Annotated in this window: 45 protein-coding genes (2 of these 45 cut by a window edge); 21 read left to right on the top strand and 24 right to left on the bottom strand. The window is 69.4% G+C overall.

From position 1 onward, the window contains the following. Nucleotides 1-1,901: the 5' portion of a TonB-dependent receptor gene (locus tag MWN52_RS03880; RefSeq protein ID WP_286576694.1), read on the bottom strand. 1,276 nt of this gene lie to the left of the window's left edge; 1,901 of the gene's 3,177 nt are visible here — the first part of the coding sequence; its start codon is at nucleotides 1,899-1,901; the stop codon falls past the left edge of the window. 311 nt (nucleotides 1,902-2,212) lie between these two features. Between MWN52_RS03880 and hemL the strand changes: the two genes are divergently transcribed. The 3 genes from hemL to MWN52_RS03865 all read left to right on the top strand — a co-directional run bounded on the left by hemL (nucleotide 2,213) and on the right by MWN52_RS03865 (nucleotide 8,355). Beyond that, nucleotides 2,213-3,505 carry a glutamate-1-semialdehyde 2,1-aminomutase gene (gene hemL / locus MWN52_RS03875; protein ID WP_286576693.1) on the top strand — a complete coding sequence of 431 codons (1,293 nt, stop codon included), beginning with the start codon at nucleotides 2,213-2,215 and terminating at the stop codon, nucleotides 3,503-3,505. A 181-nt stretch (nucleotides 3,506-3,686) separates the two neighbouring features. After that, nucleotides 3,687-6,461, top strand: a complete 2,775-nt coding sequence (locus tag MWN52_RS03870) for a winged helix-turn-helix domain-containing protein (RefSeq protein WP_286577673.1) — start codon at nucleotides 3,687-3,689, stop codon at nucleotides 6,459-6,461. A gap of 313 nt (nucleotides 6,462-6,774) precedes the next feature. Then, a complete protein-coding gene (locus MWN52_RS03865; protein ID WP_286576691.1) occupies nucleotides 6,775-8,355 on the top strand; it encodes a hypothetical protein in 1,581 nt (526 codons plus the stop codon). Nucleotides 8,356-8,434: 79 nt separating this feature from the next. On the opposite strand, the gene MWN52_RS03860 is transcribed toward MWN52_RS03865, so the two are convergent. From MWN52_RS03860 to MWN52_RS03840, 5 genes are all read right to left on the bottom strand, one after another. Further along, nucleotides 8,435-9,658 (bottom strand): pyridoxal phosphate-dependent aminotransferase, encoded by a 1,224-nt coding sequence (locus tag MWN52_RS03860; protein WP_131660157.1) that lies wholly within the window; start codon nucleotides 9,656-9,658, stop codon nucleotides 8,435-8,437. 22 nt (nucleotides 9,659-9,680) lie between these two features. Beyond that, nucleotides 9,681-10,175 (bottom strand): RidA family protein, encoded by a 495-nt coding sequence (locus MWN52_RS03855; RefSeq protein ID WP_171044694.1) that lies wholly within the window; start codon nucleotides 10,173-10,175, stop codon nucleotides 9,681-9,683. A gap of 37 nt (nucleotides 10,176-10,212) precedes the next feature. Further along, a complete protein-coding gene (locus MWN52_RS03850; protein ID WP_130515651.1) occupies nucleotides 10,213-10,680 on the bottom strand; it encodes a c-type cytochrome in 468 nt (155 codons plus the stop codon). Next, on the bottom strand, nucleotides 10,677-12,263 hold the full coding sequence (locus tag MWN52_RS03845) for a flavin monoamine oxidase family protein (protein WP_130516213.1): 1,587 nt from the start codon (nucleotides 12,261-12,263) through the stop codon (nucleotides 10,677-10,679). Before MWN52_RS03845 ends, MWN52_RS03850 begins: the two co-directional genes overlap by 4 nt. 135 nt (nucleotides 12,264-12,398) lie before the next feature. Further along, a complete protein-coding gene (locus MWN52_RS03840; RefSeq protein WP_286576688.1) occupies nucleotides 12,399-15,179 on the bottom strand; it encodes a TonB-dependent receptor plug domain-containing protein in 2,781 nt (926 codons plus the stop codon). A 264-nt stretch (nucleotides 15,180-15,443) separates the two neighbouring features. Between MWN52_RS03840 and MWN52_RS03835 the strand changes: the two genes are divergently transcribed. Further along, nucleotides 15,444-16,103 carry an HAD-IA family hydrolase gene (locus tag MWN52_RS03835; RefSeq protein WP_130561188.1) on the top strand — a complete coding sequence of 220 codons (660 nt, stop codon included), beginning with the start codon at nucleotides 15,444-15,446 and terminating at the stop codon, nucleotides 16,101-16,103. Between the two features lie 537 nt (nucleotides 16,104-16,640). On the opposite strand, the gene MWN52_RS03830 is transcribed toward MWN52_RS03835, so the two are convergent. Both MWN52_RS03830 and MWN52_RS03825 read right to left on the bottom strand, forming a co-directional pair. Beyond that, entirely contained in the window at nucleotides 16,641-17,219 is a 579-nt protein-coding gene (locus MWN52_RS03830; protein WP_130515646.1) for a YceI family protein, read from the bottom strand. A gap of 80 nt (nucleotides 17,220-17,299) precedes the next feature. Beyond that, nucleotides 17,300-17,890: a malonic semialdehyde reductase gene (locus tag MWN52_RS03825; protein ID WP_286576687.1), complete on the bottom strand. Its 591-nt coding sequence runs from the start codon at nucleotides 17,888-17,890 to the stop codon at nucleotides 17,300-17,302. A 171-nt stretch (nucleotides 17,891-18,061) separates the two neighbouring features. On the opposite strand from MWN52_RS03825, the gene MWN52_RS03820 reads away from it, so the two are divergent. Further along, nucleotides 18,062-19,030, top strand: a complete 969-nt coding sequence (locus MWN52_RS03820; protein ID WP_286576686.1) for a mitochondrial fission ELM1 family protein — start codon at nucleotides 18,062-18,064, stop codon at nucleotides 19,028-19,030. A gap of 514 nt (nucleotides 19,031-19,544) precedes the next feature. Here the strand turns inward: MWN52_RS03820 and glnE are convergent. From glnE to MWN52_RS03765, 11 genes are all read right to left on the bottom strand, one after another. Beyond that, nucleotides 19,545-22,382, bottom strand: a complete 2,838-nt coding sequence (gene glnE, locus MWN52_RS03815; RefSeq protein WP_286576685.1) for a bifunctional [glutamate--ammonia ligase]-adenylyl-L-tyrosine phosphorylase/[glutamate--ammonia-ligase] adenylyltransferase — start codon at nucleotides 22,380-22,382, stop codon at nucleotides 19,545-19,547. Nucleotides 22,383-22,590: 208 nt separating this feature from the next. Beyond that, nucleotides 22,591-23,319, bottom strand: coding sequence for a lipoyl(octanoyl) transferase LipB (lipB, locus tag MWN52_RS03810; protein WP_286576684.1), 729 nt, complete (start codon nucleotides 23,317-23,319; stop codon nucleotides 22,591-22,593). Continuing rightward, nucleotides 23,307-23,585, bottom strand: a complete 279-nt coding sequence (locus MWN52_RS03805; RefSeq protein WP_130515636.1) for a DUF493 family protein — start codon at nucleotides 23,583-23,585, stop codon at nucleotides 23,307-23,309. The genes lipB and MWN52_RS03805 overlap by 13 nt, the downstream gene beginning before the upstream one ends. A 176-nt stretch (nucleotides 23,586-23,761) precedes the next feature. Then, on the bottom strand, nucleotides 23,762-24,961 hold the full coding sequence (locus tag MWN52_RS03800; RefSeq protein WP_286576682.1) for a D-alanyl-D-alanine carboxypeptidase family protein: 1,200 nt from the start codon (nucleotides 24,959-24,961) through the stop codon (nucleotides 23,762-23,764). A 73-nt stretch (nucleotides 24,962-25,034) separates the two neighbouring features. Then, nucleotides 25,035-26,450 (bottom strand): septal ring lytic transglycosylase RlpA family protein, encoded by a 1,416-nt coding sequence (locus MWN52_RS03795; RefSeq protein WP_286576680.1) that lies wholly within the window; start codon nucleotides 26,448-26,450, stop codon nucleotides 25,035-25,037. After that, complete coding sequence (gene mltB, locus MWN52_RS03790) at nucleotides 26,447-27,610, bottom strand: lytic murein transglycosylase B (RefSeq protein ID WP_286576679.1); 1,164 nt, start codon at nucleotides 27,608-27,610, stop codon at nucleotides 26,447-26,449. The genes MWN52_RS03795 and mltB overlap by 4 nt, the downstream gene beginning before the upstream one ends. 130 nt (nucleotides 27,611-27,740) lie before the next feature. Continuing rightward, nucleotides 27,741-28,856, bottom strand: coding sequence for a rod shape-determining protein RodA (gene rodA, locus MWN52_RS03785; protein WP_130530844.1), 1,116 nt, complete (start codon nucleotides 28,854-28,856; stop codon nucleotides 27,741-27,743). Continuing rightward, on the bottom strand, nucleotides 28,853-30,862 hold the full coding sequence (mrdA, locus tag MWN52_RS03780) for a penicillin-binding protein 2 (RefSeq protein ID WP_425608077.1): 2,010 nt from the start codon (nucleotides 30,860-30,862) through the stop codon (nucleotides 28,853-28,855). The genes rodA and mrdA overlap by 4 nt, the downstream gene beginning before the upstream one ends. 16 nt (nucleotides 30,863-30,878) lie before the next feature. After that, nucleotides 30,879-31,358, bottom strand: a complete 480-nt coding sequence (gene mreD / locus MWN52_RS03775) for a rod shape-determining protein MreD (RefSeq protein ID WP_130515623.1) — start codon at nucleotides 31,356-31,358, stop codon at nucleotides 30,879-30,881. Beyond that, the gene (mreC, locus tag MWN52_RS03770) at nucleotides 31,355-32,503 is read right to left on the bottom strand and encodes a rod shape-determining protein MreC (RefSeq protein WP_425608076.1); all 1,149 of its coding nucleotides are present in this window, start codon (nucleotides 32,501-32,503) and stop codon (nucleotides 31,355-31,357) included. The genes mreD and mreC overlap by 4 nt, the downstream gene beginning before the upstream one ends. Before the next feature lie 191 nt (nucleotides 32,504-32,694). Continuing rightward, a complete protein-coding gene (locus tag MWN52_RS03765) occupies nucleotides 32,695-33,741 on the bottom strand; it encodes a rod shape-determining protein (protein WP_130515619.1) in 1,047 nt (348 codons plus the stop codon). Nucleotides 33,742-34,043: 302 nt separating this feature from the next. Here MWN52_RS03765 and MWN52_RS03760 point away from each other — a divergent pair, with 302 nt between their 5' ends. The 3 genes from MWN52_RS03760 (at nucleotide 34,044) to MWN52_RS03750 (ending at nucleotide 38,092) form a co-directional block, all read left to right on the top strand. After that, entirely contained in the window at nucleotides 34,044-34,976 is a 933-nt protein-coding gene (locus MWN52_RS03760; protein WP_130523238.1) for a carbohydrate kinase family protein, read from the top strand. 589 nt (nucleotides 34,977-35,565) lie between these two features. Next, nucleotides 35,566-37,089 (top strand): lipopolysaccharide biosynthesis protein, encoded by a 1,524-nt coding sequence (locus tag MWN52_RS03755; RefSeq protein WP_286576672.1) that lies wholly within the window; start codon nucleotides 35,566-35,568, stop codon nucleotides 37,087-37,089. Nucleotides 37,090-37,102: 13 nt separating this feature from the next. After that, a complete protein-coding gene (locus tag MWN52_RS03750; protein WP_286576671.1) occupies nucleotides 37,103-38,092 on the top strand; it encodes a glycosyltransferase family 2 protein in 990 nt (329 codons plus the stop codon). Nucleotides 38,093-38,697: 605 nt separating this feature from the next. Here the strand turns inward: MWN52_RS03750 and MWN52_RS03745 are convergent. The 5 genes from MWN52_RS03745 to flgA form a co-directional block, all read right to left on the bottom strand. Beyond that, a complete protein-coding gene (locus MWN52_RS03745) occupies nucleotides 38,698-39,819 on the bottom strand; it encodes an OprO/OprP family phosphate-selective porin (protein ID WP_165403053.1) in 1,122 nt (373 codons plus the stop codon). Nucleotides 39,820-40,409: 590 nt separating this feature from the next. Next, nucleotides 40,410-41,138, bottom strand: a complete 729-nt coding sequence (locus MWN52_RS03740) for a hypothetical protein (RefSeq protein ID WP_286576670.1) — start codon at nucleotides 41,136-41,138, stop codon at nucleotides 40,410-40,412. 197 nt (nucleotides 41,139-41,335) lie between these two features. Next, complete coding sequence (locus MWN52_RS03735; protein WP_286576669.1) at nucleotides 41,336-41,683, bottom strand: flagellar protein FlgN; 348 nt, start codon at nucleotides 41,681-41,683, stop codon at nucleotides 41,336-41,338. Between the two features lies 1 nt (nucleotide 41,684). Next, complete coding sequence (flgM, locus tag MWN52_RS03730; protein ID WP_130515606.1) at nucleotides 41,685-41,996, bottom strand: flagellar biosynthesis anti-sigma factor FlgM; 312 nt, start codon at nucleotides 41,994-41,996, stop codon at nucleotides 41,685-41,687. A gap of 97 nt (nucleotides 41,997-42,093) precedes the next feature. Further along, nucleotides 42,094-42,759 carry a flagellar basal body P-ring formation chaperone FlgA gene (flgA, locus tag MWN52_RS03725; protein WP_130561192.1) on the bottom strand — a complete coding sequence of 222 codons (666 nt, stop codon included), beginning with the start codon at nucleotides 42,757-42,759 and terminating at the stop codon, nucleotides 42,094-42,096. Nucleotides 42,760-43,297: 538 nt separating this feature from the next. Between flgA and flgB the strand changes: the two genes are divergently transcribed. From flgB to fliD, 13 genes are all read left to right on the top strand, one after another. Next, on the top strand, nucleotides 43,298-43,672 hold the full coding sequence (gene flgB, locus MWN52_RS03720) for a flagellar basal body rod protein FlgB (RefSeq protein ID WP_130515602.1): 375 nt from the start codon (nucleotides 43,298-43,300) through the stop codon (nucleotides 43,670-43,672). 13 nt (nucleotides 43,673-43,685) lie between these two features. Continuing rightward, nucleotides 43,686-44,093, top strand: a complete 408-nt coding sequence (gene flgC, locus MWN52_RS03715; protein WP_130515600.1) for a flagellar basal body rod protein FlgC — start codon at nucleotides 43,686-43,688, stop codon at nucleotides 44,091-44,093. Between the two features lie 30 nt (nucleotides 44,094-44,123). Then, nucleotides 44,124-44,819: a flagellar hook assembly protein FlgD gene (locus tag MWN52_RS03710; RefSeq protein WP_286576667.1), complete on the top strand. Its 696-nt coding sequence runs from the start codon at nucleotides 44,124-44,126 to the stop codon at nucleotides 44,817-44,819. Between the two features lie 36 nt (nucleotides 44,820-44,855). Continuing rightward, complete coding sequence (flgE, locus tag MWN52_RS03705) at nucleotides 44,856-46,076, top strand: flagellar hook protein FlgE (RefSeq protein ID WP_130533512.1); 1,221 nt, start codon at nucleotides 44,856-44,858, stop codon at nucleotides 46,074-46,076. Nucleotides 46,077-46,427: 351 nt separating this feature from the next. After that, nucleotides 46,428-47,174 (top strand): flagellar basal body rod protein FlgF, encoded by a 747-nt coding sequence (locus MWN52_RS03700; RefSeq protein ID WP_130523230.1) that lies wholly within the window; start codon nucleotides 46,428-46,430, stop codon nucleotides 47,172-47,174. Between the two features lie 31 nt (nucleotides 47,175-47,205). Continuing rightward, entirely contained in the window at nucleotides 47,206-47,991 is a 786-nt protein-coding gene (gene flgG / locus MWN52_RS03695) for a flagellar basal-body rod protein FlgG (RefSeq protein ID WP_130515592.1), read from the top strand. An 8-nt stretch (nucleotides 47,992-47,999) separates the two neighbouring features. After that, nucleotides 48,000-48,773 carry a flagellar basal body L-ring protein FlgH gene (locus tag MWN52_RS03690; RefSeq protein WP_286576662.1) on the top strand — a complete coding sequence of 258 codons (774 nt, stop codon included), beginning with the start codon at nucleotides 48,000-48,002 and terminating at the stop codon, nucleotides 48,771-48,773. A gap of 11 nt (nucleotides 48,774-48,784) precedes the next feature. Further along, complete coding sequence (locus MWN52_RS03685) at nucleotides 48,785-49,897, top strand: flagellar basal body P-ring protein FlgI (RefSeq protein ID WP_286576660.1); 1,113 nt, start codon at nucleotides 48,785-48,787, stop codon at nucleotides 49,895-49,897. A gap of 474 nt (nucleotides 49,898-50,371) precedes the next feature. Beyond that, a complete protein-coding gene (flgJ, locus tag MWN52_RS03680) occupies nucleotides 50,372-51,538 on the top strand; it encodes a flagellar assembly peptidoglycan hydrolase FlgJ (protein WP_286576659.1) in 1,167 nt (388 codons plus the stop codon). Nucleotides 51,539-51,557: 19 nt separating this feature from the next. Further along, nucleotides 51,558-53,450 carry a flagellar hook-associated protein FlgK gene (flgK, locus tag MWN52_RS03675; RefSeq protein ID WP_286576658.1) on the top strand — a complete coding sequence of 631 codons (1,893 nt, stop codon included), beginning with the start codon at nucleotides 51,558-51,560 and terminating at the stop codon, nucleotides 53,448-53,450. Nucleotides 53,451-53,465: 15 nt separating this feature from the next. Next, nucleotides 53,466-54,668, top strand: a complete 1,203-nt coding sequence (gene flgL / locus MWN52_RS03670; protein WP_130530815.1) for a flagellar hook-associated protein FlgL — start codon at nucleotides 53,466-53,468, stop codon at nucleotides 54,666-54,668. A gap of 464 nt (nucleotides 54,669-55,132) precedes the next feature. Continuing rightward, nucleotides 55,133-56,287 (top strand): flagellin N-terminal helical domain-containing protein, encoded by a 1,155-nt coding sequence (locus MWN52_RS03665; RefSeq protein WP_286576656.1) that lies wholly within the window; start codon nucleotides 55,133-55,135, stop codon nucleotides 56,285-56,287. A 214-nt stretch (nucleotides 56,288-56,501) separates the two neighbouring features. Further along, a protein-coding gene (fliD, locus tag MWN52_RS03660) for a flagellar filament capping protein FliD (protein WP_286576655.1) crosses the window boundary here: on the top strand, nucleotides 56,502-57,671 show its 5' portion. 189 nt of this gene lie beyond the right edge of the window; the window shows 1,170 of its 1,359 coding nt (coding positions 1-1,170); the start codon lies at nucleotides 56,502-56,504; its stop codon lies off the right edge, out of view.

The following is a 57,671-nucleotide window of genomic DNA, read 5'->3' as shown; positions in this document are numbered from 1 at the left end:
GACCAGGCGTCGACGCTGATGTAGGGCACGTGGCTGATCGGCACGTAGTTGGTGAACTCGTCCTTGCGCAGGCCCAGGCTCAGCAGCACGTTGTCGGTGACCTGCCACTTGTCTTCCAGGTAGTAGGCCTTCTGGTCGGCGTCGTAGGAGTTCAGGCCGGTGGTGGTGTCCTTGGTCACGTAGTAACCCGACGCGCCATAGGTCGGATCGACCAGGCCCGGGCTCGGCGCGCCCTTGCCGCCCGCCTCGTTGGCGGACTGGCTGATCAGGCCGCCGGTCTGCAGGCCATAGGGATCGTTGGTCCGGCCGTAGGTCCAGGCATAGCCGGGGCCGGAGGCGTAGGTACCGATGTTGGTGGCCTGCAGCTTCTGGTTGTCGACGCCGGCGGTGATCGCGTGATCGCCGATGCGCCATTCCACGCTCAGGCGCAGGTTGCGCTTCTCGTACTCACGGTCCGGCGCGGTGATCGAGGTCTGCTTCTGCGCGCCGACGATCGGGGTGCCGCCGTTGTAGGCCGGATTCTGCAGCGCGACGCTGTTGATCACCGGACCCTTGCCCGGATCGTAGTTGTAGTAGCTGATCTCGTCGGGCGTGTTCATCTGACCGTACAGCGCGCTGACGGTGACGTTGTCACCGAAATAGCCCGTGTACTTGGCCAGGTACAGGCGCGGACCGGCCTCGTTGGTGTTTTCCTTGTTGTAGAACGCGCCCTTGGTGCGGGTGATGTAGTTGTAGCGATAGATGTCGCCGTTGGTCTTGTACTTGTCGCTGGCGCCGGTCAGTTCCAGCAGGTGGTTGTCGGTGATGTACCAGTTCACCTTGCCGTACAAGCGGTTCTGCTGGTACTCGTACTCGGTCAGGCCGCCGACATTGCCGTTGTCGGCGTCGCGGTTGCTGAGGATGCGGGTGCCGTGCGAGTTGACGCGTTCGCCGGCGAGGAAGAAGAACAGCTTGTCCTGGATGATCGGGCCGCCGACGTAGGCGCTGTAGGTCTCCGAGGTCGCCTTGGTCTCGCTCAGCGGCTGGTACAGACCATTGGCCGCACGCGCATAGCGGTAGGCGGTGTTGTTGACCGTGGAGCTCTGGCTGTCAGGACGCCAGTAGATGTCCTTCTGGCTGGCCTTGAAGGCCTCGGGCTCGAACACCGCCGAGGCGCCGAACTTCCATTCGTTGGTGCCACTCTTGCCGATCTGGCTGATCACGCCGCCGTTGGAGCGGCCGTACTGGGCACCGTAGCCGCCGACGATGACTTCCTGCTGGTCGATCGCGCCGTACGGCAGCGTCAGGCCGCCCAGGTTGTTGGCGGTCGAGGTGGTGTTGAAGCCGTTGAGGTAGTACGCGTTCTCCGACGCGGCCGAACCGCCGAAGCTCGGCAGCGAGCCACCCAGCGGGCCGTTGTCGAAGCCGCCGCTGTTGACCACCACGCCCGGCGCCAGCAGCGCGATGGCCTCGGCGTTGCGGCCCAGCGGCAGCTGCTGCAGCTGCTCGGCGGTGACCACCGTGCGCGTGTCGACGCTGGACACGTCGATCGGCGACAGGCTCATCGCCGAGACCTTGACCGCGCCCAGCGTGGTGGCCGAGCCGCCGCCACCGGCCGACAGGCCGACCTCGGTGCCCGCGCCGACCAGGATGCTGACGTTCTCGCGCGTGTCGACCGTCTGGCCGGCGTGCTTGAGGGTCACGGTGTAGCTGCCCAGCGGCAGGCTGCCCAGCGCGTAGCGGCCGCCTTCGACCGGCACTTCGCGCGAGAAACCGCTGCCGCTCTGGACCAGAACCGTGTCGCCGGTCTCTGCGCCCTGGACGGTACCGAAGATGCGGCCGGTGGTGGACTGGGCATAGGTGCTGCCTGCAGCCAGCGTCAATGCGAGCGCCAGGGCGCTGCGGCGGAGGATGCGCTTCATATGTTGGTGTTTTCCCCGAGTGGAACTGTGGTCGATACACAGCGCCACCCCCATGTGGCGCTGCGTCTTACACAGTGGGAGCTGCATGCCGCAGATGGCGAATGATGCTTCGCCATGACCTTATGCCGGCCACTGTGTGTCGGCCGATGCTATGCGCCGACACGACCTGGCGCCCCATCAGCGGCGGGTAGGGCCCACCCGGCCGGGTAGTTCGGGTCGGGTTGGCCCCGGCAGGGCGCTGCCACGACAATAGGGCGCTGCGTTTCGTCGCTTTCCGATGAAACGACCCCGCCCTGCCAGGACTTGCCTCGATGAACCACGACCGCTCCCACGCCCTCTTCGCCCGCGCCCGGCAGCTGATCCCGGGGGGCGTGAACTCGCCGGTGCGGGCGTTCAAGTCGGTCGGCGGCGAGCCGTTCTTCGTCCAGCGCGCCGACGGCGCCTACCTGTACGACGTCGACGGCAACCGCTACATCGATTACGTCGGCTCTTGGGGTCCGATGATTGTCGGCCACAACCATCCGCACGTGCGCGAGGCGGTGGCCCGGGCGATCGCCGACGGCCTGTCCTTCGGCGCGCCCTGCCCGGCCGAGGTGACCATGGCCGAGACGATCACCCGCCTGGTGCCGGCCTGCGAGATGGTGCGCATGGTCAATTCCGGGACCGAGGCCACCCTGTCGGCGATCCGCCTGGCGCGCGGCGCCACCGGGCGCAGCCGCATCGTCAAGTTCGAGGGCAACTACCACGGCCACGGCGACTCGTTCCTGGTCAAGGCCGGCAGCGGCATGCTGACCCTGGGCGTGCCGACCTCGCCGGGCGTGCCGGCCGCGCTGAGCGAGCTCACCAGCACGCTGAGCTACAACGACTTCGACGAGGCCAGCGCGCTGTTCGATGCCTGCGGGGGGGAGATCGCCGCGGTGATCATCGAGCCGGTGGTGGGCAACGCCAACTGCATCCCGCCGCGCCCGGGCTATCTGCAGCACCTGCGCGCGCTGTGCACCCGCCACGGCGCGCTGCTGATCTTCGACGAGGTGATGACCGGCTTCCGCGTCGCCCTGGGCGGCGCGCAGGCGCTGTACGGCATCACCCCGGACCTGACCACCTTCGGCAAGATCATCGGCGGCGGCATGCCGGTGGGTGCCTACGGCGGCCGCGCCGACCTGATGCAGCAGATCGCGCCGGCCGGGCCGATCTACCAGGCCGGCACGCTCTCCGGCAATCCGGTGGCCATGGCCGCCGGCCTGGCGATGCTGGAGCTGATCCAGGCGCCCGGCTTCCACGAGCGGCTGACCGCCGCCACCGCGCGCCTGTGCGAAGGCCTGCGCGCGGCCGCGCACGAGGCCGGCGTGGCGGTGACCACCAACCAGGTCGGCGCGATGTTCGGCCTGTTCTTCACCGATGCCCAGGTGAACACCTATGCCCAGGCCACGGCCTGCGACATCGGCGCGTTCAACCGCTTCTTCCAGGCGATGCTCGAGCGCGGCGTGTTCCTGGCGCCCTCGGCCTATGAGGCCGGCTTCGTCTCCAGCGCGCATGACGATTCTGTCATCCAGGCCACACTGGAGGCGGCGCGCGGCGCCTTCAGGGCGATCTCCGCACACTGAACTGGCGCAGCCGACGCCCGGCGCTTGGCAAGCGCCTCACGAAACTTTAATGTCTGGAACAGGATGTCCAGTGGATGGGCATGGGCGGGGGCCCACGCGCAGCCGGGTCTGAACCGCCGGGCTGCCACACCACGCGGGATGGCCTTGGACGAGGCCGCCGCTGCGGAGACTCGTCGTGCCCATCGCCAAATCCGTTGCTCTGGTCGGACGCCGTCCACCCGCTGCCCGTGAGCCCGGCTCCACCGGGGACTGGGTGCTGCCGGACAAGCTCGAGCCGCCTCGCCTGCATCTGGACGCCGTGCGCCGTGACCGTCTGCTGACGCACCTGGACGCCGGTATCGGCGTGCCGCTGACCCTGCTGCTGGCGCCGCCGGGGTTCGGCAAGACCACGCTGCTGGCGCAGTGGCATGCGCATCTGCTCGAGCGCGGCACCGTCGATGCGGCCTGGCTGTCCCTGGACGAGGACGATGCCGAGCCCGGCCGCCTGCTGGCCTATCTGGGCCTGGCCTTGGGCGTCACCGCCGGCGAGGCCGGCGCCACGCCGCTGGGCGGGCTGCACTGGCGCGAACTGGACTTGGCCGCGCTGCGCACCGCGCTGCTGCGCGCCATCCGCTGCACGCAGCGCCCGCTGGTGCTGGTGCTGGACGATTACGACCGCGCCGCCTGCCCGCGCAACGACGAACTGATCACCCTGCTGGTCGAGCACGGCGGCCCGCATCTGCATGTGCTGCTGGCGACCCGGCGCGCGCCCGCGCTGCCGCTGGCGCGGCTGTCGGTGCGCGGCGCCCTGCAGCGCATCGATGCCGCGCAGCTGGCCATGAACGGCGGCGAGACCCGCGCCCTGCTCGGCACGCAGGCCAGCGACGAGGATGCCAAGCGTCTGCGCGGCAAGACCGAAGGCTGGCCGGTGGCCGTGCGCCTGGCTGCCGCCTGGCTCGCCGGCGGCCAGACCCGTGGCGATGACATCGCGCGTTTCAGCGGCCGCTCGGCCGGGCTGGCGGCCTATCTGGCCGAACAGGTGGTCAGCGACCTGGACGAGGAGCTGCGGGACTTCCTGCTGGAGACCTCGGGCCTGGCGCGCTTCAACGCGCCCCTGGCCGATGCGGTGCGCCAGCGTCAGGACAGCGGCCGGCTGCTGGACCGGCTGGGCCACTTCCACGGCCTGCTGGTCCCGCTGGACGACGACCACGCCTGGTTCCGCTATCACCCGCTGTTCGCCGAGTTCCTGCATCTGCAGCTGGAGCGCCGGTCGCCGGCGCTGGGGCAGACTCTGCACCGCCGCGCCGCGCTATGGTGCGCCGCGCACGGGCAGCTGGCCGAAGCGGTGCGCCATGCGCTGGGCGCGCACGATGTGGCCTTGGCCGCCGACTGCATCGCGCGCGCCGGCACCTGGCAGCTGCTGCTCTCCCAGGGCATCGCCGCCACGCGCGCGCTGCTGCGCCAGTTCGATCCCCGTACGGTGCGCGATACGCCGGCGCTCAATCTCACCCAGGCCTATCTGCACCTGCGCGTGGGCGAATTCGGCCACGCCCAGACTCTGCTGGAGCGGTTCCGCAGCTTCCCCGACGAGGTGCGCGCGCCGCTGGAGCGCGACTACACCGTGGTCGTGGCGCTGCTGCGCGACCTGATGGATCAGATCTGCTCGCAGCCGCGCGGTGTGGCGCAGCTGGCCGCGCAGGCGCAGGCGCTGGACCAGGAGGACCACCTCGGCCGCGGCACCCTGCTGTGCATCTGCGCGACCACCGCGCTGGGGCGCGGTCAGTTCGCCCAGGCCGAGCAGCTGGCGCGCGAGGGCGCGCTGGCCTTCGAACAGGACCGCACCCAGATCGCGGTCGGCTACGCGCTGACGCACCTGGGCCAGAGCTATTTCTACCGCGGCGCGCTGGACCAGGCCGAAGCCGTGTACGCGCGCGCGATGCAGCTGGCGCAATCGCACCAGGGCAGCGATGCGGTGCTGGTGGCGGCCTGCCGCTGCCTGATCGCCCAGCTGCTGCTCGAACGCGGGCGCCACGACGAGGCCGCAGACCAGCTCGACGGCGCGCTCGAGGTGCTGGAAGCGGGCGACGGCTGGGTCGATGTCTACGTCGCCGGCTTCAGCACCGCGCTCGCCCTGGCGCGCCAGCGCGACCGCAGCGGCCGCACCGCTTGCGCGCTGCTCGATCGCCTCGATGCACTGGCGGCGCGTCGTCATTTGACGCGCCTGGCCGACCTCTCCGCCGCCTGGCGGGTGGACGTGCAGCTGGACCTGCCCGCCGACCACGCACTGGATGCCGCCCTGGCCCGCAGCGGCGGCGAGATGGCCCTGCAGCACGCGCTGGCCAATGCCCACACCTGGCGCCAGTCGCAGGCGCTGGGCCTGGCGCTGGCGCGTTGGCATGCCGAAGCCGGCCGCAGCGGTCGCGCCCTGGCGCTGCTGCAGGCGCTGGAGAACGATGCCCGCGAACGCGACGACGCCCACCACCTGGACCGCGTGCGCGTGCGCATGGCCCTGGTGCGCCAGCAGCGCGGCGAACTGCAGCAGGCCCTGCCGGCACTGTCGGCCGCGCTGGACCGAATCGCCGCCACGCGCGCCTGGCAGGTCGCACTGGAACCGGGCCTGCCGGTCAAGGCGCTGCTACGCGTGGCGCGGCAGCACGATCCCGAAGCCGTGGCCGGCACCACCCGCGCCCTGACCATCCAGACCCTGCTGGACAAGCTGTCCTGCGAGGATGCGCTGGCGGTGCAACTCTTCAGCGAGCGCGAGCTGGAAGTCCTGCAGGAATTGGCCAGCGGCCTGTCCAACAAGCAGATCGCCCGACGCCTGTCGCTGTCGGAGAACACGGTCAAGTTCCACCTGAAGAACCTCTACCGCAAGCTGGAAGCCGGTACACGGGAAGCCGCGCTGGGGAACGCCCTGCAGCGCGGGCTGATCGGCGCGGCCAGCAGCCCGGACAGCGATCCTTCCAAAACGCTTTAGCAGCTCTGTTGAAAAGACCGGGACACTATCCAGGAAGTCCCACAAGCTCTGATCACAACGGCCTAGCACCGCGCGGAAGGCGACACCCGGAAACATACATGCCACGTCGCCCAAGGAGCGACGGCGTCGACTGATGCCGCTCGACCTTGAGCGCTTGGCCCTCTTCACCCGACGATTGACTTGCGCAGCTTGGAGATCTACCAAAGCTTCTCCGGCTACGAGGACGTGGTGACAGGTCGCTCATTTCCTGGCTGTAGCGAAGAGAGCGAAACATGGACTCAGGCCACAGCGCCGACAGGCAAGGACTAGCACGATGAATGAGACACACGACATGGACGACCAAGCGGTGGCGGATGGAACGGTCACCCGCCAGGATTTGAGCGCCTCGATCTATTCCACTGTCGCGGAAGCTCAACAGGGTTTGATCGATGTCGGAATCATCAACCCAAAGAGACTGGTCGACAAGCTGAAATACGATGGCATCGCGTCCGCGAGATCGTACGGCATCCTTGGAGATGGCTCTGATCAGACCGCACTCATCAACTCTGTCCTGAATCTTGGCAAGCCGGTCTATTTTCCGGAAGGGAACTATGCGTGCTTCGATCAGCTGGTAGTCCCAAGCGGAGGAGGCATCATCGGATGTGGGGAGAAGACCCGATTCGTTAGGAATTTCAGCGCTGGCAAAGCCGTTATCGCGTATGCCGGAAGCGGCGGAGATGTTGGCCAGCAGCCATGGTTCCGACGTTTCTCCATCACCAGCGCGGCCAACCAGTCGATTGCTGAGAACGACAACGGCCTTGAGATCGGCATTGCGGCGCCCTGGGGAGGACGCGGCGAGGTTTCCGACATCACGATCGTCGGGCAGTTCGACGGATTCAAATGGAAAGGTGGCACCACCACGTCCTTTAGCGCGGTTCGCTGTTATGAGAACAAGCGGCACGGCTTTTTCGGAGTGAACCCCCGTGGGGAACTGATCGAATGCCATGCCGAATACAACCGCGGCAACGGATACTATGTCCTTGCAAGCAGCGCTGGTGAGACAGGCATTCGCGTCATCAACTGCGGCACATTCTGCAATCAGGAATTTGGGCTGCAGGCGGACGCTTCGATCCCCGAAGGCGGGGCGAATGTGTGGCTGATCGGTCGCTTTTCGTCCTCATTCGACGGCAGGGGCGGAATACTCTCCATCAAGCCCATCACGCAGTTCCTATGGGACAAACTCTTTATCGAGTACGCGGGCTATTCCCGCAACTTCCGTCCTGATTTTGCCGACTACCCTGATGCCAAGGGCATCACCCTCTCCGGACCGGCTACGGAAAGAGTGGCCGGCAGTGATCTGGAGATTTACAACTGCCGCGGGCAAGGAATGCTCATAGACAATGCCGATGTCCAGTTGTCGGGCATTACGAAGATCGTCAACAATGGCAGGGGCAACGGGTCTGGCGCCGACCGTGTGGGGCTGGGCGTTCAGAACGCCGCTCGCGTATTTGTTCAATCGCTTTATACGGAAGCGCACAAGTCCTCGACGTCGCAGACGACCGACGTCGCCGCGAATACGCCAGATTGCTTGCTGGAGATCGGGGAAACGGACAGCAGGACCGTTTACAACACAGGAGCCATCGTTTCCTGGGTTGGATGGAGGAAAAATCTGGAAGCCGTGACCATACCTGCTGCTTCGACGCTCTCGATTCCGGGCTATGCGAAGCGGGTGACTGTGACCGGCGGAACCACCATCGACGCCGCGACGGCGACTTGGCCCGGCCATGAGATCGTTGTTTATTGCGAGGCCGCTCCGAACATCTCAAACGGCAACAACTTAAGAAAGCAGACTGTCGCTCCCGCAAAGATCAGTCGATGGACCTGCGATGGTGCGAATTGGTGGATCTCGAGTTGACGCGATCTCAGACCGCAGCCGGTTGAAAAAAAGCTGGCCACCAAGGTGGCCAGCTTATTGTTTTTCCAGCGCGTGAAGATCAGACCAGGGTCAGGCTGCCGTCGCGGCGTTCGTCGCTGAGCATCGCGGTCTTGACGTCCAGCGGACCCATCTGCCCGGCCATGACCTTGGCGAAGGCGTCCTTGAATCGCGCCATTTCCGCCGGCGTGCCCACGGTGATGCGCGACCAGGTCGGCCACACCGCCCAGGCGCGACCGACGAAGACGCCGTAGGTGGCCATGGCCTTCATGAACTCCGGCGCCGGGCGCTTGACGTCGACCATGAAGCAGTTGCTTTCCGAGGTCGTGCAGGGATAACCCTGCGCGGTCAGCCAGGTGGTGACCTCATCGCGCAACACGGTGTTGGCGTTGCGCCGCTGCGGGACCAGCTGCGGATCGCGCAGGCTGGCCAGGCCGGCCGCGGCGGCGGTCACCGGCAGCGAGTTGAAGCCGTAGTAGGTCAGCTTGGCCAACAGGTCCGGGCGGGCGGCCGCATAGCCCAGGCGGATGCCGGCCATGCCGTAGAGCTTGGAGAAGGTGCGCAGCACCACCACGTCTTCGCCCTTGGCCACCAGGTCCACCCCGCTGACCGCGTTGGGCGAGAGGTGGATGTAGGCCTCGTCCAGCACCAGGATGCTGCCCTTGGGCTTGTTGGCCAGGGCGTACTCGATGTCCTTGCGCGTGGTCAGCGAGCCGGTGGGATTGTTGGGATTGCAGATGTAGAGCATGCCGGCGCTGGCGTCGGCGGCGCACATGGCCTGCACGTCGTGGCTGTAGTCCTTGCGCAGCGGCAGCTTGTGCACCGGCGCCTTGATCGCGTCGGCCACCCGCCAGGCCTGCTCGAAAGTGGGGTCGGCGGTGACCAGCGCCGCGCTCGGCGAGGTGAAGGCCATCACCGTGTACTGCAGCGGCGGGGTCGAGCCGGCGTAGGGCACGATGTTTTCCGGCTTGAGGCCGAGCTGGCTGGCTAGCTCGCCGACCAGCTCGGTCTGCAGATCGCCCAGGTAGCGACCGCCCTGCGGGGCGATGCCGTCGATGGCCTTGAGCGCCGCCGGGCTGGGGCCGTAGGGGTTCTCGTTGGCGTTGATGTAGACCGGCGCCAGGCCCGCGGCGGCCGAGGCCGCCGGGTCGACCTTCAGGCGCTTGCGCGACTGGTTCTGGGCCAGGGCCAGGCCGGACAGGGACAGCAGGGGTGCGCCGACGCCCGCACCGGCGGCCAGGGCGGAACCACGCAGGAAACCACGACGGGAGAGCGGCTGCTTCATGGGAACGATTCCTCGATCGGGATCAGGGACGGACGGCGACGACTTCGATTTCGATGCGCATGCCCGGATTGCCCAGGGCGGCGATCTGGAAGGCCGAGCGCGCCGGCAGGTTCATCTGCTTGGCGTCCTTGCCGAAGAACTGGGTATAGCCCTCCATGAAGCCCTTGAAGTCCATCTTGCCGCCGTTCTCCGGGCCGCCGACCAGGAAGGCCTGCATCTTGACTACGTCCTTCATGCCCAGCCCCATGCCTTCGAGCTGCTGCTTGATCTGGGTGAGCACGCTGATGGTCTGGGTCTTGGTGTCGCCGAAGGCCTCCATCGAGTCCTTGGGCGCGGCCGGGTCGGCCACGGCCGGCACCTTGCCGCTGAGGTAGATGGTGGTCTTGCCGGCCGGGATCTCCACGGCCGAGGCGATCGGGAAGTCGCTGCCGGGGATGGCGTAGCGCTTGACGTCGGCGGCGTGGGCCGACAGCGCCAGCGGCGCGGCCAGCAGGAACAGGGACAGGCGGCGGGACAGGGTCATGGTGGCTCCTGGGATCTTCATGGAAAGGATGTCAGTCGTCTTGCTCGGGCGTGGCCGTACTCGCCAGCGAGGCGCGCAGCGCCTTGACGTCGGCCTCGCTCACCGCATCGTCGTACTGGTTGCCGAAATGGGTGCGCACGTAGGTGGTGACCTGCGCGATCTGCCCGTCGCTGAGCATAGGACCGAAGCCCGGCATGGCGCCATGGCCGTTCAACACCATCATTTCCACGTACGGCGCCGCGCCCAGCTTGGGGTTGCCCGCCAGCGCGGGGTATTCGCCCGCGCCGCGCGCGCCCTGCCCGGCCGGCATATGGCAGCCGGCGCAGATGGTGGCGTACACCTGGGCGCCGTCGGCGTGCGAGAAATCACGCGTCTGCAGCAGGCCGGTAGCGTCCGAGGTCTGCGCCTGCGCGCCTGGTGCCCACAGCGCCGGCAGGGCCAGCGCGGAAGCGGCCAGCGTTAGCGCGCCGCCGAAGCGGTACCACGTGCGGCGGCTCATGCCCGGCCTCCGGTCGCCATGACCTTGGCATGCAGGCGGCCGATGACATCGTGCGCGGACAGCACCGCGCCCTCCTGCCAGGCCGGGATGTAGGAGATGTGTTCGCCGGCCATGGCGATGCGGCCGTCGATCTGCGTGGCCGCGGCGTAGTGCTTGGCGCGCAGGGCTTCGTCCCACTGGCCGAAACAGCCGTGGTTGCTGGGCACGCGATGCCAGGCCACCGACACACCGTTGTCGAACTCGGCCGGGTACTGCGGATGGATCTGGCTGCCGAAGGCCACCGCGCGGCGCACGCGCTCGGCCGGGCTGTGCGAGGTGAAGTCGTAGGCGTCCAGGCCCCAGATGTAGGCGCCCAGCAGCACGCCCTTGCCCGCGGCGTGGAAGCCGGTGCTGGGATAGCTGATGTTGGTGATCGGCAGGTTGGTGTAGCTGATGCCGCCGTAGATGTTGTCGTCCTCTTCCCAGAAGCGGCGCTTGAACTGCAGGCCCACCTTGACCGAGGAGGCGTAGGGCAGATTGGTGATCGCCTCGGTCATGGCCGGGCCGACCTTGACCGGGATGCGGCTGAGCACCGAGAAGGGAATGGTGCAGATGCACCAGTCGGCCTTGGCGACCTGCTTGTTGCCCGGCGCGCCGGTGTCCTCGTAGGTGACGCTGACGCCGTGGTCGTCCTGGTCGATGTCCACGACCTTGGCGTTGTACTGGATCACGCCCGGGCCCAGCTCGCGGGCGAAGGCCTTGCCGACCATGTCCATGCCGCCGACCGGCTGGAACATGGCGGTCTGCATCTCGATGTTCTTGCCGGCCGCCAGCTGGTTCCACAGGTGCGAGCCCAGCACGTCCTGCAGCGACATCGGCTTGGAGAACTCCGGCTTGCCCGACACGCCGCCGCCGGGGTACTTGGCGAAGCCGCGGCGCATGCTGCTGATGTCGCTGGTGGTGTAGGCGAAGTTCTTGTCCAGCGCGCCCCAGCTGCGCAGCGATTCGAGCAGCAGCTCCTGGTCCTCCTTGGTGACCAGCTTGTCCAGCGCGCCCTGGCGGGTGATCTTGGCCAGCAGCTCGGAGACGTTGCCCTGGTAGTCGGCATCGATCTCGCGGAAGCGCTGCGGCTTGCCGCCAAAGGCGTTGGTGTTGTGCAGGTAGGCGTTGTAGTTGACCTGGACGAAGGACTCCAGCGCCACGCCGAACTGCTTGCAGTAGGCCAGCATCGCGCGGTGATGATGAGGGATGCGCCACGGACCGGGATTGATGTAAAGGCCGGGATCGAAGCCGCAATGCTGCGTCTCGCCGCCCAGCTCGGTATAGGTGTCGCCGCCGCGCAGGGTCCAGTTGCGACCGCCGGGACGGGCGTTGTACTCGAGGATCTTGACCTTGTAGCCGGCCTTGCGCAGCTCGTAGGCCGCGCTCATGCCGGCCAGGCCCGCGCCCAGGATCAGCACGGTGGCGCCCTTGGGATTGCCCTGCAGCTTGACCGGGCCGGCGTAGCCCGAATCGGCGGCGAACCCCAGGCTGGTCATCGCCTGGTACATCATCGTGCCGCCGGCGGCCAGGCCGATGCGGCCCAGCAGCTGGCGACGGGTCATGCCGTTACGAACACTGTCTTGCATGTCTGACTCGTCTGCGTGGCCGCCGAAGCGGCCTGTTTCGGGAGAACGCGGAAACGCACCCGCGCAAGGCACCGCCGATGCGCGCAACAGGCGCGCACCGGCGGGTTTGGATCAGAAGCGGTAGGTGAGCTTGGCGTAGTAGCGCGCGCCGAAGTAGCCGATCGGGCTGCCGCTGAAGCCGGCGTAGTTGCTGCTGGCGATGTACTCGTTGTTGCCGTTCTGGTAGTTGGCCACGTCGTAGTTCCACACCGCCGACGGGATCTTGTCGGGGTACTTGTTGAACACGTTGTCGCCGCCCACGCTCAGGGTCCAGCTGTCGGTGGGCTTGAAGCTCAGGTCGAAGCCGGTGGTGGCCATCGTGCCGAGCTTGAGCTTGTAGTACTCGCCGCCGCCCAGGGTGATCACGTCCAGCTGGTCGGCCAGGCTCTCATAGCCGGCCAGGCTGTTGACCTGGGTCTGCGGGCCGTAGATCGACTCGCGCAGGGTGAGGGTGAACTTCTGCCAGTTGAAGGTCGCCGCCAGGTTGACGCGGAACTTCGGGCTGGCGTGCTCGATGTCGTAGATGTTGGCTTCGGTGAACAGCGGGATGGTCTCGAAGCCCGGCACGCGGCCGGCCCGGGTCACCTCGGTCTTGTTGTAGTTGGCCGCCAGCAGCCAGTCGATCGAGCCCCAGGACATGTCGCTGGTGTAGTTGGTCACCCAGTCCACGCCGGTGGTCTTGGTGTCCAGCACGTTGCTGAGGAAGCTCAGGTTGATGTTGGCGCGCGCGGTCTGGTCGAAGCTGCCGCCCGGCGCGGACGGGTCGTTGGCGTTGCTGATGAAGCCGCCGGCGACCAGGGCGTTGCCCAGGATCTGGTTGTAGTTGTCGTCCGGAACGCCGTCGCCGTCGGTGTCGGCCGGATCGGGCAGGTCGGCGTTCCAGCGGCCCGTGGTGCGGCCGGTGCGGGTGGCCGCCGACTGCGCCTGCGAATAGGCGAAGGAGCCCATGTAGGTGCGGTCGGAGATCTTGATCTGGTAGGCGTCCAGGGTCGAGGTCAGGTTGGGCAGCGGCGAGAACACCAGGCCCAGCGAGAAGTTCGTGCTGGTCTCCGGCTTCAGGCCGTTGCCGACCGAGGCGCCGGCCAGCGTGGCGGTCGCGCCGGTCGGGCTGACCTGGATGGCGGTGTAGTAGTTCTCACCCATGTTCGGCGCGCGGAAGCCGGTGCTGGCCGTGCCGCGGATGGCGAAGGTGTCGGAGAAGTCGTAGCGGGTGGTGAACTTGCCGATCGCCTTGCTGCCGAAGTCGCTGTACTTCTCGTAGCGACCGGCGATGTCCACCAGCCAGGCATCGACCGGGTAGAGGATCACGTCGGCGAACACCGCCTGGCTGTGGCGCGAGTAGTCGCCGGCCGAGAGGGGGTTGTAGCCCGGGAAGGACGAGGCGCCGGCGCCGTAGTAGGAGGCCGGCTCGCCGGCTTCGATGCCGTAGCCGTCGCGGCGGTAGTTCAGGCCGGCGTTCAGGGTCAGCGGGCCGCCGCTCAGGCCGATGTCGAAGTCCTTGGTGACGCTGGCGTTGGTATCCCACTGGGTGCTGTAGAAGGTGCCGTCGTAGAAGTTCTCCGGCGAGCTGCCGGTGGCCTGCCACAGCGAGAAGTTCATCGAGTTGACGGTGTAGACGTCCATCTCGTTGCGGCCGTACTCGGTCGAGATGTCCCACATCCAGCCGTCGGCGAAATCGCCCTTCAGGCCTGCGGTGATGTCGTAGTCCTTCTCCTCCGAGCGCTCGGACGGATTGAAGCCGTAGGCGTACTTGTGCTTGACCTCACCGGTGGTCGGATCGGTGTAGCCACCGTCCTGCGAGGGACGGCGATAGTTCTCCTCGGACTGGGCGGTCTTCTTGCCGTAGCTGCCGAAGGCGTAGAACTCCAGGCCGTCGCCGAAGTCGTAGCCGGCGTTGAACATGGCGATCTTGCGGTGAATCTCGGGCGGGTTCAGCCAGGCGTTGAGGCCGGGGAAGCGCTTGTTGAGCAGCGCGCCCTGGTCGTTGGCCAGGCGGCTGAGCAGGTCCGAGCGACCGTTGGCGGTGGCGTAGGCGCGGCACGCGTCCTGGTTGAGCAGGCAGTTGGCGTAGCTGGGGTTGGAGAAGCGGTAGACCGACTCGCGGTTCTCGGCCTCGACACTGATGCTGACGAAGCCGTTGTCGCCGCCCAGGCCGATGTTGCCGCCCCACGAATCGGTGCCGCCACCGCCATCGGAATAGCCGGCATAGCCGGCGTTGAACTCGCCGCCGGAGGAGTTCTTCTTCAGGATGATGTTGATCACGCCGGCGATGGCGTCCGAGCCGTACAGCGCCGCGGCGCCGTCGGTCAGCACTTCGACATGGTCGATCGCCGACTGCGGGATGAAGGACAGGTCGGTGGCCATCTCGCCGCTGCCGGCCACGCCGAAGTTGGAGGTGACGTGGCGGCGCTTGCCGTTGACCAGCACCAGGGTGTGATTGGCGGTCAGGCCACGCATGGAGGCGGTCAGGGTCTGGCTGGCCATGTCGCCGCCGACCTGGGAGGCGTTGTACGAGGGCACCTGGTTGGCGATGGCGTTCATCAGGTCGGGCGCGGCGGTTTTGGACAGCGCTTCGGCGCTGACCAGCTGGATCGGCGCCGGGCTGTCGGTCACGGCCATGTTGGCCTTGCGCGTACCGGTGGAGATGACGCTGACGGCGTCCAGGGTCTTGGCCTGGGGCTCGGCCGGCGCCTCGTCGGCGGCGGGCGCCGCGGGCAGGTCGGCGGCGCTGGCCGCCTGGACCGCCAGGCCGAGCAGCATGGCAGAGGACAGGCCACGCAGGCTTGCACGGGAGGGGGCGAGGGAAGCCGCGACGGCGACGGCGAGGGAATGGCGGGTGAAGCGACTGCGCATGACCTGGACTCCTTGCAAGGCGGAATAGGTAAAGCGAGGTGGGGGGGTGGGGCGCAGGGCGGCGCAACGGCCCCCTTGACCGTGCGGCGTGCGGGAAGGCGACGCCCTGCGTTGACACGAAGCTAACCTCAGCTGTCACCCCGGCCATCTCCCGTGACGGGTGAGTGGCGCCTTGGTGGGTAGGCGGGGACAGGAATTGGGACAACCTCGGCCCACCCGCCCGGAGGCGGCTATGCTCGGCAGCTCGCTCCGATCGGCCTGTTCATGTTGTCCACACCCCAACCCCGCTCCCGGCCACGCCCGTTCCGCCAGCCCAGGCTGGTGCTGTTCGATCTGGACGACGTGCTGGCGCGCTACGACCGCCGCCTGCGCCTGTGCGAGCTGGCGCGCCGCAGCGGCACCACGCCGGGCGCGGTGCAGGCGGCGCTGTTCGACTCGGGGCTGGAACACGAGTCGGACGTCGGTCTGTGGCGGCCGGTGGACTATGCCGACGAGCTCTCGCGCCGCCTGGGCGCGCGGCTGACGCTGGAGGACTGCATCGCCGCGCGCGCGCTGGCCACGCCGGCCGATCCGGCGATGGTGGCGCTGGCCGGGGCGGTGTCGCGGCAGGCGGCGGTGGCGATCTTCACCAACAACGGGCCGTTCCTGACGCTGCACCTGGGGCGCATCTGTCCGCCGCTGTTCCCGCTGTTCGCCGACCGGGTCGTGGGCGCGGGCGATGTCGGCATCGCCAAGCCTTCGCCGGAGGCCTACCTGCGTGCGCTCGCGCTGCTGGATGCGGCGCCGGCCGAGACGCTGTTCATCGACGACCGCGACGAGAACGTCAACGGCGCCCGCGCGGCGGGACTGGACGCGCTGGGCTTCTCGAGCGCCGCCACCCTGCGGCGCGCACTGGCGCTGTACGGGCTGGAAACCGGCGCCTGAAAGAGCTCCTCCGAAGCGGTTCGCCCCATGTGGGAGCAACTGTCTCCTTAAATCTCGCAGCGGCCTGCCTGTAGAGCGGAGCTTGCTCCGCTGCTCTTCGTTCGGTTCGTGGGGAAAGCCCCAGCGGAGCAAGCTCCGCTCTACACGTGGGAGCCGCCATGGCGGCGATGGGGCTTTCCCGGCGAAACCTTTCGCCATTGGTCAAAGCGACCACAAGGCCAGCGCTCACGCTGGGGTGTTGCTCACTTCGAAAGGGCGGCGGTTCGAGTCGGAAGGCTTCGGTTTGACCCCCCTCCCTTGCGCGTAGCGCAGGGGAGCTCGAAGTCGCGGCTAGCGACTGAGGGGGAGGGATCGGGGCTTTACCGGGCAACCCACCGAAGCAAAAGCACCCCACCCCGGCCCTCACCTTCGCCTGCGGCGAAAGGGAGGGGGCAGAGCGCTGTTCACCGAGCGAAGCACCCAAAAGAAAAAAGCCGCCGGGACATCCCCAGCGGCTTCCGTGCTTGCGCAAGACGCGGCCGAGGCGGCCGCGCGGGCTTACTTGGCCTTGGCCGCGTCGGCCTCGGTGGTGATGTGCAGCTTGACCTCGTCGCTGACCATCGGCGCGTAGGCGCCGACGCCGAAGTCCGAACGCTTGACCGTGGCGGTGGCGTCGAAGCCGATCGACTGCACCTTCTTCATCGCGTGCTCGCCGGCCTTGTTCAGGGTCACGTCCAGCACGACGGGCTTGGTGATGCCCTTGATGGTCAGGTCGCCGGTCACCTTGAGCTTGTCCTTGCCGGTCGACTGGACCTTGGTGGACTTGAAGGTGGCGGTGGGGAACTTGGCGGCGTCGAAGAAATCCGAGCCGGCCAGGTGCTCGTTCAACTTGGGCACGAAGCTTTCCAGGCCCGACAGCGGCAGGGTCACCTGCACGCTGGAGGCGGCCACGTTGGCCGGATCGTAGGTCAGCGTGCCGTCGACGTTGCCGAAGTGGGCGCTGGGGTTGGAGAAGCCGAAGTGGTTCCAGGTGGCGATCACATCGGTGTGGCCCGGGTCGAGCTTGTAGGTGGTCGGGGCGGCGAAGGCCGGGGCGACCAGGGCCGACAGGGCGGCGGCGAGCAAGAACTTGCGCATGCGAGGAACTCCTTGGTGGTGTGGCGCTAAGGGAACAGCGGTGGCGTTGGAGCCGGGTGAATCGCAAACCGGCCGCGGCATCAGATGATGCGCGCGGCCTCGTCGAAGGACAGCCGGGGCAGGCGCGGATGCAGCGCGGACGCATCGCCATAGCCCAGGTTGACCAGGAAGCTGGCGCGCAGCGAGGTGCCGGCGAAGAAGGCCTCGTCGGCCTTGGCCGCGTCGAAGCCGGACATCGGGCCCGCATCCAGGCCCAGCGCGCGGGCGGCCAGGATCAGATAGGCGCCCTGCAGCACGGCGCTGAGCAGGGCCGGCTCGCGGCGGGCCTCCTGCGGGCCGTCGAACCAGGCCTTGGCATCGGTATGCGGGTAGAGCTTGGGCAGGTGCTCGTGGAAATCCAGGTCGTACGCCACGATCACGGTCACCGGCGCGGCCATGGTCTTGTCCACGTTGCCCGGGGCGAGCGAGGGCTTGAGCTTGGCCTTGGCCTCGGGCGAGCGGACGAAGACGAAGCGCGCCGGGGTGCTGTTGGCGCCGGTCGGGCCCCACTTGAGCAGGTCGTAGAGCGCGTGCAGCGTCTGATCGGTGACCGGCTGGTCGGTGAAGGCGCTGTAGGTGCGCGCGCTGCGGAACAGCTGATCCAGCGCGGCGGCATCGAGGGACTGCGACATCGGAACCACTCCATCAGAGCAAGGGGGTACGTACGCCGAACCAGCGCGACGACCGGGCGCAGTGTAGGGTGCGACCACCCCGGCGACACCAAGGGGACCCGCAACGGATTGTTTTGGGTTGCAACATCAATCCCCTCCTGACAGCTTTGTCGGTTTCGTAAAACGTTGCCCATGACGCCCGCGCGCACCTGGACTCTCACCGATGGCCATGCCGGCAACGTGCGCCAGGCCGAGGCGCTGGCGCGGGCCCTTCACCTGACTGCGCAGGCCTGGACGCTGCAGCCGCGCGCGCCGTGGAAGACGCTCGCGCCGCGCCGGCTGCCGGGCGCGGACCAGGCGTTCGGGCCGGGCTTCGCGCAGGCGCTGGCGGCGCCGCCGCGGCTGGCGATCGGCTGCGGGCGCCAGGCGGCCCTGGCCACGCGGCTGCTGCGGGCGCGCGGCGCGCAGGCCGTGCAGATCCTGGATCCGCGCCTCGCCCCGCGGCACTGGGACCTGGTGATCGCGCCGGAACACGATGGCCTGCGCGCGGCCAATGTGCTGACCCTGCTGGGCAGCCTGCATCCGGTCGATGACGCCTGGCTGGCGCAGGCGCGCGCGGACTTCCCGACCCTGGGCGCCCTGCCCGGCCCGCGGACCGCGCTGCTGGTCGGCGGGCCCAGCGCGCATGCGCGGCTGGAAGCGGAGGACCTCGCCTCGATCACCGCCGCGCTCGATGCCGCGCTGCGCGCGCACGGCGGCACGGTGATGGCCACCGTGTCGCGGCGCACGCCGCCGGCACTGGTGGAGGCGCTGCGCCGCCACTACGCCGGCACGCCGCACCTGGTGTGGACCGGCGCGCAGGACGGGCCCAACCCCTACCCCGGCCTGCTCGCTTTCGCCGACCGCATCGTCTGCACCGCAGACTCGGTCAACATGCTGTCCGAGGCCTGCGCCACGTCTGCGCCGGTGTTCGTGCATGCGCCGCAGCGCGTGCGCGGTCGGCCGGCGCAGTTCATCGCCGCCCTGCAGGCGCGCGGGCGCATCGCCGCGCTGGACGGGGGGCTTGCGCCGTTTGCCGTCACCCCGCTGCGCGAGACCGCGCGGATCGCCGCGCTGGTGCGCGAGCGGTTGGTTGGGTGGGATGAGGCGGGCGCTCAGTAACACGCAGCAAGGCATCGCTTTCGCGTGAGGCGCGCGGCTGGCCATGCTGGGTGGGAGCCACTGCCTCCTCAAATCTCGCGGCGGCCTGCCTGTAGCGCGGAGCTTGTGGCAATCCCTTTTCGGGGGACTCCGCTGCGCTTCGTTCGGTGCGTGGGGAAGGCCCCAGCGGAGCGAGCTCCGCTCTACAGGTGGGAGCCGCCCTTGTGGCCTTTTCGGCCAATGGCGGCGATAGGGCTCTACCGGTAAAGCCCCACCGCCGCCATGGCGGCTCCCACGGGAGAAGCGAACATTTACTGCGTCGCTCAGCAGCCGCTACGTTATGCGACAGCGACTGGGCCGCTTCGCTCAGGCCAGGTCGGGCAAGTTGATGCGCGCGTACTCGACCGGACCGTCGTTCCCACGAACGCGGGAACCCAGGCACTTTCGCGCGGAACGACACAGGCACTGGACTGTCGGACATGCATCCGCCGAACAGCGCTGCCCGCGTGCGCGGGATGACGGAATCTTTGGGCTTTCAGACGTCCTTCCCCGGCGCGAACGCCAGGCCATGCGCCCGACAGGCCGCCGTCACCGCCTGCCGCGCGTGCTCCAGCGCCGGCGTCGGCGCGGTCAGGCGCGGGCGGCGGTCCAGCGTGCACGACAGCCCGGCGGCGAGCAGGGTCGCGTGCGCTTCCAGCAGCGCCGCGCGCTCGCCGGCTTCGAGCAGCCCGGCCTCGGCCAGCGCGGCGATCAGGTCGCGGGTGTTGCGTGCGGCCAGCACGGCCGGATGCGCGGCGGCGTGTTCGAGCACGCGCGCCTGCAGCAGGAATTCCAGATCCACCAGCCCGCCGGCACCCTGCTTCAGATCGAACCGGCCCGGCGCACTGCGATCCAGCTCGGCGCGCATGCGGCCACGCATGTGCACCACGTCCTGAAGCAGCGCCGCCGCCTCGCGCGCCCGGCCCACCGTCTCGGCGCGGATGCGTTCGAAGGCCTCGAGCAGCGCCGCATCGCCGACCACCGGCCGCGCGCGCACCAGCGCCTGATGTTCCCAGGTCCAGGCGCGCTGGCGCTGGTAGTCCTCATAGCTGGCGCGCGAGGTCACCAGCAGGCCCTTGGCGCCGTCCGGGCGCAGGCGCACGTCCACCGCGTAGAGACGGCCGGCGCCGGTCATGGTCTCCAGCAGCGCGACGACCTTCTGCGCCACGCGGGCGTAGTAGCGCCCCGGCTCCAGCGCGCGGGCGCCGCCCGCGTGCGCGGAAACAGGCGCGGAGACCGCATCGGCCGGCGCGTCGTAGAGGAACACCAGGTCCAGGTCCGAGCCGAAGCCCATCTCCAGCCCGCCCAGGCTGCCATAGCCGATCAGCCCGAACTGGCCGCCGGCGACCCGGCCGTGCGCCGCCTCGACCGCGGCCCGCGCCATCGCCAGCACCTGCACGCACACCGCATCGGCCAGCCAGGCCAGCTGCCGCGCCGAATCCTGCGGCGGCTGGCGTGCGTCCAGCGCCGCCAGCGCGATGCGGAAGCTGAAGGCCAGGCGCGTCTCGTTGAGCCGGCGCAGCGCCTGTTCGGGATCGGCGTGCTGGCCCGCTGCCGCGCAGGCGGCCTGCATCGCGGCGCGATCGGGCAAGGGCCCGGCGGCGCGCGCGTCGAGCAGTTCGTCCAGCAGCAGCGGGTACTGGGCCACGCGCTCGGCCAGCCAGGCGCTGCGCGCGACCACATCGACCAGGCGCGCCAGCGCGCTGGGCACCTCGTCCAGCAGCGCCAGATAGCTGGTGCGGCGCAGGATCGACTGCAGCAGCGCCAGGCAGCGCTGCAGGGCGGCATCGGGCAGGTCGGAGGCCGCCGCAGCCTGCAGCATGGCCGGCAGCACGCGCTCCAGCCGCGTGCGAGCGCTGTCGGACAGATGCGCCACGCCCGGCGAGGCGAGGAAATCCTGCAGCCGCGACGCCGACTGCGCGGCATCGGCGAAGCCAGCATCCTCCAGCGCCTGGCTCGCATTGGCGCCATCGAGCATGCGCTGGAACGGCGCCAGCGCCGCGCCGTCCTCGGCGTCCTCCGGCGCGGCCATCAGCGGCGCGAAGGCCGCGCTCACCACCGCGCGCTGCGCCGCCAGCGCGGCGCGCAGCGCGTCGCCGTCCGCATGGCCCAGCCCGCGCGCGATGCGCAGCGCGTCCTGCGGATTGTCCGGCAGCACATGGGTCTGCGCGTCGCGCAGCATCTGCAGGCGGTTCTCCAGCACGCGCAGGAAGCGGTAGGCCTCGCGCAGCGCGGCGCCGGTCTCCGGCGCGAGCAGGCGCGCCTGCACCAGCGCCTGCAGCGCCGCGCGCAGGCCGCGCTGGCGCAGGCGCGCATCGCGGCCGCCGTGCACCAGCTGCAGCGCCTGGGCCAGGAACTCGATCTCGCGGATGCCGCCCGGCCCGCGCTTGATGTCGTCGGCCAGCTCGCGACGCGCGACCTCGGCGGTGATCATCGCCTTCATCGCGCGCAGGCCATCGAGCGCGGTGAAGTCCAGGTAGCGCCGGTACACGAACGGCTGCAGGGTATGCAGCCAGGCCTCGCCGGCGGCGATGTCGCCGGCCACCGCGCGCGCCTTGAGCCAGGCGTAGCGCTCCCAGTCGCGGCCTTCGGTCTGGAAGTAGCGATCCATCGCCGCGAACGACAGCGCCACACGCCCGGCGCTGCCGTAGGGCCGCAGGCGCAGGTCGACGCGGTGGCTGAAGCCTTCGGCGGTGGTCTCGTCCAGCAGCCGCGCCAGCCGCTGCCCCAGGCGGGAGAAGTACTCCTCGGCCGCCAGCGTGCGCGGCCTCCCCGCCTGCGCGGAGACAGGCTCGGACTCGCCGCCGCCGGCGAAGGCGTAGACCAGGTCGATGTCGGAGGAGAAGTTCAGCTCGCCGCCGCCGAGCTTGCCCAGGCCGAAGACCACCAGCCGCACCAGCTGGCCCTGGGCATCGCGCACCACGCCGTGGCGCTGGGCGAATTCCTCCTCCAGCGCGTCCAGCGCGGCATGCAGGCAGGCCTCGGCCAGGGCCGTGCTGCCGGCCAGGATCTCGTCGGCGTCGGCGCCCTCGACCACGTCGCGCCAGATCAGCCTGGTGGATTCGGCTGCGCGGAAGCGGCGCAGCAGCGCCGGCCACTGCGCGGCCGGTGCCTGCCGCAGGTCCGGCGGCGCGAAGGCGGTGGCCGCATCGTCGAGCACTTCTTCCAGCAGCGCCGGCTGCCGGCACAGCGTGTCGATGGCGAAGTCGCTGACCAGCGCCAGCGCTTGGACCGCGGCCCGCGCCTGCGGCTGTTCCAGCGTGGCCTCGAGCTCGGGTACCGCGGCGATCAGGCGGCGCAGGGACGCGGCGACATGGGCTTGCACATCGATCATGGGCGGCAAGTGTGCATCAGCCTGCGTTGCGCATGGCGCGCTATGCCCTGTGGGAGCAACGGTCTCTCAGATCGAGTCGCCGCCTCCTTGTAGAGCGGAGCTTGCTCCGCTGGGGCCTTCCCGACAATCCGGACGAAACGCAGCGGAGTCCCCAAGATGGGATTGCCACAAGCTCCGCTCTACAGGTGGGAGCCGCAGGGCGGTCGCGCTAGGCGGCGTGCGGCGCGGGCACGCTAGGCGGCAAGCTGTCCGCACGCGTCAGCGCCAGGCCGAACTGCGCGGCGATCTTCTCCAGCAGCACCGCCTTGACCGCCTCCATCGAGGACGGGCCGCCCAGGTCGGACAGGGCCACGGTCTGCAGGCCTTCGTAGCCGCAGGGATTGATGCGGTGGAACGGCTCCAGGTCCATGGCGATGTTGAAGCTCAGGCCGTGGAAGGTGCAGCCGCGGCGCACGCGGATGCCCAGCGCGCCGATCTTGGCGCCGGCCACGTACACGCCAGGCGCACCGTCCTTGCGCTCGGCATGGATGTTCCATTCGGCGCAGGTGTCGATGATCGCCTGCTCGATGCGGCATACGTAGTCGCGCACGCCGATCTTCAGCCGCTTCAGGTCCAGCAGCGGATAGAGCACGATCTGGCCCGGCCCGTGGTAGGTCACCTGGCCGCCGCGGTCCACGTGCAGCACCGGGATGTCGCCGGGCGCCAGCACGTGCTCGGGCTTGCCGGCCTGGCCCAGGGTGAACACCGGTTCGTGCTCGACCAGCCACAGCGCGTCGGGCGTGGTCTCGTCGCGCGCGTCGGTGAAGGCCTGCATCGCGCGCCAGACCGGTTCGTAGGGCTGGCGACCCAGTTCGTACACGCTGGCCGGCAGCGGCGCGCGCGCGGCGATGGCCGCATCGCCCTGCGGCGAGGGGCAGGCCGCAGCTAGAGCGTCCACTTCACTTCCGGGTGGCCGCGCAGGGCGCGGTGGGCCGCGTCGTACTGCTCGCGCGAGTCGGCGCGGAAGGCGATGCGTACCGAGACGTACTTGCCGTTGGCCGAGTGCTTCCAGCTCACGCGCTCTTCGAGCACGTCCACGCCGGCGCCGGCCAGCAGGCGCGGCAGTTCGCGCTCCAGTTCGATGCCGGCCCGGCCCATGGCGCTGAGCTCGAAGGTGCCGGGAAACTGGAAGCCGTGTTCGGGATTGTCCGAGGTGATGTCCATCGGCGGATTATCGGGTCGGACCCGCGCAAACCCAAGTCCACCGCGGCCCAGACGCGAAGAAGCCGGCTTGCGCCGGCTTCCTCGTTCCAACATGCGGTCTCATCGTCATGCCCGCGAACGCGGAACTCTCAGACAAAGGCGCCCCGCTCACACGTTTGCGGGCGCCCCGGGTCTGGTCAGACCGATTCCCACCACATCCAGAACGCATCCCACAGCCGGCGGAAGAAGCCGCCCTCCTCGACCGCATTGACCGCCACCAGCGGCGCCTGGGCGATGACCTTGCCATCCAGGCTGACCTTGACGGTGCCGATCTGCTGACCCTGCTTGATCGGCGCCACCAGCTGCTTGGGCACGTCCATCGACGGCTTGAGCTGCTCATAGCGGCCGCGCGGCACGGTCACCAGCAGCGGCGCGGCGACGCCCAGCTGCACCTGGCGCTGGTCGCCCTTCCACACCTTCTGCGTGGCCAGCACCTTGCCCGGCTCGTACAGGCGATGGGTCTCGTAGAAGCGGAAGCCCCAGTTGAGCAGGGCCAGCGAGTCCTCGGCGCGCTGCTTCTCCGACACATCGCCCATGATCACGGTGATCAGGCGCTGGTCGCCGCGCTTGGCCGAATTCATGATGCAGTAGCCGGCCTGCGAGGTATGCCCGGTCTTGATGCCGTCCACGCTCGGGTCGCGCCACAGCAGCAGGTTGCGGTTGGGCTGGGTGATGCCGTTGACCGTCAGTTCCTTGATGCTGTTGTAGGCGTAGGTGTCGGGGTAGTCGCGGATCAGCGCGCGGCCCAGCAGGGCCATGTCGTAGGCGCTGGAGTAGTGACCGTCGGCGGCCAGGCCGTGCACGTCGACGAAGTGGCTGTCCTTCATGCCGATGCGCTGGGCGTAGGCGTTCATCAGCTCGACGAAGGCCTCGGCGCTGCCGGCGGTGTGCTCGGCCAGGGCAATGGCCGCGTCGTTGCCCGACTGCACCACCATGCCCTTTTCCATGTCCTCCAGACGCGCGGTCTGGTTGACCGGGAAGCCGCTGTAGCTGCCGTCGGTGCCGGCACCGCCCTCGCGCCAGGCGCGCTCGCTCATCATGACCTGGTCGTCGCGCGTGATCTTGCCGGCCTTCAGCTCGGCGGCGAGCACATAGGAAGTCATCACCTTGGTCATGCTGGCCGGGGCCAGATGCTCATGGATGTTGTTGCCCGCCAGCACCTGGCCGCTGGCCGCGTCCATCACGACCCAGGCCTTGGCCACGGCCGGCGCCGGCGCGTCGGGGATTTTGATGTCCGGCGGCGGCGCGGTGACGGCGTCGGAAGGCGGCGGCGTCTGGGCGATGGCCGCGCCGAAGGCGACGGTCGCCAGGGCGGCGAAGGCGAAACGGAACTTCATGGAGGACTTACCTTTGCAAAAACGAAGACGAAGAAAGGGGACGCCGGCCGCGACCCGCGCGGCGGCGTGCGGGTCACTCGCGCACGACCTGCGGCCGCGCGAAGCCCAGCCCGGCGATGCGCGCGGCCAGGGCGTCGGCCCCGTCATTGTCCGCTGCGCCGACCCGCACGCGCCACAGGGTCCGACCGCCGGCGATGACATCGCTCAGCGTCGCCGTAGGGATGCCGGCCGCCACCAGCCGGGCCAGGGCGCGCTCGGCATTGTCGCGGCTGGCGAAACTGGCGACCTGCAGCAGCACGGCCATGGCCGACTGGCCATAGGTGCGGTTGCCGGTGCTGGCGGCCGAGGCGACCGGCCGGGCCGGCGCTGGCGCCGGGCGTGCGGCAGGCGCCGCCTCGGCCGCGCCCTTGCCGGCAGCGACGGGCGTCGCCACGGCGACCGCGGTCGCCGGCGCGGGTGCCGGGGCACCGGGCTTGCCGGTGGCCACGTGCACGCCCTGGCTCTTCATCCAGGCCTCGAAGCGGTCGGCGCTGGCCGGCTTCTTGGTATTGGGAATGGTGTAGTAGCGCAGCGAGGGATCGCTCGGCGCCGCCTTGGTGTCCATCGGGGCGGCGGCGGCCACGGCGGCGGCAGGCACCGGCTGTGCCGCGACCGTCGCGGTCCGCGACGCGGCCGGCAGGCCGCCGACCAGCTGATCCATGGCCGAGGGCCTGACCGCGGCCGGCTTGCCGGTGGCGATGGTGGTGGGCACGCCGGTCGCCACGGTGGTGGCCACCGGCCTGCGCACGGTGTTGCGGCTGGCCAGCAGCGCCGGCAGCTTGGGATCGTCCGGATGCAGTGCCTTGACCTCGACCCGGCCCGTGCCGCGCCCGGTGATGCCCAGCTTGACCGCCGCGGCGTAGCTCAGATCGATCACGCGACCATCGTGGAACGGCCCGCGGTCGTTGATGCGCACGATCACGTTCTTGCCGTTGTCCAGGTTGGTCACCAGGGCGAAGCTGGGCAGCGGCAGCGTCTTGTGCGCGGCGGTGAACTGGTACATGTCGTAGACCTCGTGGTTGGAGGTCTTGCGGCCATGGAACTTCTGCCCGTAGTACGAGGCCAGGCCGGTCTCTTCGTAATCGGCGGCGGTATCGAGCACCGTGTAGTTCTTGCCCAGCACGCTGTAGGGCGACTTGTTGCCGTAGTCCGACAGCGGCTCGGCGGCGATGGTCGGCTCGGCGATGCAGTCCACGTCGGGGACTTCGGTGGGCGTGCTGTCCGACACGCCGGGCTTGTACAGCCCGCCGGCGGTGTAGTCGCCGCGCGTGGACGGATCCTCGACCGCCGGGGCGTAACGCCCCAGGCAGCCGGCGGCGACCGCGGCCGGGGCCTTCTCCCCCTTGGGGACGATGATGGTGGCCTCGCCCGGCTTGGCGCCCTTGCTGCGCGGCGCGCTGCTGCACGCCGCCAGGGTCGCCACCAGCGCCAGGAGCAGCCAGATTTTCATGCCGGCGGCAGCGGGCGGCCGGCGATCGCTTCGGAAAGTTGCCATACGGCCATCGCGTACATTTTGGAGTTGTTGTATCGGGTAATGGCGTAGTAATTGCGGAAGCCCAGCCAGTACTGCGGGCCGCTGCTGGTGGACAGGGTCACCGGCGTGGCGGTCTCGCCGGCCGGCACCGGCGCCAGCGGGGTGTAACCGCGCGTGGCCAGCTCGCCCAGCGTCCAGGTCGGGGTCCAGTCGTCGGGGTTGAACTCCACCGCGCCCGGCGCCAGCCGGGCCTGCACGGCCACCGGGCCGCCGCGTTCCCAGCCGTAGGCGCCGCCCTTCTTGACGAAGTAGTTGGCCACCGAGGCGAAGACATCGTCCAGGTCGGTCAGCAGGTCGATGCGGCCATCGCCGTCGCCGTCCACGCCGAAGTCGCGATAGCTGGAGGGCATGAACTGCCCCAGCCCCATCGCCCCGGCGTAGCTGCCAGTGAGCGTGGACAGGTCCAGCCGCTGCTCCTTGGCCAGGGCGAACAGCTGCGCCAGCTCATCGCGGAAGAACAGCTCGCGGCGCGCCTCGTACTGGGCGCGGTCGGGATTGCCGCTGCGCGGATAGCGGAAGGCCAGCGTGTAGAGCGCATCGATCACCGGCGTCTTGCCGGTGTAGCCGCCGTAGCTGGTCTCCACGCCGAGGATAGCCACGATGATCTCGGCCGGCACGCCGGTGCGCTGCTCGACGCGGCTCAGCTGGGCGCGATGCTCGGCCAGGAAGGCCTGCCCGGCGCTGATGCGCGAGGCGGTGATGAAGCGCGGCCGGTATTCGTTCCAGCCGATGGTGCGCTCGGCCGGCTTGGACATCAGCTTGATCGTGTCCTCGCGCCAGTTGGCGCGGGCCAGCGTGGCCTCGATGAAGGCCGGATCCAGGCCGAAGCGCGCGGCGGTGTCGCGGATGAAGTTGGCCCGCGCCACCTCGAAGGGCACCGGGGTCAGGTCCACCGGCGCCGCGTCGGCGCGGCGCTCGACCGAGGTCTCCGCGGGCGCAGGACCGGTCGGCATCGGCGCGGCCGGCGTGGGACGCGGCTGCGGGGCGGTCTGTTTCGGCGGGGTCGAAGGCCTTGGCTGGGTCGCACAGGCGACCAGGCCGAGCGTGAACAGGCAGGCAAGTGCGCGTCGGATCATCGGCGCCGAGATTAGCACGCGATAACGGGAAATGAACCCTGTCGCGTCAGTCACTTGCCCGATTTTGTTCATGTGTCGTCGCGGGATTGCGACGGACATCCAGGGCATGTGATCGGTGCCCAGGCAGACGCTAGCGATTCACCGGCCGGTGCGAGCGCACCGCCATCACCAGCCCCAGCCCGGCCAGCAGCGAAACCGCCGAGGTGCCGCCGTAGCTCATCAGCGGCATCGGCACGCCCACCACCGGCAGCAGGCCGGAGATCATGCCGCCGTTGACCAGCACGTAGACGAAGAACGCCAGCCCCAGCGAGCCGGCCAGCACGCGCGAATAGGTGTCGCGCGCCTGCATGGCGATCCACAGGCAGCGCCCGACGATCACCAGATACAGCGTCAGCAGCGTGGCCACGCCGATCCAGCCGAACTCCTCGCTCAGCACCGAGAAGGCGAAGTCGGTGGTCTGCTCGGGGATGAAGTTCAGATGCGACTGGCTGCCCAGGCCCCAGCCCTTGCCGGTCAGGCCGCCCGAGCCGATGGCGATCTTGGACTGGATGATGTTCCAGCCCGCGCCCAGCGCATCGCTCTCGGGGTTGAGGAACATCATGATGCGGTCCTTCTGGTAGGGCCGCAGCAGGAAGAACCAGGCCAGCGGCGCGGCGCTGGCCACGCCGGCCACGCCGATGCCGACCCACCACCACGGCAGCCCGGCCAGCAGCAGCGCGAACGCGCCGGAGGCGGCGATCAGCACGCCGGTGCCGAAGTCCGGCTGCAGCATGATCAGCCCGGTGGGAATGCCGATGATCGCCGCGGCGATCAGCACGGTGGTGAAGCGCGGCGGTAGGGGCACGCGGTACAGGTACCAGGCCACCATCATCGGCATGGTGATCTTGAGCAGTTCGGCCGGCTGCAGGTAGAACACCTTCAGGTCCAACCACTGGCGCCCGTACTTGCCGGTGCCCAGCACGAACACCGCCAGCAGCGGCAGCATGGACAGCGCGTAGATCAGCGGCGTCCAGGCGCGCAGGCGCGGCATCTGCACGCGCGAGAGCGCCCACATCGCACCGGCGCCGATGACGAAGCGCATGCCCTGGGCGATCACCAGATGGGTACCGCCGGTGGCGCCGCCGGCGCTCTTCATCACCGCCAGGCCGAAGCACATCACGCCGGCCAGGGCCAGGCACAGCACCCAGTCCAGGCTGCGCGCGAAGCGCCAGACCAGATCGCCCAGGTAGCGCAGCAGGCCGGTCATGGCGCGGCCTGCGGTTCGCGCGGCGCCTCGGCCGGCACCGGCGCGGCGGTCGGGGCCGGCGGCGGGGTCGGTCCGGGCGCGCCCGGAATCTCGGACGGGGGCGGCGGCGCGGCGCCGGTGTCGGTGCCGTCCTCGGGCACGACGATGTCCGGCGCGTCCGGCGTGTCGCCCGGCATCTTGCCCAGCAGCCAGGCGTCGAAGATCTTGCGCGCGATCGGCGCGGCGGTGCTGGCGCCGTAGCCGCCGCCCTCCACCGCGATGGCCAGGGCGATGGTCGGCGCCTGGGCGGGGGCGAAGCCCTCGAACAGCGAGCGGTGACGCAGGTGCATGGGCAGGCTGCGCGGATCGACCGCGGCCAGGCCCTTGCGGCTGACCACCTGCGCGGTGCCGGTCTTGCCGGCCATCTGGTACGGCGCGCCGACGGCGATGGCGTAGCCGCTGCCGCCCGGGCGCATGGTGTCCATCATGCCCTCGCGTACCCACTGCAGATTGTCCGGGCGATCGCTGATCGGCTTGGTCGGGCCGGGCGCGATCGGCTGCCAGGGCTGGTCGAAGCCGTTGCGCGTGTCCATCACCAGGCGCGGGGTGCGCAGTTGGCCGTCGGCCACGCCGGAGATGGCGCGCACCAGCTGCAGCGGGGTGACCTTCCAGTCGCCCTGGCCGATGGCGATGTTGACCGTGTCGCCGGGATACCAGGCCTCCTTGCGGCTCTTCATCTTGTAGGCCGGCGACGGCACGATGCCGCCGATCTCGCCGGCCAGGTCGATGCCGGTGGGCGCGCCGAAGCCGTACTTGGTCATGTACGCGTCGACCTGGGTGATGCCCATGTCCACGGCGAGCTTGTAGTAGTAGGTGTTGACCGACTGGGCGATGGACTTGCGCAGGTCGGTCCAGCCATGGCCACCGCGGTGCGAGTCGCCCCAGCCGCGGCTGACGCCGGGCAGGTAGAACATGCCGGTGGACAGGATCTTGTCCTGCGGCCGGCGCGTGCCGCTGTCCAGCCCGGCCAGGCCCATCAGCGGCTTGATGGTCGAGCCCGGCGCCACGCCGCCCAGCACCAGCCGGTTGAACTGCGGGCGCGAGGGGTTCTCGTTGAGCGCCTTGAAGTCGCGGGTGGAGATGCCGTTGACGAACAGGTTGGTGTCGTAGCTGGGCAGGCTGACCATGCCCAGGATCTGCCCGGTGCGCGGGTCCATCGCCACCGCCGCGCCCTCGTATTGGCCGAAGGCCTCGGTCATGGCCTGCTGCAGCTTGATGTCGATGGACAGCTTCAGGTCGGTGCCGGCCTGGGCCGGCACGCGCCCGACCACACCCAGGGCGCGGCCTTCCACGTTGGTCTCGACCTTCTCGTAGCCGACCTTGCCGCGCAGCTGCTGCTCGTAATAACGCTCCAGGCCAGTCTTGCCGACATGGGTCAGCGCCGAGTTGCCTTCACCGAGCTGCGCCAGGTCGGCCTCGTCCACGCGCCCGACGTAGCCGATGACGTGCGCCAGCAGCGGGCCGTAGGGGTAGTGGCGGGTCAGGTAGGGCACCACTTCCACGCCAGGGAAGCGCCAGCGGTCCACCGCCAGCGCGGCGATCTCCTCCTCGCTCAGCTTGGGCTTGATGGTGATGCCGCGAAACCCGCGGCTGACCTTGCGCACGGCCAGGAAGTGCTTGACCTCCTCCGGATCCAGCGCCACCACCTTGCCCAGCGCATCCAGCCACTCGTCCGGATCGCCGGCCTGATCGGGCACCACGTCCAGGCGGAAGGCCGGGATGTTCTCGGCCAGCAGCACGCCGTTGCGGTCGTAGATGCTGCCGCGCGCCGGCACGACCGGGCGCAGCTTGATGCGGTTGGCCTCCGAGCGCGTGGCGTACTCGGCGTGATCGAGCACCTGCAGTTTGAAGTACCACGCGCCCAGCCCGGCCAGGCAGATGAACACGCCCAGGAAGCCCAGCGCCGCGCGCCGGCGGAACTGGTCGGCCTCGGCATGGGCGTTCTTGAGCGGGCGGCGACGCGACATGGTCAGGGCTGCCAGCTCAGGAACGCCGGCCCAGGCGCAGCGCGTCGAGCAGCACGAACACCGGCGGCCACAGCGCCATGCCGATCAGCGGCGCCCACCAGTAGGCCCAGGGCAGCAGCGGCTCGCCGATGGCCAGATGGATCGCGCTGGCGACGATGCGGTCGTTGAGCAGCAGGCCGCCCAGCGCCAGCGCCTGCTGGGAGAGCGGGAAGAAGCGCAGCCGTGCGCGGAAGCGCTGCAGGATGAAGGCCATCACCACCAGCCGCAGCGCCTGTTCGCCGAGCAAGCCGCCGAAGCTGATGTCGGCGATCAGCCCGACCACGAACACGAAGCCCAGCCCGACCCGCTCCGGTTCCTCGATCACCCAGTAGGCCAGCACCAGCGCCAGCCAGTACGGCCGCAGCGGCTGCAGCAGCGGGGGCAGCGGCAGCAGGGCCAGCAGCAGCGCCACCAGCACGCTCACCGGCAGCACCCAGCCCTTGCGCTGGCGGCTCATGGGCGGGGCTCCTGCGCAGAGGCGGGGGCCGGGGAAGCAGCAGAGGCGTCAGGCGCCGGGCTCGGGGAGCGTGCGCCTGCAGCCGGGGCAGAAGCGGAGGCGCCGGGAGTTGGGGTTGCGGGCTGGGCGCCAGGTGCCGGGCGAGGCGCGGAAGCGGCGAATGCAGAGGGCTGCGAAGTGGTCGCGCCTGCCACACCGCCGCCGTCGTTCCTGCCGCTGGTCTTGCCGTTGCCTTTCGCCGGCTCCTGGCCCCCGGCCTCCGGTCCCTCGCCTGGCATCCCGACATTGGGAACCGCCGGCACCGCCGCGGCGGCCTTGAGCAGCAGCACATTGCGCCCGCGGTCCAGATGCGCGGCCGGGCGCAGCTCACCGACCAGGAAGGTGCGGCTGTCGTCGGCGTGCAGGTCGGCCACGGTGCCGACCGGGAAGCCGGGCGGGAAGCGCCCGCCCAGGCCGGAGGTCACCACCACATCGCCGTCCTTGATGTCGGCGTTGAGCGGCACGTTGACCAGCTGCAGCTGGTCGCTGCGGCCGTTGCCGGAGGCCAGCAGGCGCACGCCGCTGCGCTGGACCATCACCGGCACGGCGTGATCCGGGTCGGTCAGCAGCAGCACGGTGGAATAGGTCGGCATCACCTGCACGATCTGGCCGAGCAGGCCGCCGGCGTCGATCACCGGCTGGCCCACGTGCACGCCGTCGCGGCTGCCGGCGTCGATCACCAGGCGCTGCCGGGTCGGGTCCAGGTCGATGTTGAGCACCGCGGCCAGCTGCACGTCCAGGCCACGGTTGCCGGCCGCGCCCAGCAGGGCGCGCAGCTGGGCGTTGTCGGCCACCGCCGCGCTCAGCCGGGTCAGGCGCGCGTTGGAGATCAGCAGTTCGTCGCGCAGGCGGCGGTTTTCCTCGGTCAGCTGGCCCAGCGTGGCCGCGTCATCCTGCAGGCGCGCGCCCAGCTTGCCGGGCAGCCCGGCGACCCACCACAGCGGTTGCGCGGCCAGGCCCAGCTGCTGCCTGGCCTGGGCCAGCCAGCCGCCGCGGTGGTCCAGGATCACCAGCGCCACGCCCAGCGCCAGGTACGCCAGCAGCCGCAGGGAGCTGGCGATCTCGCCCGGACGGGGGGCTACGGGAGGGCCGGCGTAGGAAGGCACGAATAACTAGGCGCGAGGAAGGAAAAGAACCGGGCGGGACCCGGGACCGGGGACCGGGGACCGGGGGAACGGCAAGACGGAGACACGCGCGGGACCGCAGAACGGCACTCCGCCACAAGCCGAACCGTCCTGGAAAGATGCCCTGCTTGACCCGGGTCCCGGGTCCCCGGTCCCCGGTCCCGGCTTCACGCTCATTCCGGCGCGAAGAACTCGTTGCCGTGCATGTCCACCAGCTCCAGCGCGCGGCCGCCGCCGCGGGCCACGCAGGTCAGCGGATCGTCGGCGACCTGCACGTGCAGGCCGGTTTCCTCGGAGATCAGCTTGTCCAGGTCACGCAGCAGGGCGCCGCCGCCGGTCAGCACGATGCCGCGCTCGGCCACGTCGGCGCACAGCTCAGGCGGGGTCTGCTCCAGGGCCAGCTTGACCGCGCTGACGATGCCCGACAGCGGCTCGTGCAGGGCCTCGAGGACCTCGTTGGAGTTGATCCGGATCATCTTGGGCACGCCCTCGGCCAGGTTGCGGCCGGAGATCTCCATCTCCTCCACCACCGGCGGCGGGTAGGCGCAGCCCAGCTCGACCTTGATTCGCTCGGCGGTGGCCTCGCCGATCAGCATGCCGTGGTTGCGGCGCACGTAATTGGTGATCGACTCGTCGAACTTGTCGCCGCCGATGCGCACCGACTGCGAGTAGACGATGCCGTTGAGCGAGATCACCGCCACCTCGGTGGTGCCGCCGCCGATGTCGATGACCATCGAGCCGCGCGCCTCGGTCACCGGCAGGCCGGCGCCGATCGCCGCGGCCATCGGTTCCTCGATCAGGTAGACGTCGCGGGCGCCGGCCTCCTCGGCCGATTCCTTGATCGCGCGGCGCTCGACCTGGGTGCTGCCGGCCGGCACGCACACCAGCACGCGCGGCGAGGGGCGCAGCACGCGCGACTTGTGCACCTTCTTGATGAAGTACTTGAGCATCGCCTCGGTGTAGGTGAAGTCGGCGATGACGCCGTCCTTCATCGGGCGGATGGTGGTGATGTGGCCGGGGGTACGGCCCAGCATCTGCTTGGCCTCCGAGCCGACCGCGGCGACCGAGCGGGTGCCGCCGATGGCGCGGTCCTGGCGCACGGCGACCACCGAGGGTTCGTTGAGCACGATGCCCTGGCCGCGCACGTAGATCAGGGTGTTGGCCGTGCCCAGGTCGATGGACAGGTCGTTGGAGAACATGCCGCGCAGCTTTTTGAACATCGGGGGACCAGATCCTTCGAAAGAAGTGCGAATGCCCTGCGCCGCTGGCGAAAAAATGGGCAAAAAAGGGGTCGGCTAGCCTAGCAATCCGCCCTGCGCCATACAAGGAAAATCGCTGGCTGAACAAGGCCCTCGGCCACCTTCGGCGGGTCGGCCGCTGCACGCGCGTCTGGCCCTGCCCGGCCCCAGACGATACCCTTGTCGCCGTTTGCCGCCCCGGTCGGGTCGGTTCCTCTTATCCCGAGCCTGCCGCGTGCGACCCGCGCCGGCCGGCCGCGCCAACGCCAGCCAGACACGAGCCAATGTCCGCACTGATCTGTGGTTCCCTCGCCTACGACACCATCATGGTGTTTCCGGACCAGTTCAAGAACCACATCCTGCCGGACAAGGTGCACATCCTGAATGTGTCCTTCCTGGTCCCGCGCATGCGCCGCGAGTTCGGCGGCTGCGCCGGCAACATCGCCTACAACCTGCATCTGCTGGGCGGCAAGCCGCTGCCGATGGGCACGGTGGGCCAGGACTTCGGGCCGTACCGAGAGCATTTCGAGTCGCTGGGCATCGATCTGTCCTGCGTGAAGGTGATCGATGAGCTGTTCACGCCCCAGGCGTTCATCACCACCGATCACGACAACAACCAGATCACCGCCTTCCATCCGGGGGCGATGATGCGGTCCTACGAGAACCACGTGAAGGACGTGCCCGGGGTGACCATCGGGCTGGTCGGGCCCGACGGGCGCGAGGGCATGCTGCAGAACTCGCAGGAGTTCGCCGAAGGCGGGATCCGCTTCATCTTCGATCCGGGCCAGGCGATGCCGCTGTTCAACGGCGAGGAGCTGCGCACCTTCATCGAGCAGGCCAACTACGTGGTCGTCAACGATTACGAGTCCAATCTGCTGCAGGAGCGCACCGGCTGGAACGAACAGGACATCGTCTCGCGGGTGGAGGCCTACATCACCACGCAGGGCCCCAAGGGGGCGCTGGTGCATACGCCGGGCAAGACCTACGACATTCCGCCGGCGCACGAGCGCCGGGTGGTGGACCCGACCGGCTGCGGCGATGCGTTCCGCGCGGGGCTGATCTTCGGCATCGAGCGTGGCTGCGACTGGCTGACCATCGGCCGCATGGGCAACCTGATGGGCGCGCTCAAGGTCGAGCATCCGGGCACGCAGAACCAGCGTTTCGACTTCGACGAGTTCAACGACCAGTTCAAGCAGCAGTTCGGCTACGCGCTGTAGGGGCCGGGCTGGTCGCGGTTTGGGTGTGAAGGGGCGGCCTTTGGGCCGCCCTTTGTTTTGGTTCTTCTCTTGGGATCGGGCGGTTGAGAGCGCTCTGGCTTCGGATGGGCAGCGGTCCGGCGGGCGGGGGCCGCTTTTCCCTCAATCAGGGCATCCTGCCCTGATTCGGGCGCTCGGCGTCCTGCCTCGCGAGTCGCGGCCCCCGCCCGCCGGCCCGCTGCCGCACGCGTCAGGTCACAGGACTTCAGTTTGCGCCGTCATTCGAGACCCTCGCCCATGCGCAGAGCGCGATCGGTGACGGGAGGGCTTCGACTTGAGGCCCCCTCCCTTGCGCGTAGCGCAAGGGAGGGATGGGGAGGGGTCGGGGCTTTCGCGGGCAAGCCACCGAAGCGAAGAGCAAAAGCACCCCACCCCGGCCCTCCCCTTCGCCTGTGGCGAAAGGGAGGGGGCTGGGCGCGTGCACGGACCTCACGCTGCCTCGGCCGAGAGCCGCTTTTTGTCCGGACGTTACAGATTCGTGCGACGGCGTCCTAAAAAGACCGGTCCGCGCGTTATGTTCTGTCGCAGCTTTCGGCCACACCTGGATTCCATGACCCGCTCCCCCTCCGTGCGCATGAATGCGCTGGCCAACTATCTGGGGCAGGGTGTCTCGACGCTGGTCGGCATCGTGTTCGTGCCGTTCTATCTGAAATACCTGGGCGCCGAGGCCTATGGCCTGGTCGGGTTCTTCGTGGTGCTGCAGCTGTGGCTGGGGCTGCTGGACGTGGGGCTGTCGCCGATGCTCAACCGCGAGGTGGCGCGTGCGCGCGCCACGGCGGAGGGCTTCACGGACTTCCGCCGGATCCTGCGCAGCGTCGAGCTGATCTTCGCCGGCATCGCGCTGGTGACCGGGCTGGGTATGAGTGCGGCCAGTCCGCTGATCGGCGCGCACTGGTTCAAGGTGCAGACGCTGGACCCCGGCCAGGTCAGTCTGTGCGTGGCGCTGATGGGCTGGATGATCGGCCTGCGCTTCTTCGCCTCGATCTACCGCACCGCGCTCAACGGCATGGAGGCGCAGGTCTCGCTCAATGCCATCAACATCGTGCTGGCGCTGGTCAAGGCGCTGGGGTCGCTGGCGGTGCTGAAGTTCGTCAGCCCCACGCCGCTGGCGTTCTTCCTGTTCCAGCTGGTGGTGGCCGTGGTCGAGCCGGTGGTGCTGGCCTGGCGCAGCTACCAGGTGTTCCCGGCCACGGCCATGCGCATCGGCCTGCGCTTCGCCCGGGCGCCGCTGGTGGCCGCCCTGCCCTTCGGCCTGAGCGTGGCCTATACCTCGGTGCTGTGGATGCTGCTGTCGCAGCTGGACCGGCTGCTGCTGTCCGGACTGCTGCCGCTGACCGACTACGGCTATTTCTCGCTGGTCACCGCGCTGTGCGGGGCGGTGATCCTGGCGGCCTCGCCGATCAGCAGTGCGCTGATCCCGCGCCTGACCTATCTGCACTCGCGCGGGGAGATCGGGCCGCTGGTGCGCCTGTACCGCAGCGCCACCCAGCTCACCGCGGTGGTGATGATTCCCCTGACCGGCATGGTGGCGGTGTTCGGCCAGGAGCTCATGTACGCCTGGACCGGCAACCTGGCCGCGGCGCAGTGGGCCGCGCCGATCCTGTTCTGGTACATGGTCGGCATCGCGTTCCTGACCTTCACCTCCTACCAGTACTACCTGCAGTACGCCTTCGGCGACCTGCGCCTGAACCTGCGGGTGAGCACGGTACAGGCCGTGCTGGGGGCGCCGCTGATCGCCTGGTCGGCCTACCGCTACGGGGCGATGGGCACGGCGCTGTCCACCTGTGCCGTGCAGGTGGTGACCTTTGTGGCCTACCCGCCGGTGGTGCAGCGGCGGCTGGTGCCGGGCCTCTATGGCGCCTGGATGCGCCAGGATCTGCTGCCGATCGCCGCCTGTGCGCTGGTGACGCTGGCCGTGCTGTACGGGCTCGGGCGGCACTGGGTCATGGGCCTGGGTCGGCTGGAGATCTTCCTGGCGCTGAGCGCGATGGGCCTGTGCGTGATGGCCGCCGCGGCGTTGGGCAGTTCGGTCCTGCGCGCGCATCTGGTTCGCAAACCCCTCCCCCACGCATAGGCAGCCCGCCCCCATGGCCCCTCTGGTTTCGATCGTCATTCCCGCCTACCGCGCGGCCGAGTTCATCGGCCGTGCGGTGGCCTCGGTACAGCAGCAGACGCTGCAGGATTTCGAGATTCTCATCGTCGATGACGCCTCGGGCGACGACACGCTGGCCACGGCTCAGGCGTTGGCCGCGCAGGACGCGCGCATCCGGGTCTTCACGCAGGCGCGCAACGGGGGCGTGGCGGTGGCGCGCAACACGGGCATCGATCAGGCGCGCGGGCGCTATCTCGCGTTCCTGGATGCCGACGATGCGCTGCTGCCGGAGCGGCTGGAGCGGCTGGTCGCGCTGGCCGATGCGCAGGCGCTGGACGTGGTCGGCGACAACCAGTGGCTGCGCGATGTGCATCTGGATCGCAACGTCGGGGTGATGGCGTTCAATCCGGGAGACGCGCCGATGCGGCTGGATGCGGCGACGTTCCTGCGCAACTCCGACAACGTGCCCAAGGTGCGCGAGATCCTGTCGGGGCGGATCGCCGCCTATTTCCCGGTGATCAAGCCGATCGTGCGCCGCGACTTCCTGCAGGCGCATGCGCTGCGCTACGACCCGGCCTGCAAGATCGGGGAGGACTTCGATCTGCACATCCGCTGTCTGCTGGAGGGCGCCAGCGTGGTCATCGTGCCGGAGGCGTACTACGTGTACACCCTGCCGTACAGCGAGGTGTCCAGGACGCGCTCGCCGCACTCGCGCACGGTGCTGAATCTGCAGCCGGTGCTGCGCAACGTGGACCATCTGCTGCATGCCTATCGCGATCGTCTGTCGCCCGAGCTGCGGCGGGCGCTGGCGCGCTGCAAGCAGGGGGCGCAGGGGCTGCAGCAGTTCGAACAGATCAAGGCCGATCTCTACGGGGGGCGCGCCGCGGCGGTGCTGGACCTGGCCACCACGCCGCGGCTGTGGGGCTACGCGGCGCGCTCGACCTCGATCAAGCTGCGCAACCTGTCGTCACGGTTGGCTTCTTGAGCGGCAGCGACGGGGCGAACTAACCGCGCTTCTCGCTTTCGGTGGACCAGGTGGCGTCGGCACTTCGACTTCGGAAGGGCAGCGGTCCGGCGGGCGGGGGCCGCTCATCCCTCAATCAGGGCATCCTGCCCTGATTCGGGCGCTCGGCGTCCTGCCTCGCTAGGCGCGGCCCCCGCCCGCCGGACCGCTGCGGCACGCGTCAAGTCACAAGGCTTCGGTTTGGGGGCGATCGAGGCCCTTTCCTTGCGCGCGCCGCGATCAGTGACGGGAAGGTATCGACTTGAGGCCCCCTCCCTTGCGCGCAGCGCAGGGGAGGGATGGGGAGGGGTCGGGGCTTTACCGGGCAAGCCACAGAAGCAAAAGCAAAAGCACCCCACCCCGGCCCTCCCCTTCGCCTGCGGCGAAAGGGAGGGGGCAGAGCGCTTGTCCAATGCCTTCGAGCCGAAAGAAGTGCTGATCCATTCGTCGAGGCTAGGCGGCGAAGTCGGCTCACCGACCCGCTCGCGTGCCATCAGCTGATTCGCGTCTCCGCACTCCGGTGAGGAAAAAAAAAGCGGGCCCGAAGGCCCGCTCTCTTCCACGTCGAAGGACGCGGCGCGGCGTGCTTAGAACATCACCTGCGCGCGCACTTCGAAGGCGTTGGGGTCGACTTCCACGCCGGCGCGGCGGCTGTAGGCCTTGATGTAGTTGGCCTGCACCTTGAAGTGCTTGGAGTAGTAGTAGTTGGCGCCCACGGTCCAGTCGTGCTGGTAGCCGCCGCGGATGCCGGCGTCGTTGAGGTCCAGGTCGCTGTAGCGCAGCAGCAGTTCCACGGCGCCGGCGGGATTCTTGGGCACGACGTTGCCGAGCGTGCCGTTGTACGGGCGCGACTCGCCGGTGACGATCCAGCTGCCGTAGACGGTGTTGCCCTGGGCGTGGAAGTCGCTGTAGCCATCGCGCGCGACCTGTTCCTCCAGGTGCTCGGCCAGCACGGTGAACGGGCCGGCGATGCGGATGAACTCCAGGCCGCCGCGTTCGATATGGGTGGTGCCCGGCAGGGCGCCGCTGTCGATCAGGCGCGTGTCGGTCAGGCCGGCCTCGATCTTGGTGCGCACGCGGGTGGAGGTGGCGTCCGGGTTCTCGACCGAATAGCCCACGCCCAGGTGGATGACATCGCCCTCGGCCTTGTGCGGCGTCCAGGCGAAGTGCCCGGCCATGGTCGTGCCGGAGTTGGTGCCTTCCATCGTCGCGCCGGACAGCGCCTGCAGCTGCACGTTCCAGGTCTTGCGGGTCAGCGACCACTCCACGCCGGTGCGCCGGCCTTCGTAGATGGCCTGGGTGGCCAGCGGCGCTTCCAGGAAGGAGATGGTGCGCGAGGCGCCGACCGAATCCAGGCCGATCGGGGTCTTGAAGTAGCCCACGCGGATGGCGCCGTAGTCCTTGCCGAACCAGGCCTTGGTCTGGAAGCGCGCGGCCACGTCCAGCCACAGGTGCGACTGGTAGTCGTACTGGGCGCCGATCTCGAACACGCCATCGAGCTTGTAGAACGCGCCGAACTCCTTGCGCCGCATGTCGTCGGCGTTCTCGAAGCGCGCGTCGTCGCCGCTGAAGTGGTTCTGGTCGTAGGCGAAGTTGCCGGTGATGCCCAGCTGCCCGCCGTTGTCGAATTTGTAGCTGGTCGGCCAGTCCGCCGCGCTCGCAGCGCCCGCGGCGCACAGAAGACCTGCGGTGAGCAGTGTCCGCTTCATGTTCTCTCCCAATGTGCTTGTGCATGCCCAGGCGCGGCGGTTGGCCGCGTGGCATGCGGGTGTGACGGCTTTGTCAGCCAGATGACGTGTGCAGGACTTTAGTCGCCCGCGCCGGCCGGGCTGTATAGCCCAATCGTCGAAAGCGCGGGTCGCGGGCAGGCCGTGGGCCCGCGACATCGGGCCGCGATGCGCCTGAACGGGGACGCGGCGTGGCGGGGACGGAGCGAGGTGGCGAGGTCATCGCCAGGCACGCGGATCAAGGGCGGCTCCCGGGCAGATCGAGGCCGGCCAGTGCATCACGCCGAGCGCGGCGCGGTGATAAGCATCGACCATGAGCAGATGCCGCAGGCGCATCAGCGCCCTTCGCACTCACCGCCTTCAACCCCGACGCCAGCGAAGCCCCCACTCGCGTCATTCCCGCGAACGCGGGAATCCAGGGACTTTTGCAAGGGCTCGCACCGGAGGGCAAAGGCACTGGATGGTCAGACATGCGTCTGCCAAGAAGCACTTCCCGCCTTCGCGGGAATGACGGCTGGCCGGATGGCTTGCTTCTGACGCGAGCCAGCAGATCCCCGCCAACGACCAATCGCCTACTTCCCGCCCCACCCCGGCATCTGCGCCGTATCCAGGCCGCCGGTCTCGAACTCGGCCGTGCGCGTGCCGCCGGCCTTGACCGGGAACTCGATCTTCAGGGTCTTGGCCTGCGCGGCCAGCTTCCACAGGCCCTTGTAGTCCTCGATGAACATGGCGATGGCCTCGTCGGTGTCCGGGCGCCAGGCGTCCATCGCCTTGGGCTTGCCGTCGTCGACGCTGACCTTGACCTTGCAGCCCTTCAGGCACGGGAAGTCGCCGGCCTTGAGCACCAAATAGGCGCTGCGCTTCCACTCGGGATGGTCGCGGAACACCAGCTGCACGTCCTGCTTGCGGCCGCTGCCGTCGGTGTCCAGCGGCTCGGCGCTCATGATCGAGGCCGAGACCTGGGCGCCCTTGCCGATCATCACCTGGTTGTAGTTCCACAGGTTGGCCAGTCGGCGCTGTTCGCGCGCGGCGTCGGCCTTGGACTTGGCCTCCTCGTACTTCGCCTGGATCTTCTGCGCGGCCGGGCTGTCGGGATACTGCTGCAGCAGCGCGCTGCCGTGGGCGCGGGCCAGGTCCCAGTTCTGCGCGGTATAGGCCTGGTCGAACTGCGCGGCCAGCGCGTCGGCGGCCTTGGCCTGCGCGGCGGCCTGCTGGGCGGCCTGTTCGCGGCGCTGGGCCTCCTGGTCGGTGCAGCCTGCCAGGGCCAGGGCACACAGGGCGACGGACAGCACGGCTTTCATCACGGGCGACTCCTCAACGGCGGGCGGGTTCGGGCCCGCCCGCGCGCTTGGGAAGCCGCTTGCACCGGTTCAGTCAGTCGGTGACCAGCGAAGCCAGGCGGCGCGTGGCGAGGCACACGGCGCACAGCGTACAGGGCGTGGCGGCGCCTGCCGAGCGCGCTCGGGCCCGCCCGTGGGCAGGCACGGCCGCAGGCCGCTCAGACGACGGCGAGGCTGCGCCCGTGGGCGCGCGTGCCGGCCAGGCCGGCGGCGTTGTAGGTGCCGGTGGATTCGACGCGGCCGAGGTGGCGCAGCGCCCAGTCCACTTCGCGGCGGCGGCGCGCCAGCAGCACGCCGTTGGCCTGGTTGAGCCGACGCAGATCGTCCAGGCGTTCGGCGGCGGCGGCCGGCGGCGGGTTGGCCTCGGCCTGGCGCAGCGCGCGCACCTTGGCCTCGGTGGAGGCCAGCAGGGCCATCACATCGTTCTCCAGCAGCGCGCGGCGTTCTTCCTGCAGCGCCTGCTCCAGCGCGCCCAGCGGGCCGTGGTCGAGCGTGGCGGTCGTCATGTCAGCCTCCTAGCTCGCGGTCCAGGTCGAGCATGCGCGAGGCGATGGCCTGCGGGTCGATCGTGTAGCGGCCGTGGGCGATGGCGTCCTTGAGCGCGGCGACGCGGCCCATGTCGATGCCGGCCGGCGCCGATCCCAGTTCACGTCCCATGGCCTTGAGTCCTTCTGCGTCGCCGGTCAGGCTGAGGCGGTCGGTCTCGGCCGTGGCGGAAATGGGTTCGTTGCGCGCGCCACCGACCCGCGTGGCCGCCAGCGAGGCGGCGACGGTGGCGGCGTGTGCGGCCGGCGGCAGTCCGTCGATCTTGTAGCTCATGGGGCACTCCTGAAGTGCTTCAGTCGAACCCGGTAACGGCGTCCCAGGCAGGAACTTGAGACCTGGGTGACAGATTTTGTCACGTGCCTGTTCAGCTTCATTGGACGACGTCCACTTCGCCGGGGACCAGCGATACGCGGCCGCGTACCACCTTGTTGGAGGCGCTGTTCTGCACGGCCACGCGCTGGCCGGCCTGGGCGTTGCCCAGGGCCACGCCGGGCATGCGGATCTCCGCCCCGGCCACGCGCGAGACCAGCACGACCGGGTCGCCGCGGTGCAGCGGCTGGCCCTGCTGCAGGTCGCCGGCGGTGACGATGTCGCCGGCCGACAGGGCGCGGGCGGCGATGGCGCCGGTCAGCTGCTCGGGGCTGGCGAAGGTCGCGCCTTCGGTGGTGCCCAGGTCGCGGCGCTGGACGACCAGGTTGGCGTTGGCCACCGGTTCGCCCGGGCGCACCGGGCCGCCGGCCACGACCACGTCGGCCTCGCGGCGCACGGTCACCGGGACGAAGATCTTCCAGCCCGGAGCATCGTCGCAGCGCACCTGGGCCATGCGCGTGCCCTGGGCCACGGCCTGCAGGGGCTGGGTGCAGGCCACCAGCCGCAGGGCGTTGTCCAGACGCGCCTCGCCCTGCGCCTGCGGGCCGCCGACCGCCTGCAGCGCCGCGGCGCGCACGGCGTCGAGCGACTGCAGCTCGGCGGCACGGCCATTGCCGGGCGCCAGCGCGGCCAGGGACAGGACGACGGAAGCGAGGCATCGGTTCATGGCGGGGTGGGTGCAAGTCCTGTGCCGGTGGGGGCGTGGCCATGCGCTTTCAGTCATCTGGGATCGCCCCCTCCCTTTCGCGAAGCGAAGGGGAGGGATGGGAGGGGTGCCTTTGCTTGTGCTTTTTCGCGATGGGCGAGAAGGAGCAACGGCAACCGCAACAGCAAAATCAAAGGCCAACCCCTCCCCAGCCCTCCCCTGCTTCGCAAGGGAGGGGGCCAAGCAGCATCGCGGGGGACCGAGACTAAGCGCCGCATCGCGACACGCGCGCGAGGGGATGAGAGGCGCGAACTGCGCAGTGCGTCGCAGGTGCCGGATTTTTGGCAAGGCGGTGGCGAGCGCGTCGCCTGGCACGCGCTCGCCGCTGTGCGCCCGTACCAAACACGCCGCCGCACCAAACCCCAGTTAGTGCTCGCGCGCGTAGGCGCGTGAGACCCCACGCACCAAAGCCGTCGGCATCCCGACACGCGTGCCTGCGCGCCGGGCGTGGCACGCCGCTTGCCTTGCCCTGGACGTACATCCGTCCCCGGAGCGTCCCATGTCCGACTTCCTTGGTATCCACGGCACTGCGCTGGCCATCCGCGAGCAGCGGCTGCAGCTGCTGGCCTCGAACATCGCCAACGCCGACACCCCCGGCTACCAGGCGCAGGACCTGGACTTCAACGCGGCACTGGGCGCGGCCCTGCAGGCCCCGGCCGGCGCCAATGCGCTGGAGGGCGGCAACGCCATCGGCCAGGCCGGCGCGGCGGCGCACTTCTACCGCCCGTCCAGCCAGCCCAGCCTGGACGGCAACACCGTGGACGGCGATCGCGAGAACGCCGCCTACGCCCAGGCCACGCTGGAGTACCGGGCCTCGCTGTCGTTCATCGAATCCAAGGTGCGGTCGATGCTGACCGCCATCACCGGCCAGTAAGCGAGGTCCCGCCATGAGCAACCTGCCCATCTTCGACGTCGCCGGTTCGGCGATGAACGCCCAGTCGGTGCGGCTGAGCACCGTGGCCTCCAACCTGGCCAACGCCGACTCGGTCTCCGGCGACCCGAGCAGCGTGTTCCGCGCCAAGCAGCCGGTGTTCACCACCGAACAGGTCGGCAACAACCCGGCGCTGGTCGGCGTGCGCACGGCCGCCGTGCAGGATTCCAACGCCGCGCCGATCAAGCGCTACGAGCCGGGCAACCCGCTGGCCGACGGCAATGGCTACGTCTACGCGCCGGACATCGATCCGGTGGCGCAGATGGTCGACCTGATCTCGGCCACGCGCAGCTACCAGGCCAACGTGGAGGTCTTCAACAGCGCCAAGGACACGGCCACCGCCACCTTGAACATGGGCCGCTAAAACGGCTCTTCCCAGGACAACACCCACACCATGGTCACCACCACCGCCAGCACCGACAAGCTCACCGCCCTGGGCCTGAGCAGCACCGCCAAGTCCACCAGCGACAAGAACGCCTCGACCGGCGCGCTCGGCCAGGCCGACTTCCTCAAGCTGATGACCGAGCAGCTGAAGAACCAGGACCCGCTCAAGCCGCTGGACAGCCAGCAGTTCCTGGGCCAGCTGGCGCAGTTCTCCACGGTGCAGGGCATCGAGGGCATGCAGACGGCGATGGGCTCGATGGCCAGCGTCATGGAGTCCGACCAGACCCTGCGCGCGGCCTCGCTGGTCGGCCACGACGCGATGGTCACCGCCTCCTCGGTCGCCCACACCGCCGGCACCACGCTGGACGGCGAGATCACCGCCGCCACCGCCGGCCCGGTCACCCTGCAGGTCACCGATGCGAACGGCAACGTGGTGCGCACCCTGCAGGTGGAGGCGGCGGCGTCGGGCGCCACCGCGTTCCACTGGGACGGCCTGAACGACAGCGGCACCGCCGCCGGCACCGGCACCTACACCCTCAAGGCGGTGACCGGCTCGGTGGCCGCCGCCGACATGAAATCCGCCACCGCCCTGGACATCGGGGTGATGGCGCATGTGGACAGCGTCTCGATCGAGTCCACCGGACTGACCCTGAACCTGGCGGGCGTGGGCGGCTTCCCGCTGTCCTCGATCCGCCGCGTCAGCTGATCCCTCTCACCGTCACGCCTCCACGGAGAACCTTCCATGAGCTTCCGCATTTCCTTAAGCGGCATGAACGCCGCCTCGTCCGACCTGAACGTCGTTTCCAACAACATCGCCAACAGCAACACCACCGGCTTCAAGAGCAGCCGCGCCGAGTTCGGCGACGTGTTCGCCGCCTCGGTCTATGGCGTGTCCAGCAACGCCACCGGCGCCGGCGCGCGCCTGCAGCGGGTGGCCCAGCAGTTCACCCAGGGCAACATCGACTTCACCGGCAACTCGCTGGACATGGCGGTCTCCGGCCAGGGCTTCTTCACCCTGTCCGACAACGGCACCACGGTCTACTCGCGCGCCGGCAACTTCAGCACCGACGCCAGCGGTTACGTGGTCAACCCGTCCGGCCAGCGCCTGCAGGTGTTCGCGCCCAACGACGACGGCACCACCTTCAACACCGGCAAGCTCAGCGACCTGCAGCTGGCCACCGGCGATGCGCCGCCCAAGGTCACCACCAAGGTCCAGGCCAGCGTGACCCTGCCCGGCAACGCCACCGCGCCGACCAACAGCCCGTTCAACGCCGCCGACCCGACCACCTACAGCCAGACCACCTCGCTGACGGTGTACGACTCGCTGGGCGCGGCGCACACCCAGTCGCTGTACTTCAGCAAGACCGCAAACCCCAACGAATGGACGGTGCAGACCCAGATCGACGGGGTCAGCGTGGGCGGCGCGCAGACGCTGACCTACGATTCCAGCGGTGCGCTGGTCAGCCCGGCCAACGGCCAGCTCGCCCTGCCCGCCTACACCCCGCCCGGCGGCGCCGGCGCGATGGCGCTGAGCCTGGACCTGAGCAAGTCGGCGCAGTACGGGCAGAAGTTCGCCGTGTCGGCGCTGAACCAGGACGGCTACGGCACCGGAAGCCTGTCGGGCATCTCCGTCTCGTCCGAGGGCGTGGTCCAGGCCAGCTACTCCAACGGCGTGACCAAGGCGATCGGCCAGGTCGCCCTGAGCAGCTTCGCCAGTCCGCAGGGCCTGCAGCAGAAGGGCGACAACGCCTTCGCCGAGACCTTCGCCTCGGGCCAGGCGGTGCGCGGCGCGGCCGGCACCTCGGACTTCGGCCTGGTCCAGGGCGGCGCGCTGGAGGCCTCCAACGTCGACCAGACCGCCGAGCTGGTCAACATGATCAGCGCCCAGCGCAACTTCCAGGCCAACGCGCAGATGATCCAGACCCAGGACCAGATCACGCAGACGATCATCAACCTGCGGTAATCGCCTTTGCCCCCTCCCTTTCGCGGAGCGAAGGGGAGGGCTGGGGAGGGGTGCCTTTGCTTTCGCGTTGGGCGGAACAAGCAAGAGCAAGAGCAACAGCAACAGCCAACCCCTCCCCAGCCCTCCCCTGCTTCGCAAGGGAGGGGGCCAAAAGCCAAAGCGAAGCGCCGGCCTGTGCCGGCGCTTTCGCTTTGGCGGCTGCAAGCCGCGTCGGAACGACTCCTTGCCGTGCGCTTCTTGCGGCTCGAATTCCTCGCAGCTCCCGCCTCTTACGGATTGCGATTCTCGCTCGCTCCCCACTGCTCTCCACTTACTCCTCGCCCCCCGGCACACCACTTGCATGCTCCGGGCATGGACAGAGCCCTCTACATCGCCATGACCGGCGCCAGCGCGACGCTCAAGTCGCAGGCGACCGTGTCCCACAACCTGGCCAATGCGCAGACCGTCGGCTTCCAGGCCACGCTCGATGCGACCCAGGCGATGCCGGTAACCGGCAACGGGCTGGCCTCGCGCGTGGCCACCGCCCAGCGCCTGGTCGGCGTCTCCGATGCCAGCGGTTCGCTCAGTACCACCGGCAACGGCATGGACGTGGCGCTGCAGCCAGGCCACTGGTTCGCCGTGCAGGACAAGGCCGGCGGCACCGCCTACACCCGCGCCGGCGATCTGAAGATCACCCAGAACGGCCTGCTCACCACCTCCTCCGGCCTGCAGCTGCTCGATGCCGGCGGCGCGCCGATGGTGATCCCGCCCAACGACGGCATGGACATCGGCGCCGACGGCACGATCTCGGTCATTCCGCAGGGCTCGCCCGCCTCGTCGATGACCCAGATCGGCCGCCTGCAGGTGGTGCGCACCAGCACCCTGGACCTGGCCCGCGGCGAGGATGGGTTGATGCGCCAGGCGCCGGGTGCGCCGGCGCCGACGCCGGCCGCCGGCGCGGTGCTGTCCACCGGCGTGCTGGAGAACAGCAATGTCGATGCCACCGGTTCGCTGGTGTCGATGATCGAGCTGGCGCGCCAGTTCGAGATGCAGGTACGCGTCTTGCACAGCGGAGACGAGACCGCGCAGAGCGCCAATTCCCTGCTGCGTTCGAGCTGACCCTCATTCTTTCCCGTAACGGAGAACCGCCATGACCCAGGCGCTTTGGATCGCCAAGACCGGCCTCGACGCGCAGCAGACGCGCATGGCGGTCATCTCCAACAACCTCGCCAACATCAACACGACCGGCTTCAAGCGCGACCGTGCCAATTTCGAGGACCTGCTCTACCAGACCCAGCGCCAGCCCGGCGGTGCGACCTCCGAGCAGACGATGCTGCCCTCGGGCATGTCCACCGGCACCGGCGTGCGCGTGGCCACCACGGCCAAGTCCTTCACCCAGGGCAACCTGAGCCAGACCGGCAACGCGCTGGACGTGGCGATCAACGGGCGCGGCTTCTTCGAGGTGCTGCTGCCCGATGGCTCGTCGGCCTATACCCGCGACGGCGCCTTCCAGGTCAACGCCGAGAACGAGGTGGTGACCAACGAGGGCTATCCGGTGCAGCCGGGCCTGCAGATCCCGGAAGGCGCGCAGAGCATCACCATCGGCAGCGACGGCACCGTCAGCGTGCAGCTGGCCGGCCAGGCCGCGGCCACGCAGGTGGGCCAGCTGACCGTCACCGACTTCGTCAACCCGGCCGGCCTGCAGTCCAAGGGCGGCAACCTGTACACCGAGACCGGCGCCTCCGGCCCGGCCCAGACCGGCACGCCGGGCGAGAACGGCGCCGGCCTGCTGATCCAGGGCTCGCTGGAAGGCTCCAACGTCAACAGCGTCGAAGAGCTGGTGTCGATGATCGAGACCCAGCGCGCCTACGAAACCAATGCCAAGGCCATCAGCACCGTCGATTCGATGCTGGGCTTCCTCAACCAGAACCTGTGACTGCCGCCATGCGTGTGCTCCTGTCTTCCGCCCTGCTCTGCGCCCTCGGCGCGCTCACCGGCTGCGCCACGGTGGTCGGCGACGTGCGTCCCTTCTCCGACCAGCTGGCACCGCAGCAGGCGCTGGACAAGAACACGCTGCTGGGCCGCTCGCCGGGCCAGTACACGCAACTGCCCTCGCCGCAGCCGGGCTATGCGCAGCCGGCGCCGGGCGATGGCGGGGGCTCGATCTTCGCCACCGCCGCCGACGGCAGCGGCAACCGCGGCATTCGCCTGTTCCAGGACAACAAGGCGCGCGAGGTCGGCGACCTGCTGACCATCGTGCTGGTGGAGAGCACCAGCGCCAAGTCCAACGCCAAGACCGGCATCAGCAAGAACGACAGCATCGCCATGGGCGCGCCGACCGTGCTCGGCCAGAGCGTGACCTACAACGGCAAGAACATCCTGCAGGCCGAGGTGGACGCCAAGCGCGGCTTCAACGGCGCCGGCGACACCCAGCAGAGCAACTCGCTGGATGGCGACATCACCGTGACCGTGGTCCAGCGCCTGGGCAACGGCAACCTGCGCGTGGCCGGCGAGAAGCAGGTCCGCCTGAACCAGGGCGACGAGCTGGTGCAGGTGCAGGGCATCGTGCGCGTGGCCGACATCGGCCCGGACAACCGCATCACCTCCGACCGCGTGGGCGATGCCCGCATCGTGTACGGCGGCCGTGGCGCCGTGGCGCGTTCCAACGCCATGGGCTGGCTGAGCCGCTTCTTCAATTCCGCTGCCGCGCCCTACTGAGTAACGCCGCCATGCGCGCTTCGAACTCCCGTCTTGTCACAGCAGCGCTGGCCCTGGCCGCGCTCATCGCCGCTCCCGCCCAGGCCGAACGCATCAAGGACCTGGCCCAGGTGGCCGGGGTGCGCGGCAACCAGCTGGTCGGATATGGCCTGGTCGTCGGTTTGGACGGCAGCGGCGATCGCACCAGCCAGACGCCTTTCACCGTGCAGAGCCTGAAGACCATGCTCGACCAGCTGGGCGTGACCCTGCCGCCGGGCACCAATCCGCAGCTGAAGAACGTCGCCGCAGTGGCCATCCAGGCCGAACTGCCGCCGTTCGCCAAGCCGGGCCAGACCATCGATGTGACGGTGTCCTCGATCGGCAACGCCGGCTCGCTGCGCGGCGGCGCGCTGCTGATGGCGCCACTGCGCGGTGCCGACGGCCAGATCTATGCGATGGCCCAGGGCACGCTGGTGGTCAGCGGCTTCGGCGCCTCGGGCAAGGACGGCTCCAAGATCTCGGTCAACGCGCCCAACGGCGGCTCGATTCCCAACGGCGCCACGGTCGAACGCCCCGCCCCCGGTGGCGGCGCCGACAACGGCCTGGTCACGCTGAACCTGCACGAGGCCGACTTCACCACCGCCTCGCGCATCGTCGATGCGGTCAACCGCACCTTCGGCAACGGCCGCGCGCAGGCGGTGGATCCGGTCACCATCCAGATCGCCGCCCCGCCCGGCAACCGCATCGGCTTCATGGCCCAGCTCGAGTCGCTGGACGTCAGCCCCGGCGCGGCCGCGGCCAAGGTGGTGGTCAACGCACGCACCGGCACGGTGGTCATGGGCGGCAACATCGCCGTGCTGCCGGCGGCGGTCTCGCATGGCTCGCTGACCGTGTCGATCAGCGAAAACACGCTGGTCAGCCAGCCCGAACCCTTCTCGCGCGGCGGCCAGACCGCGGTGGTCCCGCAGTCCACCATCAGCGCCACCGCCGAGGGCGGCAAGATGTTCATGTTCCAGGGCGGCACCTCGCTGGAATCCATCGTCCGCGCGGTCAACGCCGTCGGCGCCGCACCCGGCGACCTGGTGGCGATCCTCGAAGCGCTGAAGCGCGCCGGAGCGCTGCGGGCGGAGCTGGAGATTATTTAAGGGGTGAGGGGTTAGGAGTGGGGTTGGCGCTTTTCGTTCGCGCCTGAGGGTGAGTTCGCCTGAAGCGACGCTTCTGCCCCCTTCCCTTTCGCGCAGCGAATGGGAGGGCTGGGGAGGGGTCGCTTTATCGCTGATGCAACAGCAAAGGCAACAGCAAAAGCCAACCCCTCCCCCTCAGTCGCTAGCCGCGACTTCGAGCTCCCCTGCTTCGCAAGGGAGGGGGCAGACCCCGAGGTCGGAGACGCTGCTGCCCGAATCCCGAATCCCGAATCCCGAATCCCGAATCCCGAATCCCGAATCCCGAATCCCGAATCCCGACTCCCGACTCCCGAATCCCGAATCCCGAATCCCGAATCCCGAATCCCGATTCCCGATTCCCAGCTCCACACCCCCGCCAGCCTTTTGACACCCCCCGGCACAGCTCTTGCCTAGGAAGGAACGACACCGCTTTCCCGGCCCGCCCGACCTACCGCCATGACCCTGCAGCTGCCCGGCACCACTGCACTGCCCCTGACGAAGTCGCATCCCGCTTCGCCCGAGCAGATCAAGAAGGCCTCGAAGGAACTGGAGACCCAGTTCGCCTCGATGCTGGTCAAGTCCATGCGCGGTACCACCGGCGGCGATCCGCTGGCCGGCGGCGATACCACCTACCGCGACATGTACGACCAGCAGCTGGCCAAGGAGCTGACCAAGGGCCGCGGCCTGGGCCTGCAGGCGGTGATCGAGAAGCAGCTGAGCCGCGACAACGGCGGCAGCGCGGCCGGCCAGGCGCTGGACACGACGCTGCCGGCGGCCCGCGGCGCGCAGGGCGCGCCGATGCGGCTGGACACTTCTGCGCGCGCCAGCGCCTTCCCGCTGTCCGGCGTGCTGCCGCTGCGCGCGCCCAATGCGTCCTCCGGCGCGATGCCCGTGGCCGGCGTCGGCGGCCTGTCGCTGGCGGCCTCGCATGCCGGGATGTCGCTGCAGGCGCTGCCGGCCACGGCGACGCCGCTGCCGCCGCCGATCGACGAGGACTGCCAGCTGGACTGCAGCAGTCCGGAGGCCTTCGTCCAGTCCATCTGGCCGCACGCACAGAAGGCCGCGCAGGCCCTGGGCGTCCCGGCCAAGGCGCTGGTCGCCCAGGCCGCGCTGGAGACCGGCTGGGGCCGGCGCCTGGCCGGCAAGGACGGCGTGACCTCGAACAACCTGTTCGGCATCAAGGCCGGCGCCAGCTGGGACGGCGACAGCGTCAACGTCGCCACCACCGAATACAGCAACGGCGTGCGCCGCTCCGAGCGCGCCAACTTCCGCGCCTACGGCTCGGCCGCCGAGAGCTTCGCCGACTACACGCGCCTGCTCGGCAACGAGCGCTATGCCGGGGCGCGCGGCACCGGCCAGGACACGCACCGCTTCGCCACCGCGCTGCAGCGCGCCGGCTATGCCACCGACCCGCACTACGCCTCCAAGCTGACCGCGATCGCCAACGGCGCCACGATCAACCGCGCGCTGGCCAGCCTGCCCGGCGGCGGCGAACTGGGCCGCTACGGCAACGACGCGCAGCTGGCCTCTGCCCAGCCGAGTACCTCCGCCTCCGGCGCCGGCGTGGACACCTCGGTGTTCGCCGCGCTCGGCGACCGCTATCGCGCCGTGGCGCGCTATTGACCTCTGACAGGACCGCGCCATGACCAGTCTGCTTTCCACCGGTAGCTCGGCCCTGTTGGCATTCCAGCGCGCGCTGGGCACCGTCAGCAACAACGTGGCCAACGCCACCACCGAGGGCTACAGCCGCCAGCGCGTGAGCCTGGCCGCGCGCGTGGGCAACAACATCGCCGCCGGCGTGGGCAACAGCGGCCAAGGCGTGGACGTGGCCGCGCTGCAGCGCCTGGCCGACGGGCTGGTGTTCGCCCGCCAGGTGGACAGCAGCGGCGAGGTCGGTCGCCTGACCAGCCTGTCGTCGATGGCCGGGCGGGTCGATACGCTGCTGTCCGATTCGAGCACGGGCCTGTCCACGCCGATGTCGGCCTTCTTCGATGCCGCGCGCGGCGTCTCCAGCGACCCGACCAGCACCAGCGCGCGCGAGGCCTTGCTGGCCGCGGCCCGGTCGCTGGCCGGTCGCTTCAATTCCCTCGATGGCCAGCTGTCCACCATCGACGATGAGACCAACCAGAACCTCTCCGACAAGGTCGGCCAGGCCAACCAGCTGGCCAAGGAGATCGCCGACCTCAATAAGACCATCGCCTCCTCCGGCGCCAACGCCTCGGCCGAACTGCTGGACGCGCGCGACCTGCGCGTGACCAAGCTGGCCGGGCTGATCGGGGCGACGACGGTCCAGCAGACCGACGGCTCGCTGAGCGTGTTCACCACCGGCGGCCAGCCGCTGGTGATCGGCGCCAAGGCCAGCACGCTGACCGCGCTGCAGGACCCGGACCAGCCCGGGCGGCTGCAGGTGGGCCTGGATGCCGGCAACGGCACGCCGGTGCGCCTGCCCGATGCCTCGATCTCGGGCGAGCTGGGCGGCCTGCTGCAGTTCCGCACCAACGTGCTCGACCCGGCGCGCAACGAACTCGGCCGCCTGGCCACCGGCGTGGCGCTGGCCTTCAACCAGGCCCAGGCCAACGGCGTGGACTACAACGGCCAGATCGGCGCCGACCTGTTCAAGCTGGCCGCACCGGCGGTGGCGTCCAACGCGGCCAACACCGGCTCGGCGAGCTTCGCCGCCACGGTCGGCGACGTCTCCCAGCTCACCGGCAGCGACATCGTGCTGCGCTACAGCGGCAGCGGCTGGACCGCCCAGCGCGCCGACACCGGCGCGACGGTGCCGATGAGCGGCGACGGCTCGGCCGGCAACCCGTTCGTCGTGCAAGGTGTCTCGCTGGTGCTGTCCGGCGCGGCCGCGGCCGGCGACAAGTTCACCGTGCGCCCGACCACCGGCGCGGCCGGCAGCCTGACGGTGACGATGAGCGACCCGACCGGCATCGCCGCGGCCGGCGCCATCAGCGCCAGTGCCGCCACCAGCAACCTGGGCAAGGCCTCGGTGGCGAGCACGGCGGTGACCAGCGCCAGCGCCTTCGCCTCCTTCAGCGGCGCGCACATCGAATTCATCGACGACACCACCTACACCATCAACGGTGGCAGTCCGCAGACCTATAGCGGGGGTGCCATCAGCGATCCGGCCGGCGGCTGGTCGATCACCCTCAAGGGCACGCCCACCGCGGGCGACAGCTTCAGCCTGGCGCCGACGCCGGCACGCTCGTCCAGCAATGCCAATGCCCAGGCGTTCTCGACTTTGGACACCGAGCAACTGCTCAGCGGGGGCACCCAGTCGCTGACGATGGCCATGAGCCAGCTCACCGCCAAGGCCGGCACCGAGGCCAGCCACGCGCAGATGAGCCTGGAGGCGCAGCAGACCATCGATGCGCAGGTCAGCGCCGAGCGCGAGTCGGTCAGCGGCGTCAACCTCGATGAGGAAGCGGCGGACATGATGAAGTTCCAGCAGGCCTACCAGGCCGCCGCGCAGGTGCTCAAGACCGCCGACACCCTGTTCCAGACCCTTCTGTCCGCCGTGGCGCGCTGAACCCGGAGCCTGTTCATGACCCTTCGTCTTTCCACCAACGGCATGCACCAGCAAAGTCTGGCCGCGATGCTGGCCCAGCAGTCCAAGGTCTCGCGCACACAGCTGGAGCTGACCACGCAGAAGAAGCTGATCACCGCGGCCGACGACCCGGCCGGCATGGCCCAGGCCCAGCGCCTGGACCACGCGCTGTCCACGCTGGACCAGCAGGACAAGGACGCGGCGCTGGTCGAGCACCGGCTGCGCTCGCAGGAGCAGGCCTTGAGCGATGTCGGCACGCAGCTGGACCGCGCGCGCGAGCTGACCATCCAGGCCAACACCGCCACCGTCTCGGACAGCGACCGCGCCTCGATCGCCGACGAGTTGCGCCAGATCCGCGCGGCGATCCTGGCCATCGCCAACCGCGACGACGGCACCGGCAAGCAGCTGTTCGCCGGATCGCGTGATGGCGTGATCCCCTTCGCGCAGAACGCCAGCGGCCAGGTCACCTATGTCGGCGACGACGGCCAGAACCAGGTCGAGGTGGCGCCCAACCTCAAGGTGGCCGACACCGATCCGGGCAGCGACCTGTTCCTGCGCGTGCGCACCGGCGATGGCATCAGCGTGGCCAGCGTGGGCGCCGGCAACACCGGCACCGGCGTGCTGGGCAACAGCTCGGTGATCGACAGCGGCGCCTGGAACGGGCAGTCGGTCACCGTGAAGTTCACCGCCGCCGACAGCTACCAGATCCTGGACGGCAGCGGCGCGGTCGTCTCCACCGGCACCTACACCGCCGGCAGCGCGATCAGCGGTGGCGGCATCCAGATGACCCTCAGCGGCGCGCCCGCGGCCGGCGACACCTTCACCGTGGGCAAGGCGCCCAACCGCGACATCTTCAGCACGCTGGACAGCCTGGCCACCGCGCTGGAGACCCCGGCCACGACCGATGCGCAGAAGGCCGCGCGCAGCAACGCGCTCAACGGCGCGCTGAGCGACATCGCCAGCGCGCAGGACCACTTCCTGCTGTCGCGCTCGCAGACCGGCTCGCGCCTGGCCGCGCTGGACGATGCCACCGATGCGCGCAGCGCCTATGGCGTCAGCCTGCAGAGCACCCTGTCCAACCTGCGCGACGTCGACCCGGCCGAGGCGGCCAGCCGGCTCTCGCTGCAGCAGGTCGCGCTGGAGGCGGCGCAGAAGACGATGCTCGCGGTGCAAAGCAAGTCACTGTTCGATTTGATGTAGGTCACAGAACGCGACAGCCGTTTGGCTGCTCGGCGGGAGCCGCCATGGCGGCGATGGGGCTGTCCAGGGAGAGCCTCGTCGCCGCCATGGCGGCTCCCACCAAGCCAGTGCCGTTCTGTGTTTTCGCACAAGAAGCTTCGAGGTCAAGAGCGCGGGAAACAGCGCAAAACAAGGGATTTTTGATCCGGACTCAAGTCCGCGCTCGGGTCGCCGTTACCGGAGGCAAGCGCGTTGGTGTCGCGGCATGACCCACATGACACGTCCGGTTCGCGCTACTGCTTGTGCACGTGTTTGGCATGTCGCGCTGGGAAGAAAGCTCGGATTTCTTTCGACCCAGGGCTAAAGGCGGCGCCGAGCGCGCCGATAACCCTATCAGCAGCGGAGAGGGCCAATCCCGGCCACACCCTGCGGAACCGGCCCCAACCCTCTCAGTCGCCGCCGGACCCTCAACTAGGAGACTTCTCATGTCGTCTGTCATCAATACCAACGTGAGCTCGCTGAACGCTCAGCGCAACCTGACCGCGTCCAGCAGCGACCTGGCCACCGCCATGCAGCGTCTGTCCTCGGGCCTGCGCATCAACAGCGCCAAGGACGACGCGGCTGGCCTCGCCATCAGCCAGCGTATGACCGCCCAGATCCGTGGCCTGGACCAGGCTGCCCGCAACGCCAACGACGGCATCTCGCTGGCGCAGACCGCCGAAGGCGCGCTGAGCGCCATCGGCGACAACCTGCAGCGCATCCGCGAACTGGCCGTGCAGTCGGCCAACGCCACCAACAACTCGACCGACCGCGCCGCGCTGGATCTGGAAGCCCAGGCCCTGAAGGACGAAATCGACCGCGTCGCCACCAGCACCAAGTTCAACGGCGTGAACCTGCTGGACGGCTCGTTCACCGCGCAGGCCTTCCAGGTCGGCGCCAATGTCGGCGACACGATCTCGATCGCCAGCATCGCCAACGCCACCAAGGCCTCGCTGGGCGGCGCCTGGACCTCGACCACCTACACCGCCGACAGCGCCGCGCTGACCTACACCGACGCCGCCGCCGCCACCTCGGTGACCATCAACGGCGTGGCCGTGTCCATCGCCGCCTCGACCGGTCGCACCGCCGCGCAGGCCGCCACCGCGTTCGAGACCGCGTTCAACACCGCCAAGGCGTCCAACACCGCGCTGGCCAACGTGTCCTTCGACGATGCGACCGGCAAGTTCACGGTCACCGGCCAGGGCTCGACGGCCACCTTCACCGCGCTCACCAACGCTGGCGGCGTCAGCGGCACCACGACCGCGGCCGCGACCTCGGTCAGCCACACCGGCCTGACCGACCTCAAGCTGACCACCGCGGCCGATGCCAACGATGCGATCAACCTGATGGATGCGGCCCTGGCCTCGGTCAATACCGCCCGCGCCAACATGGGTGCCATCCAGAACCGCTTCAGCTCGGTGGTGTCCAACCTGTCGACCACCTCGGAGAACCTGTCGGCGGCCCGCAGCCGCATCCAGGACACCGACTACGCGGCCGAGTCCGCCAAGCTGACCCGCAACCAGATCCTGCAGCAGGCCGGTACGGCGATGCTGGCCCAGGCCAACCAGTCGGCCCAGTCGGTGCTGAAGCTGATCTCGTAATCCCAAGCGTCACCAGGACGCGACCTTCCGGTCGCGTCCTGTTCCAAGCCCGCGCGCCGCGCCGGCTTGGAACAGGACGAGCTGCGTCTTCCCACGGCGACCCCACGGCCGCCAGCACGATCGCCCACCCGTTCTTCCCGCCCCGCGAGGACCGCGCCATGCGCAACGCCGACACGCTGCCCACCGCGCCGAGCGCCCTCGCCGGAGGCCGCGCATGACCACCATCGGCAGCACCAGCAGTTCCTCGGGCATCGACCCGGCGACGATGGCCGCGCAGCTGGTCGCCGCCGAACGGGCGCCGACCGACACCCGCTACGCCGCGACGCAGACCAAGATCACCGCCCAGGTCTCGGCCGTGGCCACGCTGCGCTCGGCGTTCTCCAACCTGGATTCCTCGCTCACCGTCCTGCAGGGCGGCAGCACCGCCAACGCGCGCGCCGTCAGCCTGTCGGCCAACACCGGCTTCAGCGCCACGGCCGCCGCGGGCGCGGCGCGCGGCAGCTACAACGTCGAAGTGCTGTCGCTGGCCGCGGCGCAGAAGCTCGCCTCCAGCGGCTTCAGCGGCGACGGCACCGCGGTGGTCGGCACCGGCAACCTCAGCATCAGCTACGGCGGCAAGACGCTGTCGGTGGACATCACCACGGCCAACGGCACGCTGTCGGGCATCCGCGATGCGATCAACACCGCCGCGGGCGGCTCGGGAATCTCGGCGAGCATCGTCAACGGCGACGATGGCGCGCATCTGGTGCTGACCTCGCTGGACGGCGGCACGGCCAACCAGATCTCGGTCACCGCCAGCGGCGGCGACGGCGGCCTGGCCGCGTTCTCCTACGACGGCAGCGCCGGCAGCGGCATGACCCAGCTGGTGGCCGCCAGCGACGCCCAGGTCAAGGTCGACGGAGTGCTGCGCACCAGCTCGAGCAACACCATCACCGACCTGGTCCAGGGCGTGACCCTGAACCTCAAGGCGGCCGCGCCGGGCACGGTCATCTCCATGGACGTGGCCACCGACACCTCGGCGCAGCTGAGCGCGGTCAAGGACTTCGTCGACAAGTTCAACGCCGCGCTGTACGCCATCGCCAGCACCACCAACTACAACGCCAGCACCAAGGTCGCCGCCGCGCTCAACGGCGATGCGATGGTGCGCGGGGTGACCAGCCAGCTGCGCAACACGCTCAGCGCCAACGTGGTCGACCTCAAGTCGCTGGGCATCAGCATCGGGACCGACGGCACGCTGACCCTGGACCAGACCCAGTTCAACGCGGGGCTGTCCAAGGACCCCGCCGCGCTGAGCCGCGTGTTCGGCAGCGGCAGCGACACCATGGCCGGCAAGATGGCCACGACCATGGGCGCGATGATCGACAGCGGCGGCCTGCTCAGCACG

Source organism: Pseudoxanthomonas winnipegensis, from assembly GCF_030322905.1.
Lineage (GTDB): Bacteria > Pseudomonadota > Gammaproteobacteria > Xanthomonadales > Xanthomonadaceae > Pseudoxanthomonas_A > Pseudoxanthomonas_A winnipegensis.
The sequence above is the reverse complement of the archived record's forward strand: the minus strand, read 5'-3'. Positions and strand labels throughout refer to the sequence as shown.

Coding starts and splice junctions, on each gene's coding strand:
- MWN52_RS03865 (WP_286576691.1), top strand. CDS start 6,775: ATGAATGAGACACACGACATGGACGACCAAGCGGTGGCGGATGGAACG.
- MWN52_RS03840 (WP_286576688.1), bottom strand. CDS start 15,179: ATGCGCAGTCGCTTCACCCGCCATTCCCTCGCCGTCGCCGTCGCGGCT.
- hemL (WP_286576693.1), top strand. CDS start 2,213: ATGAACCACGACCGCTCCCACGCCCTCTTCGCCCGCGCCCGGCAGCTG.
- MWN52_RS03765 (WP_130515619.1), bottom strand. CDS start 33,741: ATGTTCAAAAAGCTGCGCGGCATGTTCTCCAACGACCTGTCCATCGAC.
- flgB (WP_130515602.1), top strand. CDS start 43,298: ATGTCCGACTTCCTTGGTATCCACGGCACTGCGCTGGCCATCCGCGAG.
- flgA (WP_130561192.1), bottom strand. CDS start 42,759: ATGAACCGATGCCTCGCTTCCGTCGTCCTGTCCCTGGCCGCGCTGGCG.
- MWN52_RS03700 (WP_130523230.1), top strand. CDS start 46,428: ATGGACAGAGCCCTCTACATCGCCATGACCGGCGCCAGCGCGACGCTC.
- MWN52_RS03835 (WP_130561188.1), top strand. CDS start 15,444: ATGTTGTCCACACCCCAACCCCGCTCCCGGCCACGCCCGTTCCGCCAG.
- flgL (WP_130530815.1), top strand. CDS start 53,466: ATGACCCTTCGTCTTTCCACCAACGGCATGCACCAGCAAAGTCTGGCC.
- MWN52_RS03710 (WP_286576667.1), top strand. CDS start 44,124: ATGGTCACCACCACCGCCAGCACCGACAAGCTCACCGCCCTGGGCCTG.
- MWN52_RS03800 (WP_286576682.1), bottom strand. CDS start 24,961: ATGAAGTTCCGTTTCGCCTTCGCCGCCCTGGCGACCGTCGCCTTCGGC.
- MWN52_RS03830 (WP_130515646.1), bottom strand. CDS start 17,219: ATGCGCAAGTTCTTGCTCGCCGCCGCCCTGTCGGCCCTGGTCGCCCCG.
- flgE (WP_130533512.1), top strand. CDS start 44,856: ATGAGCTTCCGCATTTCCTTAAGCGGCATGAACGCCGCCTCGTCCGAC.
- MWN52_RS03805 (WP_130515636.1), bottom strand. CDS start 23,585: ATGGACATCACCTCGGACAATCCCGAACACGGCTTCCAGTTTCCCGGC.
- MWN52_RS03820 (WP_286576686.1), top strand. CDS start 18,062: ATGACGCCCGCGCGCACCTGGACTCTCACCGATGGCCATGCCGGCAAC.
- flgK (WP_286576658.1), top strand. CDS start 51,558: ATGACCAGTCTGCTTTCCACCGGTAGCTCGGCCCTGTTGGCATTCCAG.
- mreD (WP_130515623.1), bottom strand. CDS start 31,358: ATGAGCCGCCAGCGCAAGGGCTGGGTGCTGCCGGTGAGCGTGCTGGTG.
- MWN52_RS03750 (WP_286576671.1), top strand. CDS start 37,103: ATGGCCCCTCTGGTTTCGATCGTCATTCCCGCCTACCGCGCGGCCGAG.
- MWN52_RS03685 (WP_286576660.1), top strand. CDS start 48,785: ATGCGCGCTTCGAACTCCCGTCTTGTCACAGCAGCGCTGGCCCTGGCC.
- MWN52_RS03825 (WP_286576687.1), bottom strand. CDS start 17,890: ATGTCGCAGTCCCTCGATGCCGCCGCGCTGGATCAGCTGTTCCGCAGC.
- mrdA (WP_425608077.1), bottom strand. CDS start 30,862: ATGTCGCGTCGCCGCCCGCTCAAGAACGCCCATGCCGAGGCCGACCAG.
- rodA (WP_130530844.1), bottom strand. CDS start 28,856: ATGACCGGCCTGCTGCGCTACCTGGGCGATCTGGTCTGGCGCTTCGCG.
- mltB (WP_286576679.1), bottom strand. CDS start 27,610: ATGATCCGACGCGCACTTGCCTGCCTGTTCACGCTCGGCCTGGTCGCC.
- MWN52_RS03795 (WP_286576680.1), bottom strand. CDS start 26,450: ATGAAAATCTGGCTGCTCCTGGCGCTGGTGGCGACCCTGGCGGCGTGC.
- flgJ (WP_286576659.1), top strand. CDS start 50,372: ATGACCCTGCAGCTGCCCGGCACCACTGCACTGCCCCTGACGAAGTCG.
- flgM (WP_130515606.1), bottom strand. CDS start 41,996: ATGAGCTACAAGATCGACGGACTGCCGCCGGCCGCACACGCCGCCACC.
- glnE (WP_286576685.1), bottom strand. CDS start 22,382: ATGATCGATGTGCAAGCCCATGTCGCCGCGTCCCTGCGCCGCCTGATC.
- flgG (WP_130515592.1), top strand. CDS start 47,206: ATGACCCAGGCGCTTTGGATCGCCAAGACCGGCCTCGACGCGCAGCAG.
- MWN52_RS03850 (WP_130515651.1), bottom strand. CDS start 10,680: ATGAGCCGCCGCACGTGGTACCGCTTCGGCGGCGCGCTAACGCTGGCC.
- MWN52_RS03665 (WP_286576656.1), top strand. CDS start 55,133: ATGTCGTCTGTCATCAATACCAACGTGAGCTCGCTGAACGCTCAGCGC.
- MWN52_RS03845 (WP_130516213.1), bottom strand. CDS start 12,263: ATGACCCGTCGCCAGCTGCTGGGCCGCATCGGCCTGGCCGCCGGCGGC.
- MWN52_RS03690 (WP_286576662.1), top strand. CDS start 48,000: ATGCGTGTGCTCCTGTCTTCCGCCCTGCTCTGCGCCCTCGGCGCGCTC.
- MWN52_RS03745 (WP_165403053.1), bottom strand. CDS start 39,819: ATGAAGCGGACACTGCTCACCGCAGGTCTTCTGTGCGCCGCGGGCGCT.
- MWN52_RS03735 (WP_286576669.1), bottom strand. CDS start 41,683: ATGACGACCGCCACGCTCGACCACGGCCCGCTGGGCGCGCTGGAGCAG.
- MWN52_RS03755 (WP_286576672.1), top strand. CDS start 35,566: ATGACCCGCTCCCCCTCCGTGCGCATGAATGCGCTGGCCAACTATCTG.
- MWN52_RS03760 (WP_130523238.1), top strand. CDS start 34,044: ATGTCCGCACTGATCTGTGGTTCCCTCGCCTACGACACCATCATGGTG.
- flgC (WP_130515600.1), top strand. CDS start 43,686: ATGAGCAACCTGCCCATCTTCGACGTCGCCGGTTCGGCGATGAACGCC.
- MWN52_RS03860 (WP_131660157.1), bottom strand. CDS start 9,658: ATGAAGCAGCCGCTCTCCCGTCGTGGTTTCCTGCGTGGTTCCGCCCTG.
- MWN52_RS03740 (WP_286576670.1), bottom strand. CDS start 41,138: ATGAAAGCCGTGCTGTCCGTCGCCCTGTGTGCCCTGGCCCTGGCAGGC.